Source organism: Marinobacterium lacunae (assembly GCF_000705555.1).
GTDB classification, from domain to species: domain Bacteria; phylum Pseudomonadota; class Gammaproteobacteria; order Pseudomonadales; family Balneatricaceae; genus Marinobacterium_D; species Marinobacterium_D lacunae.
This window is the reverse complement of sequence record NZ_JMQN01000050.1, coordinates 1-57,671: the sequence shown is the minus strand read 5'-3', so window position 1 is coordinate 57,671 and position 57,671 is coordinate 1. Positions and strand designations below refer to the sequence as shown.

Sequence of the window (57,671 nt, the reverse complement as noted above, 5' to 3'; positions counted from 1 at the left end):
AGGAGGGCGGTGATGAAGTGCTCAAGACTATCGCTGGACGGCTCGAAAATGCGCTTGATACTGGGGATACGGCCAGCAGGCCTGGAGGCGATGAGTTCAACCTGATCATCGGTAATGTCAGTGAAGATGGACTTCATGAGCAGATTGAGCATCTGTTCAGGGTTATCTCGACGCCTGTGCTGGTCAACGCAACTGAAGTCCGGATTACAGCGGGCATCGGTATTGCTCTCTTTCCGCTTGATGGCGACAATGGCGACGCCCTGTTGAGCTCCGCCGAAGCTGCGCTTCATCAGGCCAAGGAGCGTGGGCACAACGTCTGTAGCTACTTCTCGGAAGAGTTGCACCAGAAGCGTCGATCACGTTATTTGATTGCAGCGCAGCTGCATCATGCACTTGAGAGAAACGAGTTCTCGCTCGTGTATCAGCCGAAAATAAGCCTGACGACAGGAGAGGTGGTAGGGGCTGAAGCGCTGCTGCGTTGGCACAATGCCGAATTAGGTGCTGTGCCTGCCGACCTGTTTATCCCTTTGGCTGAAGATACAGGCCTGATCAACGAGATCGGGGACTGGGTGCTTGAGGAGGCGGTGGCGCAGGCGAAAACCTGGTGTGAGAGTGGGTGTGCTACTCCTATTGCGATTAACCTGTCTGCACGACAGTTTCAGGATGGTTCGATTTTACAGCGCATAGAGAATGCGTTGTCCGGACATGGTTTGGATAGCCGCTGGCTAAGTGTCGAGTTGACTGAAACCTGCTTTCTGGCCAATGCAGAACAAACGGCTGACACATTGCTTGCGTTGCGTGAGCGGGGCGTAGGTGTGTCGATTGACGACTTCGGGACAGGGTTTTCCAGCTTGAGTTACATTCGCACCATGTCGCTGGATCACCTCAAGATTGATAGAAGTTTTATCAGCAGCATCACCGGGTCAAACCGGGACCGGCAGTTGGTCAGCGCGATCATCGCCATGAGTCAGGCCTTGGGCTTGAGTGTTGTGGCTGAAGGTGTTGAAACGCACGAGCAGCTGGAAGTGCTGCGCGAGTTGGGGTGTGACCAGGTTCAGGGGTATCTGATATGCAGGCCACAGCGTGCGGACGATTTTGTCAGCTGGTATGAGCAATACTCAATCACGTCATTTTTAAACGGAGCAGGTGCATGAAGAGTTATCTCTTTACAACCGAAAATGGCCGTGGCGGTGTCATGTTGTGTGATATCGATACGCTGGAAGAGGCTGTGCCCTACCTGCGTAACCGTTTCGACAAAGTTGTGCGTGTTGAGCAGGGGCTTGAGCTGTGGACTATCGAAAACGGTTTTGGAGAGTTTCACCCCAGACCAGTCGAGCAGGCGCTTGCCGAGGAGGCGGAGAAAGGTGGTGGTTTCGGTTAAAAAGACGTGAAATGCGGTGACACTTTCATGTAAATGCTGGTAAACTACGGCCCCTTTTCACCACTGCCGGCGACAGGGATTGTGATCCGTGCAGAGAGACTTGGTTACTAGAAGTCTCGACTAGCAAGTGAATTCGTTAAGGCCGCGGGAGCGCATGTTCCCGCGGCTTTTTTTTGTCCACTTGAAATGTCGAGGTTAACGACGTGTGCGCGGCCGGGTGTCTTCGGTGCGAATGCGGATAGGTTGGAGGTTACGCTGCTCGCGAGTCAGTGCCTTGAGCTGAGTCCAGGCAAAAACCGCTACGGCGATCGTGGCCAGAATAACCAGTGTTGTCTGCATCGGATCGTCTCCTCTATGGACTGTGGCTGGCCTTTGGAACCTGTTGCGCCGAACCGGGCCTATGATCACTCGGTTTCGGTTTCAGCCAGTGCCTGCTCTACAAAGGCGGCAAATTCAGTATACCCGCCTATATGATCCTGGCCACAAAAAATTTGCGGCACGGTTTCGACCGGTTTTCCGACGGTCTTTTCAAGATCTGCCTTGGAGATCCCTTCCTGATGTATATCAATGTAGCGGAAATCTATGCCTCGGATCTCGCAGAGTTCTTTGGCACGTCGACAAAAACCACATCCTTCTTTACCGAAGATCGTTACACGTTTCATATGCGTCTCACCTTGAGGTCGATAAATTGATGGCTCTATTAAACGGGCAGCGACTTCGGATGAACAATGATTATGGTCTATGGATCTGATTGGTACAGTCTATTAGAACCAGTCGTTGCGCGGTTTACGCCGCTTCGGTAAGTAGGGCACCAATAATCCGAGCAGTACGCCGCCAAGTGCCACCAGGCCGCCGTGAGTCAGCCAGCGAATCAGGTTGGATTGGTCCATGTTGGCAATCTGGGATTTCAGTGACGATATCTCCTGCTCGAGCTCTACCACGCGAGCCTGGTTCTCTTCGCTCTCCTGTCGACGGTTTTGAGCGGAGCTTTTCAACACGTCGATCTCTTGTTTTTGAGCTTCAATCTGTTTTTTGGCATTGACCAGTTCGGTCTCAAGCTCCGGCATACGTACCAGGTCGCTCTGCCCGGGATCGACAAATGATTCGGGAACCCAGCCCACACGACCGCTTGCGGTTTTTACTTGGACATACTCATTCTTGCGGTCGAGAATAACCACTGATTCGCCACTGTTGACGCGCCCATTGATTCGGTACTGATTGCTGGGGCCGCTATTCATGAACACATAGGCGTCGTCTGCAATATGCGCGGGTTCGGCTTGGGCTGTGGCGGAAAGCGAGCCCATCAGGGCAAGAAGTAACACTTTTTTCATTGAGTTGTCCGAAGGTATTGCCTGAAGGTCTTGTATTGATGCTCCAATGCCGGTCACGACAGGATTACATCAGTGACTGTCTGTCTGCGGCTAAGTTCAAAGGAAAGAGGTATTGTTGAAGGCTTTTATCAATATCCCTTAATGGCGTCATGTTACCACGGTAGCTAAATGCATGAGAAAAAAGGGATTCACAAGGCGCGAACTGCCCTCGTTTCAATTGACTTTGCAGGGGCCTGAACCCATGCTTTGCCTGTTAAATACCGGCAGGCTGGTGCCTGTATAACCGTAAGTAAAACATGCCTTCAGGGGCGTGGACAAGGAATCGAGGACCTGTAAATGGAAAGCTTCTGGGATATCTACATTGTGCCTTGGGCTATCAATATAGCGTTGGCGTTGGCGATATTCTTCGTCGGACGCTGGCTGGCCAAGCATCTGGTGAATTTGATTGCACGGATGATGCGGCGCGCGAAGACCGATGAAATGCTGGTTAATTTCGTCTCGTCCATTGTGAATGTGCTGTTGTTGCTGTTTATCATTGTTGCGTCGCTTGGACAGCTCGGCATCGATACCACTTCGCTGATAGCGTTGGTCGGTGCTGCAGGCTTGGCGATTGGCCTGTCGTTGCAGGACTCACTTAAGAACTTCGCAGCTGGTGTGCTGCTGATAATCTTCCGTCCCTTTAAAGAGGGTGATTTTGTCGAGGTCGCGGGTGTGGCCGGGATTGTCGAGCACGTGGCTATTTTCAATACGGTCATGCGCACCGGTGATAACCGCGAGGTTATCGTGCCCAATGGCGGGATCTATGCCGGTGTCATTACCAACTATTCCAAGCGTGAAACCCGTCGTGTCGATATGGTGTTCGGCATCAGCTATGACGATGATCTGCGCAAAGCGAAGGATATTCTCAAGGGGATTCTTGATGAGGATGACCGTATCCTGAAGGATCCTGCGCCGGTGGTTGCAGTGGCAGCCTTGGCTGATAGCAGCGTTAACTTTAATGTTCGTCCCTGGGTCAAAACTGCAGATTATTGGGCGGTGTACTGGGATGTAACCGAGCAGGTCAAACTGCGCTTTGATGAAGCAGGCATTACTATTCCGTATCCTCAGTTGCAGGTGCATACAAACAGCGCCAGTAGCGAAGAGTGATCGAGTACCCCCTTTCTTGAAAGGGGGTATTTTTTGCCTGTATCTTCCTGTCAGCTTTTAACCGGGGCACCTGATCGACCGAACTCATCCGTACGTGTTCAGTGCTTGGGGGCTGATTGTGTTTGTCTGTGGACACTCAATGGCCGCAATTTTCGTGGCAGGAGGGTTTGTCGGCAGGTGGCACAGGGTCTATCCCACCCTCGCTAAAGGGGTGGCATCTGAGAATACGCTTAATGCCCAGCCAAAGCCCCCTGATCGGCCCATGAGTTTCGATCGCTTCCAGTGTGTAATGTGAGCAACTGGGGTAAAAGCGGCAGTTACTGCCAAGTACCGGGCTTATCAAGTACTGGTAGGCTTTAATGGGTAGTTTGAGTAGCTGAATGGCGAGGTTGCGAAGGCGTTTCATGGCGCTCATCTTTGTTGTGCTAAGAGGCAAGATAGCGCGATATGAACTCCGCAGCCACTAATGCGGCTGCGGGGATCGGACGATAGCCCAGCTATCAGGCTGACTGTGACTGAAGAGTTCGTGTTTGTTCGAGCAGTTCGAGGGTGCTCAGCGTGTAGGCGCGAATGCGCTTGAGCATCTCGGGGTTGTCATTGAGGGATTCGCCGTAAGAGGGAATCATCTCCTTGATGCGCTCTTTCCAGTCGGAGTTGCCGCGGTGTTTGATAAAGCATTCTTCGATGATGTTGATCATCGTGCCGACGGCAGTCGACGCGCCTGGCGATGCACCCAGCAAGGCGGCAATGGAGCCGTCTTCTGCAGTGATCACTTCGGTACCGAACTCAAGCTTGCCGCCCTTGTCTACATCCTTCTTGATAATCTGCACCCTTTGGCCTGCGTGAGACAGGGTCCAGTCCTCATCCTTGGCGTCCGGGAAGAATTTGCGCAGCGCGTCGACACGGGAGTGGTGAGATTGCATGACTTCGCTTATCAGATAGCGGGTCAGATCCATGTTGTGCACGGCGACGGAAAGCATCGGCTTGATGTTACCGGCTCGAATGCTCATCGGCAGGTCGAGGAAGGAGCCCTGCTTGAGAAACTTGGTTGTAAAGCCGGCAAACGGGCCAAACAGCAGGGCGCGCTGGCCATCGATAATACGCGTGTCCAAATGGGGGACAGACATTGGTGGCGCGCCGATTGGTGCTTTCCCATAAACCTTGGCCAGGTGTTTGTCGACGATTTCGGGTTTTTTGCAGACCAGCCATTGACCGCTTACCGGGAAGCCGCCGTAGCCTTCACCCTCTTTAATACCTGATTTCTGCAGTAGTGGCAGGGCTCCGCCACCGGCACCGAGGAAGACGAACTTGGTGTTGATCGTTTCGCTTACGCCCGTTTCGGTGTTCTTGAGCTCCACATTCCAGCTGCCGTCGCTCTGCTTATTCAAATCTTTGACGATTCGGCTTAGTAGTAGGTCAAAGCCGGGTTGTGTGCCAAGGTGCTTGGCCATTGCTCGGGCAAGCTCACCAAAGTTCACGTCAGCGCCATACTGTACACGTGTCGCCGCGACTTTTTCAGCCGGGTCACGATTCTGCATGATCAGCGGCATCCACTCGCGCAGTACCTCGGCATCCTCGCTGTACTCCATGTCGGCAAATGCCGGATGGGCAGAGAGTGTCTCATAACGCTTACGCAAAAATGCGACATTCTCTTCGCCCCAGACAAAGCTCATGTGCGGTGTCGGGTTGATGAATTGGCGAGGGGAGGGAAGTGCGTTTTTGGAAACGAGATACGACCAGAACTGGAGGCTAACTTCGAACGCGGCGTTAATATTGAACGCTTTGGTCGTGTCGATGCTGCCATCGGGTTTCTGGGGGGTGTAGTTCAATTCACAGTAGGCTGCATGCCCTGTGCCCGCGTTATTCCAGCCATCCGAACTTTCGTGGGCGACATAGTCCAGTCGTTCGACCATGCAGATCTGGATTGATGGATCGAGCTGCTTGAGCAGCATCCCGAGGGTCGTGCTCATTGCACCCGCACCGACAAGCAACACGTCGACAGATTTATTAGTCATATGAGTTCGCCAATTGATAATAAACAATGGGATTCAACACGACCCCTGACTGAGGCTTTTGGCCTCGTAAACGGGAGGGCTGGACGCCGTCAACCGTCGTTCAGGTATCGTCTTCCGAACTGAACGCCTGGGTTATACTGCCATCAGGCGCAGTCGGGGTGGATGCCAGAAACGCTGGCTCTCTAAAAGCAGTTTTCTCAGCATTCGTTGCGTTGAGTCATCAGAACGAGCGCTTTATCACGGTTTTCTTAATTATTTTGTCATTGCTTTGTTGTTGCGCAGCATTATAGGGATTCGGCGAAGGATTTAAACCTGCGAATGCAGGGTGAATGACAGGCGGCGCGGCTTCTGGTTGCTGTATGGCCGATGGAATGAGGGGTTGGCAGTGTTATACGACTTTCGTAGCCATGACCAAAGTCTGAAGGGGAGAGTGTCGCCGCTCGGTAGCCGACGACACGCCTTCTGGCTTAGAGTTGCTCTTCAGCGTACTCGGCCAGGCGAGAGCGGAAGATGCCTTCGAAGTGGATGCTGGCGGAACCCTCGAAGCCGCGGAATCGTTCCACTATATACGTCAGACCAGAAGTCAGGGCTGTCAGGTAGTTGGAGTCGATCTGTGCCAGGTTGCCAAGGCAAACCATCTTTGTGTTCTTGCCGCAGCGGGTCAATATCGTTTTGAGCTGTTGAGGCGTGAGGTTTTGCGACTCGTCGATCAGTACGATTGCATTCTGTATGCTGCGCCCGCGAATAAAGTTCAACGACTTGAACTGTATGTTGGCCTTCTCGATTGCATATTTGACACTGCTTTGTGGGCGTTCATCGTTTTCGTGCATCGCCTCCAGGTTGTCATTGATCGAGCTGAGCCAAGGGGTCATCTTCTCCTCTTCGGTACCGGGCAGAAAGCCGATGTCCTCGGCGACCGGCGGCGTCGAGCGTGTCACGATGATCTTGTTGTAGCGACGCTCCTCTATAACCATCTCCAATGCGCACGCCAGCGCGATCAGTGTTTTACCCGAGCCCGCAGCACCGAGCAGTATGCTGAGGTCGATGTCGGGGTCTAGCAGCGCCTGCATGGCAAACGCCTGTTGCAGGTTTATCGGCTGAATGCCCCAGCAGCTCTGCTGCATAAGGTGTTCATACCCGAGGTCAAGTAGGGTGACCTTATCTTCGCTGACGCTAACCGTACGCGCTGCAAAATCCTTGCTGTCGTCATAGATAAATTCATTTGGATAGGTGTCCGGCAGCAACGCGCGGTCTACGCGGTGATACGTTTTTCCGTCTTCCTGGAAGCTGTCGACCTGTTCAACCCCTTCCCAGAAAGGTTTTTCCATATGCTTGTGGCCGGCGGGCAACAGCTCGATATCTGAAACCAGCTGATCGGTACGGTAGTCCTCTACGCGCTGGAGTCCCGCGCCAAGCGCTTTCAGGCGCATGTTTATATCTTTGGTCACCAGAATAACCTGGCGATGAGGATAGGTCGCTTGAAGGTGCAAGGCGCAATTGATGATCTTGTTGTCTTTGTTGCGCTCGTCGGGAAGGAAGCCCTGTCGGCTAGTAAGCTCATGATCCGGGAAGATAGACAGGTGGCCGAGCTTAATGGGCCGGTCCTTGCCCTCTAGCTTGATCTGGACGCCTTTGGTTATTTGGCTGGCATCCCTCGCCGTGCTGATGATGTCGTCAATTGCGCGGATCGCTACGCGAGCTTCCGCGGCGACGTTTTTCTTTCTGTCCTTTATGTCGTCCAGTTCTTCGAGAACAGTCATCGGGATCGCGATATCCTGCTCCTTGAACTCGTACAGACACTTGGGGTCGTGAAGTAGAACGTTGGTATCGAGGATATACAGCTTGGACGCAGTCATCAGGTATGTTCCTTCTGCGGAGGGCTATGAAACCAAAACTAATTCAATGGCCTTCTCTTTACAATCGTTGCGGACAATTTGTCATTCTAAGTGACTGTTTTTCACGCAGTAGTAGCCAAATTCGTAATGACGGTTCATATTGGAGGGGCAGGTCCTTTCTCCGGAAAGGCGTTTTCCGGAGTTGCGGAGCTGTACGCATTAGCCTGCACAGGGAGGTCGTTATGATGACCGAAGCTTTTGTTAGTGCCAGTGTGAAGCCGCTGGATAGCCTCGATATGCTTTCTCCGCATGAAGTCGCCAAGCTTCAGGATAAAAGTCAGGGGGGGCTGTATCGGCTGTTGCGACAGTGTGCGCTGGCAGTTTTGAACTGCGGTAGCGAGTTGGACAGCACACGCACGGTGCTGGAGCGCTACCGTAACTTCGATATCCAGATCACCCAGAAGCACAGGGGGGTACAACTCAACCTGATCAATGCTCCCTCCAGTGCTTTTGTTGACGGCGAGTTGATACAGGGTATACGTGAGCACCTGTTTTCCGTCGTGCGTGATCTTTTGTATGTAGAGGACGAGTTCAGCGTTTGTTGCGATGATCTGGAGCCATCGGCGATGGCGACCAATATCGTATTTCATTTGCTCCGTCATGCCGATGCGTTGCATCCACACGTCAAACCTAATCTGATGGTCTGCTGGGGCGGTCACTCGATCAACCGGCATGAGTATGAGTACACCAAAAAAGTTGGCTATGAGCTGGGTCTGCGGGGCTTGAATATCTGTACCGGCTGCGGTCCCGGTGCGATGAAGGGGCCCATGAAGGGGGCTGCGATCGCGCATGCGAAACAGCGCATACCTGCCGCAAGATACGTGGGTATATCGGAGCCCGGTATTATTGCCGCCGAATCGCCCAACCCGATCGTGAATGAGTTGATCATCATGCCGGATATCGAGAAGCGACTGGAGGCCTTCGTACGTCTTGGCCATGGTATTGTGGTGTTCCCCGGTGGCGTCGGGACCGCCGAAGAGATTCTCTACATGCTCGGAATTCTGTTGCGTGAGGAGAATGGCAAGATTCCATTTCCGTTTATTTTTACCGGCCCAGAGGGCAGTGAAGAGTACTTCGAGACGGTTGATCGTTTTATCGCCGAAACACTGGGCGAGCGGGCGCGCAACATGTATGAGATCATCGTGGGTGATCCGCATGGAGTTGCGGTGCGCGCGAAAGAGGCGCTCAAGGACGTGACGGCTCACAGACGGGCCACGGGAGAGGCATTCCATTACAACTGGCAGTTGCATATCCCGCCGGCTTTACAGCAAACCTTCGAGCCGACACATGCCAATATGGCCGGGCTCAATCTGTCGCGTAATCAGCCTGACTATGAATTGGCAGCCCAGCTGCGTTGTGCCTTGTCTGGCATTGTGGCAGGTAACGTCAAGGAGCCGGGTATTCAGGCCATAGAACAGTTCGGCCCATTTGAGTTGCACGGTGAAGAGTCGGTCATGGAGTCTTTAGACCGGCTTCTGAGTTCGTTCGTGGATCAACGACGCATGAAAATCAACCACGAGGACTACAAGCCCTGCTTCAGGCTGGCGCGGCCGAAAGGCGAACAGACTGGTACGTGAAGAAGCATCATCCCGGCTGCTTCAGCGGCCGGGTGACGCGCTGGTGGCGTATCAGTGTTCTCATGTAATCCACAGTTCCTGGAAGAGGTGCAGTGCCCGAGAGGCCGAGGCCTGAAAGGTTTTGGGCAATATTTTCAGGAAACAAAAACTCCGGGGCGATGTTCAGTTCACTGATCTGGAGCTTTCTCTCTACGCTGTTGCAAAGGCGTGCGTCATTGGAAAACAGTGTGAAAGCCATAGCGAAACCGGACCGGTTAAGTTCGTCGATTGTGCGTTCCAGTTCATCCCGATTGAACTTTATCAGGTGCAAAATCGGCGCTTCCACCTGCTCCTGTAGTTCATCAATTGTGTAAAGTCGCAGTAACGTAGGGGGGATGAAGTAACCCTCTTCGAGTTCGCTTCTGAGCTCTGGTTGGGCGATCAGGCGGCCCTTGGCTCTGAAACGCTCGATATGGAGATAGGCTCTGTCCATCCGCTCTCGGGATAAGACCGGCCCTATGTCGGCGTCACGGGGTTCGGGCTTTCCAATTCTCAAAAATGTCAGTGCGTCGCTTAGCGACTGTTCGAGCTGTTCAGCAATGCCCTCTTCTATATACAGGATGCGAAGGGAGGCGGGGTGTTGTCCTGCAAAACAGAAAGCGGATTTTAGCAGGCGGGGCAACAGCTCCGAGATGTCCTGATCGACATCAATCATGGCCGCATGGAACCCGCCGGTATCGCTCATAAGTGGCAGCATCTGCGAACCAACCCTTTTGCTCAGCCGCCTATGAATGTCAATCGCATCCATGGGGCTGCCGCTAAACAAAACAGCTGCAAGGCGGTAGTCGTCAAGCAGGTATTTGCCGGTCGTTTCCATCGGGCCTGGCATGAGTGCTACGAGATCGGCAGGGAGTGCGGTCTGCAGCATGAGGCGAAACAGGGCCGAGCACACCAGTGAAGCTTGAGTGTCTGGTTTTAGTAGTATGGCGTTCCCAGTGAGTAGTGCGGCGCTGGTCTTGGAACAGAACTGAAGTATCGGTTGGTTCCAGGGTAGTAAGCCGAGCACTATGCCCAGAGGTAGGGGGAGCAGCTCGGAGTGAGCGCCCGTGCTGCTGCCGAGCGTTATGGGCGCCAGTGATTCTTCGATGTGAGTGAGATGTTGTCGGAGAATGCCGAGTGCTGCGCTTATTTCGAGTAGGGCGTCGTCTATTGTCTTACCGGTTTCGCAAGCACTCAGGGCCGCCAGCTCTATCCGGTGTTCAGATAGGAGTTGTGCAAAGGCTGAAAGGGGCTCGATACGCGCGCTCAAGGGGAGGCCGGCCCAGAGTCTCTGGGCTTCTTCGGCAACGGTGAAAGCGCTGCGTGCTTGTGCTTCAGTGGTGGCCGTCAGATCGCCAACGGTTGTGTCTATCGCCGCTGGGCAATACTTCTGTTCAGTCTCGTTTGTTGTGCTCTCCTGCCCGGATATGATCGGCGCTGCACGGTGTGGCGTTTCAGTGATGTTGTGTACGGCGTCGGAAAAACGGTTGTCGATGCTGTGGACGCCACGCAATGTACATGGATGTGACGAGAGGGCCTCAATTGCGTCGGAGGTGGGGCTGACGCTCGATACGAGTTCAACCCAGCCGGTCCAGTCATGGCTTCTGCACAGTGATGTGATTGCCGGTTGCAAGGTCGGGTCTGTGATAACCAGTTCTGGCACTAACCTGTCGCCGTATTCGCTCTCCAGAAACGCACAGGCTGCAGCAAAGTTCAGCTTGATTAATTCCTCTGAATCGATCAACGGGTCTGTCGATGAAGCGACATTCTTTGTCAGGCCTCTCTGGGAAATGCAAACCCTTAGCTTCTTGTTTTGCTCGCGTGCAAGTTTGGCAAGGTATCCCAGTATGGGCAGCAGTCGTTTCGATCCGGCGTTCAGGGCGATGGATAACCGACCCGAGGGCAGTTCCGGCATGAGGTGTGTTAGCAAGTCTAGCCAGAGTTCGAGCTCACCCTCTTCGGGTTCAGCAAGTTGTAATTGAACATGGTTGGTGACTGCCATCTGTGCCAGTGCAAACAGCTTGCGCAGGATGGACTCGAACGGTGCCTTAGAAGGTGTAACGGAGCAGTTGGGGTGGAGCTCCAGCGGAATGACGGGTATGCGGGTAAGCCCATGTTCCCGCGCTGCTTCAATGTCCTTTAGGTATACGTTGAACCGATGGTTGGCCTGAGCACTCGTCATGGGGATACAGGTAGGGCGGCGTCGATAAGCGTCGGGGAGTGTTTCCAGTGACTGTGTGTGGCTGCTCTGGGTGGCATAAAAGGTGAGGTTGAGGGCCGAGAGCTGCTCTCTGAGGTTCTCGCTATCACATAGGGCTGCTTGCTGAACGGCTTTTAATAGCTGCTGAGTCGTTAGCAGTCGGAACTCGTCCGAATAGTAGAGCGACAGCGGTAGCATAATGTCCCTTCCATGCCATGGAGTATGAAGCGTCAGTTTATCGGAATAGCCGTTAGAAGTGAGTTAGCATGTAAATGTAACCGCTGCCTTGAGATATGCCAGCATATGGCCAGGTTGATTTGACCTGTGTCGCTCTCAGGCAGTTGATGCAGCCCGAGAGATATAAATGGCTATGAGATACGGATTTAAGACGTTATATTAGCCCGATTTTCTGGCAAACGGCGGGTGGTTGGCTTTTGCGACGTAAGCTAGTAGTAACGTTGACGACCGTGCATGGCTCGCGGCAATACACATTAAATCAATTAGCGAAATATCTCGTGGCGGCCTTCCTGTTGATGGCGGGGCTGAGTTTTTTCGTCTCCAATCTGTTGCTGGTCAAGACAACTGACGAGCTTCTTGATCTTGAAGATTCTCATCAGCAACTGTCGGATCAGTACGAGCTGATTCTTGGTACGCAGCAGCTTTATAAAACAGAGCTCGATTCGCTCGGGGATGCGCTTTCCCAGTTGTCGGTTGAACGTGATCAGTTGGCTCAGCAGAATCATGTCATGGGAACCGAACTCGGTGATCTGGAGTCGATGTTAGGTGTGCTCGAAAACGATCCTGAGATGACGGCCCAAGAGCGGGCCGAGGTGGCCAAGGCGGCTGCACGTGAGCGACTGTTCATGCTGTACGGTATACCCAATGGTGTACCCATTCAGAGTGAGAGAATCTCTGATCGCTTCGGCATGCGCATGCATCCCATCCAGAAGAAAAGGGTCATGCACAGTGGTATCGACTTCAAGGCAGCGATCGGTACGCCTGTGTATGCCACAGCCGACGGTGTGGTCGAATTTGCAGGCTACAACAAGGGCAGCGGCTATGGGTATATGGTGCGCCTGGATCACAATCTGGGGTTTAGAACCGTATACGCGCATCTGCAGAAGGTGTTGGTCAAGCCCAGAGCTTTTGTGCACAAGGGACAGCAGATAGGCCTTAGCGGTAATAGCGGACGCTCGACCGGGCCCCATTTGCATTATGAAGTCCGACAGCTATATACCGCGCTCGACCCGGAGCCTTTCGTGAAATGGGGTCTGGATAATTTTGATTCAATTTTTACCGATGTCGAGGAGATCCCGTGGGAATCATTAAGCGCAATGTATCCGCTAAATCAAACCGCTCCTCAGTAACCATTATTGCTCAAGGCAACCGCTTTCACGGCGAGACCAGTATTTCTGGAAAGATGCATGTCGACGGGGAGTTCGAAGGCAGCATCGATTCCAGTGACGATATTTCGATTGGTAAGACTGGCCGAATTTGTGGTCGCATTCGTGCTCACGCGGTCAATGTCAGTGGTGAGCTTGAAGGCGAGCTGATCTGTGATTCTCTGCATATAGAACGCGGTGGCCGGGTCTGCGCCAACGTTTATTGCTCTACACTGTCGATAGATCCAGACGGCACATTCGTAGGGGAGCGTCATTTGCCGGGACAGCAGCACCGACTGACCTGGGATGTCGAAGCTCGGACCATGCCGGAGCCAGAGCCACTGTCTGACGCGCAGGATCTGGTGATTGATCTGGAAACCGGTTTGATCGACTCCTTGCCGGACCGAATCACATTGTCACGGAAATAGACGTTTCGGTGAGTTAAAGGGGAATAGCGCAATGTGTGAATTGCTCGGCATGAGCGCGAATGTGCCCACCGACATCTGCTTCAGTTTCGCAGGTCTTGTGCAGCGTGGTGGTGGCACTGGCCCTCATCGCGATGGCTGGGGCATCGCGTTTTACGAGGGCAGAGGCTTGCGCGCCTTTCATGATCCATTACCCAGTGCGGATTCGAGAATTGCCCAGCTGCTTGTCGCCTATCCAATCAAGAGCAAGGTTGTGATTAGTCATATCCGTCAGGCTAATGTGGGTGAGGTGAGCTTGGTCAACACCCATCCGTTCAGTCGTGAGCTCTGGGGGGTAATGTGGTGTTTTGCCCATAATGGCCAGTTGGACCGCCAATTGTTTGAGTGGCCATTGACCTACTACCGGCCTGCTGGCACGACCGATAGTGAATATGCGTTTTGCTGGTTGATGGATCAGATTCGCAGTCGCTTCCCCGGAGGCCCTCCTGAGGACGCCAATGTCCTTATCGACCTTGTTCATGAGTGTTGTGAAAAGTTAAGGGCGCTCGGCGTATTCAATATGCTGTTGAGTGACTCTGATCGCTTGTTCTCGTACTGTTCGACCAAGCTAAGCTGGATTACCAGACGGGCTCCGTTTGGCGAGGCGCATCTTTGCGATCGGGACATGTCGGTTGACTTCTATAAAGAGACGACGCCAAACGATGTTGTGACGGTCATTGCCACTGAGCCACTGACCGACAATGAAGAGTGGGCGCGATTAAGTGCCGGTGAAATGATTGTGTTTGCCGATGGTGAAGTGGCGCGTTTGGTCTCGACGTTGGGTGGGGCTAAGGATTGATTCGATTCGGTTTGGCTGAGCTGTTGAGTGATTTAAGCAGACGCTATGGCGATAAGTCTGCCGTTGGGCACTTGGGGCAAAGTATCAGCTTTACCGAACTTGATGTGCTTTCTCGACGCTTTGCTGCATGGCTTCAGCATCATACTGAGTTGGTGCCGGGCGATAGAATTGCAATACAGATGCCTAACTGCGCACAGTATCTGATCGTATTCTTCGGGGCTGTGCGTGCTGGGCTAGTAGTTGTAAACACCAATCCTCTTTTTACCCCCGAGGAGCTGGAGCAACAATTTAACGATGCCGATGTGTCCGCGTTAGTTGTTTACGAAGGCTTTGCCTGGCGTGCCGCACGCATTCTTCGGAGTACACGGATTGGTTGCGTCATCACGACCTCCATAGCCGACCTGCATCCTCGCTGGCGCCGCTGGGCCATCAATGCGCATGTGCGGATGCGGCGTGGAGCCAGTCCGCGCTATCGCTTGAAAGGTAGCGTGGCTTTGAGGCGTGTTTTAAGAGCAGAAAGCGGAAAACCCTGGACACAGCCAGAAGCGCAAGATCCGGCATTGGCAGTGCTGCAATATACCGGCGGTACCACGGGGCCCGCAAAAGGGGCGATGCTGACCCATGCCTCGCTTTTGGCCAATATCGACCAGATCCGGCAGCGACTGGAAGAGGCCGGCATCGAACGGCAACAGGTGGTTATGCAGCCTTTGCCGCTCTACCACATATATTCATTGACGCTGGTGCTCGCCATGCTGGCTTCAGGAAGCTATATCGAACTGATTCCAGACCCTCACGACCTGAAACAGCTATCAAGCGCGTTTGAGCGGGTAAGGCCGACCCTTTTTGCCGGTATTAACCCTCTATTTATAGCCCTGTGCCAGCACTCGGAATTTACCCAGCTTGACTTCAGCTCGTTGCGTTTGACCATTTCGGGGGGGATGGCGTTGACCGAGTCAGCAGCTCAACGCTGGCAAGATGTAACGGGATGTCAGGTGACCGAAGGCTATGGGCTGACGGAGTGTTCGCCTGTGGTCAGCGTCGCGACCCCCGGAAAAGGTGTTTTAGGTACTGTGGGGCGGCCATTACCGGGTACTGAAGTGCGGGTTGTTGGTGATGCCGGCGAGATTCTCCCAGTGGGGGAAAGCGGTGAAATACAGGTACGAGGCCCCCAAATGATGCTCGGCTACTGGAATCAGCCTGACGAGACGGCAAAGGTGTTGCGCGATGGCTGGCTGTCGACTGGCGATATCGGCCAAATTGATGATCAGGGGGCGATACGGATCATCGATCGTCGCAAGGAGATGATCAATGTGTCCGGCTTCAAGGTGTTCCCAAGTGAGTTGGAGAACATAATCAGTGCGCATCCCGATATTCTGGAGTGTGCCGTGATAGGGTTGCCGGACGAGGAGCGGGGAGAGGTCATAAAAGTGTACGTGGTTGCCAATAATCCGCGCCTGACGATGCGTGATGTCAGGGAGTATTGCCGGGAGCGCTTAACCTCGTACAAAGTACCGCGCAGTGTCGAGTTTTGCCGGACCTTGCCGAGAAACCCAATCGGGAAAATCCTCCGAAGAGAGCTGCGCGACAGAGCAATGCGCGAACAGCACTCCGTCTAGAAATGCCTTTGCTCTTAAATTTGCCCTGTCGCGTAGTGCACTGAGCTTGCGTTAAACTTCCGCCCCTTTACATGAATCCAAGGTCCATCTGGTTTGACTGCCTCGATTATGTCCGATTCTTTACTAGCACTCCGGTCCCGCCTTGATCAGTGCCGTCTCGCTGATCGCTTTCGTTTAAACCGACGGCTGGACAAGTTGCGGCATGAGCGTGCTGTAGCCAGTGATATAGCGGCTCTGGAAGCGGCTATCGATGCGTCGATTGAGGCCGTGGAACTGCGTAGGGCTTTACCGGTCGATATCGTCTATCCGGATCTGCCTGTCTCTGCTCGCAGAGACGAATTACTCGATACTATCCGCAACAATCAGGTTGTTGTTATTGCTGGTGAAACGGGGTCGGGCAAGACCACCCAGCTTCCGAAGCTCTGTCTGGAGCTGGGGTTTGGTTGTCGGGGCATGATCGGTCATACCCAGCCGCGGCGACTGGCAGCACGCAATGTGGCGGCACGCATCGCCGAGGAGCTAAATACTCCCTTGGGTGAGCGTGTCGGCTACCAGGTGCGTTTTCATGACCAGGTGTCCGAAACGACTCAGATCAAGTTGATGACCGACGGTATCCTGCTTGCGGAAACTCAGCATGACCGCTTTCTTGAGCAGTATGAGGTGCTGATTATAGATGAGGCTCATGAGCGTAGCCTCAATATCGACTTTCTACTGGGTTATATAAAGAGGATCCTGCCTAAGCGACCCGACCTCAAGTTGATCATTACGTCGGCCACAATCGATCTTGAGCGGTTCTCCGAGCACTTCGACAACGCGCCTGTTGTGGAAGTGTCCGGTCGAACCTATCCGGTTGATATTCTTTATCGGCCGTTGCATGAGATGGAAGCCGAAGATGAAAAAGCGCTGGATCTCCAGCAGGGGATTCTGGCGGCTATCGACGAACTCACCCAGATTGATCGCGAGAAACGAGGGGGCGGACCGGGCGATATTCTAGTGTTCCTGCCCGGCGAACGAGAGATTCGCGAGACTGCGGAGACGTTGCGCAAGGCTCAACTCCGAGATACGGAAGTAATTCCTCTGTATGCGCGTCTTTCTTTGAAAGAGCAGAATCGGGTGTTTCAGGGTGAGCGGGGTGCCGGGCGCCGGATTGTGTTGTCGACCAACGTGGCGGAAACGTCGCTCACGGTGCCTGGGATACGGTATGTGGTCGATCCCGGCGTGGCGCGAATATCCCGCTACAGCTATCGCTCGAAAGTCCAGCGTCTGCCTGTTGAGGCCATCTCCCAGGCCAGTGCCAATCAGAGGGCGGGGCGCTGTGGGCGTGTGGCGCCGGGTACGTGTATACGGCTCTACTCCGAGGAGGACTTCAATAATAGACCGGCTTTCACTGATGCAGAGATCCAGCGCACCAATCTCGCGGCCGTTATTTTGCAGATGTTGCAATTACGGCTTGGGGATATTGGTGACTTTCCGTTTGTCGATCCGCCTGACTCTCGTTTTATTACGGATGGTTTTAAGCTGCTTGAAGAGCTGGGAGCTGTCGATAGTCGCCGGCAGCTGACCGCCGTCGGGCGACAGCTCGCGCGCCTACCGGTGGACCCCAGAATTGCGCGCATGGTAATAGAGGCGGCTCAGTTCGATGCGCTTAAAGAGGTGCTGATCATCGCCAGCGCCTTGAGCGTGCAGGATCCCAGGGAACGCCCGCACGACAAGCGTCAGGCCGCGGACGAGAAACACAGGCTCTATGCCGATGAGTATTCGGATTTCATTACACTGCTGAATCTGTGGAATCTGTACGAAGAGCAGCGCGCCGAGTTAAGCCAGAATCAGTTGCGCAACTGGTGCCAGAAACACTTCATCTCGTTTATGAGAATGCGAGAGTGGCGAGATGTCCATCGGCAGCTTCATTTAAGCGTTAAAGAACTCAAACTGCATGAAAATGCAGAGCCTGCCGACTATGCGCCTGTCCATCGATCGCTGCTGGCAGGTCTGCTCAGTCATATCGGTAATCTAGTAGAGAAAGGAGAATATTTGGGGGCGCGAAACCGCCGTTTTCGAATATTCCCAGGATCCGGCTTGTTTAAAAAAAGCCCCAAATGGGTGATGGCTGCGGAGCTGATCGAAACGAGCAAGCTATATGCGCATCATGTTGCGAAAATAGAGCCTGAGTGGATAGAGGCGCCTGCAGCCCATCTCGTAAAACGAACCTGGTCGGAACCCCACTGGGAGAAGAAGCGTGCGCAAGTGGTGGCGACGGAGCAGGTGTCCCTTTACGGGCTCGTTATAGTACCCAAGCGCCGCGTGAATTACGGCCAAATTGACCCCAGGGTTTCCCACGAAATCTTTATACGCAGTGCGCTGGTAGAAGGGGCTTTTAGCACCCGTGCTCCGTTTTTCAATCGTAACCGGGCTTTGTTGGACGATGTCGAAACACTGGAGTCTAAAGCGCGTCGCAGGGATCTGCTTGTCGATGAAGAGGGGTTATATCAATTCTACGCCGAGCGTCTCGAACGGCTGGGTGGCGGACATATAGTCAACGGTGCCGGATTTGAGAAGTGGTATAAAAAGCAGCGTCAAATAGATGCCGACGTTCTCGTGATGACCGAGGCCGATATCTTGCAACGCTCATCCGATCATATCAGTCAGGCTCTCTACCCCGATGTTTTGAGGCTCGACGGGGTCGATTTAAAGCTGGAGTATGTATTTGACCCCGCCTCCGATAAAGACGGCGTTACGCTTCAATGCCCGTTGGCTTTATTGAAAGCGCTGCCACGCAAACGATTGGAGTGGTCGGTACCGGGTTTGCTTGAGGAAAAGGTCATCGCGATACTCAAAGGTCTACCCAAACAGCTACGTAAACATTTCGTTCCTGTTCCCGAGTATGCAAAAGCGTTTTGCGAGTCGGTCACATTTGCAGACGGCGATCTATATGAGGCATTAAGTTTTCAGTTATTGCGGATGACCGGGGTTAAGGTTGATCCTTCACAGCTTAAAGCGTCCGCTCTGGAGCCGCATCAACAACTCAATATTAGCTTGATAGACGCTCAGAACCGTGTAGTGGGAGAAGGGCGGGACTGGGAAGTTTTGAATCAGCGCTATTCATCGCAGGTAGAAGAGGCGATTCAAGCCGGAAGTGACGAAAGCTGGGGGCGCGATCACATCGTCCGCTGGGATTTTGGTGACATAGAAGAGAGTATTCATGTCAAACAGGCCGGAGGTATCGAGGTTGAGGCATGGCCTGGCCTTGAGGATCAGGGTGATCATGTTGAGCTGAAACTCTTCACTAGCGCGGACGAATCCAGAGTGGTGAGCAAGCGTGCCGTGGCTCGTTTACTGCTTTTGGCCATTCCGGAAGTAGTTAAATATGTGCGTCGGCAATTACCGGCGTTAGATAAAATATTGCTGCTAAGCGGGAAGCGATTTGATCGCAAGCGTTTGGAAGAGGAGATATTGATTAAATCGGTTAGCCGAGCAGCACGCATCGCGGACAATGATACTATACGCACTAAGGCGGCATTTGATGCAGCGCTGGAACATGCTCGGGCTAACCTGGCCGAAACCGCGAATGACCTATGTGGGTTCGTGCTGAGTTGTCACCAGCGCCTTCATGCAATCGAGAAGCGGTTGGGTGGTCGCATAGACCTCAGTGCCGTAACGGTTTTGAATGACATCAAGCAGCAGCTTGCCGGATTGATGCATCCCAGGTACTTGTCCGATACGCCCGATGTCTGGCTGGAGCAGTATCCACGCTATTTGCAGGCAATAGAGATCCGGCTTAATCGCTTTCAGCGGGAGCTGCGTCAACAGATTGTGCTATCGGAGCAGTTGGCATCGCTCAAGCAGCAATACGAGAAACGGTGCGACGAGGCGCGTGCTCAGGATGCCTTGACCGACGATTTGAGAGAGTTCCGCTGGTGGCTGGAGGAGTATCGGGTATCGCTCTTCGCACAGCAGTTGGGTACACGCTTCACCGTCTCTGAAAAGCGACTCAGAAAACGGCTTTCAGAACTGATGTGAAAACTGAGCTGAATCAAGGCTTAAACCTTTGAGGAAAAAGGTTGGGGCTCAGGCATTACAAAGGGTTGCAAGGGGGGAGGCCCTATGTTGTAATGCGCACAATTTAGGTGTGCGGGCAGCAGTAAGGCTGCCGGTGGCTCCTGAGGATGGGCGGATAAAAAAGAAGTGCAAGGCATATATTGTCTAAGCTCTCAAATCCGACTCAGAAAAATGTTTTAAAAACCGGTGCTTGGCTTAAATCAAAAAAGTTCATTCACCGGTTTGAAATATTTAAGAATTATAGTATTTTCGTAGGTAGCACTCCGGTGTGCTGAGAAAAACTAGAATTCACTACTAGTAAGTTGAATGTTGAAGGGGAAATTTGATGAAAAAGTCACTGATCGCTCTGGCTGTTGCTGGCGCCATGGCTGCTCCGATGGTAGCTCAGGCTGACGCTACTCTGTACGGCAAGTTCGAAATGCGCGTTAAGTCTGTATCCGACGCAGACCTGGAAGTTGAATCTGACGACTTCCGTGTTGGTGTTAAAGGCGACGTCGATCTGGGCCTGGGCGACACCAAGGGTCTGTTCCGTTACGAAACTGAAATCAACCCGGAAGATTCTTCTGCAGAGAGCGCATTCAGCGACAACGCTGGTGAAACCGGCATTGCTCAGCGTCTGGCTTACGTAGGTGCTACCGGTTCTTGGGGTACTGCCCTGATCGGTCGTATCAACAACCCGGCTGAAGCCGTTGTCGGCTACACTGGTAACCTGTCAGAAGATACTTACTCTGACCTGAACCCGGACCGTCTGGGTTCTGCTATCGCCTACGTTTCTCCGTCTTTCTCTGGCCTGAGCGCTTATGCTGCGATGGTTGCTGAAGGTCAGAACGACGACAGCGAAGAAGATATGGACGGCTATGTACTGGGTGCTGACTACGCTGCTGGCGGTCTGAACCTGTCTGTTGCTTACTGGGAAGTTGCTGAAGAGTACCTGAACTCAACTGACGACCTGTCTTACACTGCCGTTGGTGGTTCTTACACTCTGGGCAACCTCTACTTCGGTCTTGGCTGGCAGCAGCTGGACGCAGGTTCCGACGATGCTGACCTTTGGGGTGCGAAAGTTGCGTACACCATGGACGCTCTGACTGTAGCTGCTAACTACCACGATGCTGACGACGAGCTGGGCTTTGATGATCAGTACAGCCTGAACGCTGTTTACTCTCTGGGCAAGAGCGCGTCTCTGGATGCTGAGTGGGTAAGCACCGACATCGACGGCGCTGACGACCGTGATACCTTCTCTGTAGGTTACACTATCAAGTTCTAAGATCTCTTAGATACTTGTTATGCAGAAAAAGGCTCCTTCGGGAGCCTTTTTTGTTTCTGGTAAATAAACCCTTAATTAACTTTATGTCTCAAGATGTAGCTGGCGCTTGTGCATTAGCGCCACAGTAATGATGCTGCTTAATAAAATAGTCAGCTAAAACCCCGCCTCTTACTCCTCTAATATTTGCGTTCAATCTTATTAGGTATGATCCCATAAGTTCAGTGATTGTATTTATCCTGAGCGTATGAATTGGCTGAACATACTCTCTCCAAGTGTGCTAGCTCACACTGCCCGCGAATGTTTCACCAGTATCGATTATTGATCGAAAAGGACGATTCGCTGTCAGATAGATAGTTGTTGAGTGAAATGGTAGGGTATCGATATCGATGTATCTGCGGGAGGCGCAACAGATGAGCAGTGGGTATGCAATGGGAAAACTCAATTTTGACAACAGTTACGCCCGTTTACCTGAAAGCTGGTATCAGCGCACAGAGCCAAAGCCGTTAAAGGGAGCGCATCTGGCGAGCTTTAACCCCAGTGTTGCCCGTTGGCTGGATATCGATCCGTGTACGGCTGTGCCGGAAGAGGTGGTGAGGTTCTTCAATGGCGAGGCGAGTCTGCCCGGTGCCGAACCCTTGGCGATGAAATACACGGGGCATCAGTTTGGCTTTTATAATCCGGACTTGGGGGATGGCAGGGGGCTGCTGCTTGGTGAGGTGGTTAACAGCAGCGGGGCGCGGTTTGATCTGCATGTGAAGGGCGCGGGGCGCACTGCCTTTTCGCGTTTTGGCGATGGCAGGGCCGTGTTGCGCTCGTCGGTCAGGGAATATCTGGCCGGTGAAGCTATGGCGGGGTTGGGGATTCCGACAACGCGTGCGCTATGTCTGATCGCCAGTGAACAATTTACTCAGCGCAACGGTATGGAGCCCTGTGCTTTGCTCGTGCGTGTTACACCCTGCCATATCCGCTTTGGGCACTTTGAGTATTTCTATTACACGCGACAGCATGATGAGCTTAAGCGGTTGGCTGATTATTGTATCAAGCGCTACTACCCCGAGTGTCTGGAAGAAGAGAACCCCTATTATTCGTTCTACCTGAAAGTACAGGAGCGCACGGCCAGACTTGTGGCACTCTGGCAGAGTTATGGGTTTGTCCATGGAGTACTCAATACCGACAACATGTCCATCTTAGGGGAGACCTTCGACTATGGGCCCTTCACCTTCATGGATAGATACGAGCCGGATCATGTAGCTAACAAGAATGATGATCAGGGGCGTTATGCGTTTAAGCGGCAGCCTGAAATTGTCCTGTGGAATATGAGCGCGTTGGCTCAATCACTCGTTCCATTAGTGCCTCAGGATAAGCTGGAGCACGCATTAACTCAGTTCATGGGGACATTCCGCCGATATGATCTGGAACGAATGCGATCTCGGCTGGGCTTGCTGCGTGAGGAAAGCGGTGATGCGGCTTTGGTTGAAAGCCTCAGGAGCATTGCGGCTGATCACCGGCTTGATCTGAACCGCTTTTTGTACGTTCTGGCGGACCTGCCATCGGATGTAGAGATTGCTGCTACGATTGGAACCTGTGCGCTACCGGAGGCGCTCGAGGGTTGGATGGGGGAGTATCGCCTAAGATTGGCGCGGGAGGCTGCGAGTGCTCCGATCAGAGCAGCCCAAATGAGATCGGTAAACCCGCGCTATATTTTGCGCAACTATATGGCAGAAGAGGCGATCAGAGAGGCGCATGCCGGTAACTATGATCTGTTAAACAGTCTATTACCCTTGTTGAGAAACCCGTCATCTCTCAATGAGTCCCTTGATCGTTACGCGGGTGCTCCCCCTGATTGGGCTGAGGCTATCTGCCTGACCTGTTCATCTTGATGGGAAAAGTGCAGCAAAAGTGACGACCTCTGCCTCAAAGGTGCACAAAAGAGTTGCACTTGACCAGTTGCCCGCGGGATGTAAGTCTTCTAACTATAAGGCTGTCTCTTTATGGCAGCGTGGAGGCTTTGATTGGATATTAATCAGGAAGTTGAAAGGCTCAAGCAGATACCGATGTTTTCCAAGGTGGAAACGTCCAAGCTTAAGCTGCTGGCTTTTACCAGTCAGCTGCTGAATTGCCGAAAAGATGAAATACTGATCAAGGCGAATGATCCGTCTGACTGCGTCTATCTGATCATGGACGGAGAACTTGAGATTCTATCCAGGACAGACTGTGGTCGAGAATCATCAATCATCCGAAAGCGGGGCGATCTCATCGGTGAGATCGCGGTACTCTCCAAGACACGAAGGACCGCCTCGGTCAGAGCCGTCTGTGACACGACGGTCATGAAAATAGACGATGGGGCTTTTTTGGATTTAGTTACCTCAAACCCCACCGTCGCACTGGATGTTATGCGCCAACTCAGCGACAAGCTGGCTGAGGCGGTTAATAGTAACGAGAGCCTGAGAGCCCGTCTTCATGCTCTGGAAGAGTGTGGCGAGGGTAGTGAGTAATGAACGCTGAACGATTCCAGCGCCTCTGGGGCCGCAATGTGCGTCCTGAGAGCAGTGCCTGGAGTGCTGAGGATGTCTACGCATATCTCGATAAACAGTATCGGCATCCTTGTCGAAGCTATCATGACTCAGGGCATGTCGATCAGTGCCTGGGGTGGTTCGACCGCTACTCCGATACCGTAGATGACGCCGACGCGGTGGAGCTTGCTATCTGGTTTCACGATGCGTGCTATTCGCCCAATCCGCAGGGGCATGAGGAGCGCAGTGCCAAGCTGTTTAGTGTGATGGCGGCTGATGGTATGGATAGCGAACGCAAGCAACGTATCATCGATATGATCGGCTATACCACGCATACGCGAGAGCCCGGATCGGCAGAAGAGGCGCTGCTGGTGGATATCGATTTGGCGAGTTTTTGTCGGCCGTGGCATCAATATCTGATTGATACCGCCAAGTGTAAAGCCGAAAAAGAGCAGGTTCCGGACCTGGATTTTTACCAAGGCCAGATCCGCTTTCTCGAGGGGCTTCTCAAGCGCAACAGCTTCTATTTCAGCCCTCCCTTCAGGGAGCATCACGAGCAGGATGCCCGGGCCAACATTACTCGGATACTGGCATTGCTCGAGTCGCGTCTAAAAAAGTCCTCAACTAGCTCGGCAGAGGCTCCACTGCGTAGACCTGAACGGCATGGCTCCGGCCTCTAAGGGCGATGGTTCCCTTTAGATCGAAGCTTGCAAGCTGATGCCTGCACTCCTTTTTCGTCGCTTCCGAAATCAGGATGGATGTGCCAAAGACTTTATTCTGTTGTTCCAGTCTGGCGGCGATATTCACCGCGTCGCTATGCACGGTGTAGATCAGTCTTGAACTTGAGCCGATAAAGCCATTGATAACCGGACCGGTATTGATGCCGATTCGGCACTTGAGCTGAACACCGTCGATAGCGTTATCGTTTTTGAGTGCGTTCTGGATGTTTAACGCCGACAGTAAAGCCCCCTCCGCCGGTGTGTAGTCATCGGGCGCTGTTTCGAAACTGACTAATACGGCGTCGCCTTGAAACTGGTTGATGATGCCGGCATATCGCTCGACCTCTCGTTCCACGATACTGAAGAAGCGATTGAGTGTCGCAATTACCTCATCGGGTTTGAGGCGCTCGCTCAGGGTTGTGAATCCTTCTATATCGATGAACATGATCGTGGCAGTGGTCAGCTTCGCATGACCGGATTGTGGTTCTTCCGATGAGTTGGCAAGGCTGTCTGCCACTTGCTGGGGGACGAAATGCGACAGGTCTCCTGCGATAGTGGTTTCGATGATCGACTCGACCATTAGTCTATTTGCGCGATGAATGGCCATGGCTAAGACCAGCGTTACGACAATAATTGTCATGATCTTGTCGAACTCCGCGCCGAATAGCATGCTGTTTGAGGTCATGTATTCAACATAATCGCGTGTCACCATATCGCCGGGACCTGAGGCCTGATAAACGTAGTAGATCATGACGAGCCAGCCTAGCGATGCACATGCACCGGCGAAGAGGACAAAGCGTACCTCAAACCTCAGTGCCCTGAGCGCTATAAATATGAAGACATACAGCAGAGTCGGCGCTTTCAGGTAGAAGCTCGGAGGCTGCATGTACTGGAGATGAAAGCTCCAGATCAGCAGATAGAGCAAGACAATATTGCCGATGATCGAGAGGTACGTAGCCCAGGCAGGTGGCAGACAAACGCGGCTTATGTAGAGTTGCATTGCCGTAAACAGAAAGTAAAACAGCAATACCCAGGGCACAGGCGCAAAAGTCGCTTCCTCCGGGTAGGTTTTCGGCGCTACCAGATAAAGCAGTCCGAAGATCGACACGACCAAGAGCTGTATCAGTGCGATCAGTCGTTCGCTGCCTGCCTGTTGCAACTCTATTTCGAGGCGAATGCGGGATGGAAGGCTGGCCAGCATACGGCCTTTGCGCGTTCCGTAGAGCGTCATGAGGCCGGTATTGATTTGCTCAAAAAGCTTGGCAAGCTTCATGATAAGGTATCGCCAGTTAATGGGTGTTCCATCACAGCCCGTGCTTAAAGGATGATTTCGACATATCTGAATTCATCGATGTAGACTTTGAGAACGAGGCGCCGCTATTGAATCATAGCTCAGACGTCAATTTCGGCTGTAAATGAGACGTATAATGGCTTGGGTGTGTTAAGAAATTCTTTGAAATCGACAGTCTCTATGAGACATTTCCACGCTGATAGTAAATACCGAATACCGGAGATTCATGGCTGCATCCGATAAACTTATGCCGCGCCGTATTTTGATGTATAGCCACGACACTTTCGGTTTGGGGCATTTGCGGCGGTGTCGGGCGATAGCGCACGCCATCGTAGATCGATACAAATCGGTCACAGTTCTTATTTTGACCGGCTCTCCCATTATCGGGAGCTTCAGTTTCAAAGCACGCGTGGATTTCGTGCGCATTCCCGGCGTAATTAAGCTTCATAATGGTCAGTACACATCTTTGAGTCTGCTTCAGGATCTTGGCCAGACGCTAGCGTTGCGTGAATCGATCATCCGCCATACGGCGGAGATTTTCGACCCTGACCTGTTCATCGTCGACAAGGAGCCGTTGGGCCTTAAAGGGGAGATCGAGCCGACGCTCAGCATGCTGAAACAAAAAGGTGTGCCGATTGTGCTTGGGCTTCGGGAGGTATTGGATGCGCCTCATCTACTTCGCATGGAGTGGGAAGAAAAGCGTGCGATCGAGGCGATTGAATCGTATTACCGGAGCGTGTGGGTCTATGGCGATCCCAGCATGGGCGATCCGCTAGAGGGCGTACCGGCAAGCGAGTCGGTGCGTTCCAAAATGGTCTATACAGGTTACCTCAAGCGCAATCTTCCGGAGACCTATAGCTCACAGAACCTCAGTCACGTGAAGGAGCCCTTCCTGCTGGTAACCCCGGGGGGAGGGGGCGATGGCATTGCAATGGTCGATGCAGTCCTGCGTGTCTATGAGGAGGTGCCTGATCTTCCATTGAACCTCCTGGTCGTGCTGGGGCCCTTTATGCCGAACGAGGTTAGGGACGCATATCAGAAGCGTTCTGAGGTGCTAAGCCGGGTCGAAATGATCATGTTCGACAACTGTATGGAAGCACTGATGCAGAGGGCTGAGGCGGTGGTCGCCATGGCCGGGTATAACACATTCTGCGAGATTCTATCGTTCGATAAGCCAGCGTTGCTGTTGCCGCGCAAAGAGCCACGGCAGGAGCAGTGGTTGCGTGCGGTCAAGGCGCAGGCCCTTGGGTTGGCCACCTGCATTGATCTTTCAGAGGACAATCTGGATAGCTACTTGAGGCAGGTGCTACCGGTGCTTCACACCAAACCCGCGCCTTCGACCAATATGGCTCCAGGTTTTCTCGGAGGATTGGATGTCGTGTGCGATAGCGTGGCCGAATTGATAGGGCTATCCGAAGAGGACAATTAACGTTGACCATGCCCCGTCTAAGGGTCTTTTTTTATGTGCAGCATCTTCTCGGTATCGGCCATATCAAGCGTGCCGCCCTGCTGGTGGAGGGCTGGGTAAAGGCCGGTCTCGAAGTGACTGTGGTATTGGGAGGAGAACCCGTACCTCAGTTTGATTTTCAGGGTGCGAGAGTCATCCAGCTGCCGCCGCTTAAATCACGCGATGCGGATTTTAGCGGTCTTGTCGATGTTCAGGGCCGTGAACCTGACGAAGCGTTTAGGCAGCGCCGCTGCGCCATGCTGATATCGGCATTTGAAAATGAGAAGCCGGATATTCTGGCTATCGAGAGTTATCCTTTCGGCCGCCGTCAGTTGCGCTGGGAGTTGTTGCCATTATTGGAGCGCGCCTCAAGCCGCTCGATTCGGCCCATGATTGTAAGCTCCGTGCGGGATATAGTGCAGGGACGTCGGCCTGAGCGTGTGCGCGAAACCCTGGGTCTTATCGACCAGTATTTTGATGCTGTCCTGGTGCACGGCGACCGTCGCTTTTTACCGTTCAGTGCCAGTTTTCCAGAGGCGCATTTAATAGAGCGCAAGCTTGTGTATACGGGCTATGTTACCGGGTCTCAGACATCGACTGGCACCACTGACCTGGGCAGGGGAGAGGTGATCGTTTCTGCAGGCGGGGGCGCTGTTGGGTTCCGGCTTATGGATGCGGCCCTGCGCGCGAGAGCCAAGACAACATTGTCCGACGTGACATGGCGATGCTTGGTTGGACCTAATCTACCGCGTGAACATCTGGAGCAGCTTGAGTCTTTGCGCGCTCCCAACGTCATTATCGAGCCTGTAAGGCGTGATTTTCCTGAATTATTGACCAACTGTCAGGTGTCTATCTCACAGGGCGGCTATAACACCATGATGGATTTGCTGGGGGTACATACACCGGCGGTCGTTGTGCCGTTCGAGGGCGAGGGCGAAACCGAGCAACTCGAACGCAGCCGTCGTCTGGCGGCACTAAACCGTTGTGTGGTGGTGCGTGAGCAGGTTCTCGATCCGGATGCGCTGGCGGCGGCTGTGGACCAGTCATTAGGGTTGAAACCCGATGAAGTGCAGATAGATCTAGACGGTGCAGAAAAGAGTGCCGGGCTTTTGGTCGAGCGCTGGGAGGCACTGCGTGGTTAACTGGTCCGATTTGGACGCTGAAATTCAGCTATGGCGGGATGAAGGTCGCATACCAACGTTGTGGTGGCGTGACGATGATGCTCAGAAAGACTCGGCGGCTCTTAGGCGTCTTTCCGCGCTGAGTGCGAAGTATGCCGTGCCGCTCGCGCTTGCGGCTATTCCTAAGGGGTGCGAGCAAAGTTTGGTGGATGTTGTCGAAGACAACCCCGGTCTTTCGATTTTGCAGCATGGATATTCCCATCTCAGTTATGCGCCGGTGACTGAACGCAAGTGTGAACTGGGTTCCCATCGTCCTATCGTAACGATAACGGACGAGTTAACGCGTGGCTTGCAGCAGCTTAGAGAGATGTTCGGCTCTCGTTTTCATGCCGTGCTTGTGCCGCCCTGGAACCGGTTGAGTCTTGATGTGGTGGATAGCTTGCCTGCGTCAGGCTTCGTTGGACTGTCGACGCTGGGACCGCGCTCAAGCGGTTCTGTTGAGTTGGTTCAGGTCAATGTTCATGTCGACCTGATTGACTGGAAGGGCGGACGGAAATTTGCAGGGGAGGAGCGGGCACTTGGTCAGCTTATTGATCATCTGCGCTTGCGGCGCCTTGAGAAGGTCGACCCTCTTGAGGCAACAGGTGTGATGACGCATCACCTTGTGCATGATGAGCCACTTTGGGTATTCTTGGAACGCCTGTTGTCATTCACCCATGAGGCGGGCGTGCGCTGGTGCTCAACGGACGAACTTTTCCGTTAAGGGGAGTGCTAGGTGGCGTCAAGGGGAATGTTGTAGTCCTCAAGCGTTAGCACACCGCAGTTCCAACGGAAGAGGAGTGCCTGTTTCCAGTTGACCCGCACAGGGCAATCGTCGCGCATATCCCAGTCAAGCGCGGCGCTAAGCATGGCCCTGATAACCCCCTTATGAGCGACGATGCCATAGTGTCTGGCGACGAACGCTTGACTGCCCAACCACTGGATAACCCGCTCACGCACCTGCCGAGGTGACTCTCCGTTAGGTGGTAAAAGGTCCAATCCTCGACTTTCCATTTCGCGCATCGAATCGCCCAGCCGTTTGCGAAGCACTGCAAGTTGTTCCCCCTCCCATTCACCCCAATCCATTTCGATGAGTGCAGGTTCAGTCGAGTATTCATGAATACCCAGCAAACGTGCGGTTTCCTGAGCCCTTTTTAGCGGGCTGACAAACCAGGGCGAAGGGGCAAAGTCGGGGGGGATGGAAATGTTCACAAGACTCCCTCGACCCGCTTCGCTTAACGGAATGTCCCGACGTCCCTGAAAACGCTTCTGAGCATTCCACTCGGTGGCGGCGTGTCTGATTACGAGAAAGTCTATGCCGACACTGTACTGGTCTGATTCGGGCGTCATACGGTCCTCCCGGTTGCAAGGGGCATCAGTAGCGTACGCAGACGAGTCACAGCGATGGTTTCATCGTGTCTTTTAATACAGGTTGTTCGGGCCGCCTCTCCAAGCGCTGAAAGACGCTCAGGAGAGGTCGCGAATGCGCTGATCGTCTTGGCCATCAGCTGAGTATTTCTGGCCGGTATAAGCGTTCCACTCTCACCATCATGCACCACACTGGCAACACCACCCTCACCGCCGGCAATTACCCAGGTTGAACAGGCCTGGGCTTCGAGCAGTGACATGCCAAACGCTTCATTTACGGCAGGCCATACCATAAGATCGGCGGCCTGAAGCAAGGGGATCAGCTCTTTCTGCGTCAGCAGTCCGGTAAAACTCACATGTGAAAGGCCTGAAAAGTATTGGTGTATCACCTTTTCAGACTTACCGCCTCCAACCAGGATTAGCTGCACATTGCTGGCCTCACAGAGGCGAATACTCTCGGCAAGCAGCCGGTAGGATTCGCTCTTGTCGCCCGGTCTCATCATCGCCACGCTGATTAACCAGACCCGGTTGTTATCGAGGTTATAGCGTGCCGCCAGGACTTCGCGAGTTGTTTTGGAGGGCGAGATGTAAGGGGTGAGGTCGAGGTAGGGGGCCAGGTAGTGCATCCGCGCGGACGGAACCAGCTGACCGACCCCCTCCTGATCGGTCGGATTCAGGCTAATGACAAGCGCGGCTTGCTGTAGTGCTGTCTCTGTTGCCTTGAGCGAAAGGGCCCAGGGGCCTCGTTGCTGCTTGCCTGCGTAGGACGCCTCGGCAACTACGTAGGGAATTGACAGCGCCTTGCATACCTTCGGGCCAATCCAGTCGGGTGCCTTATGATACAGGTGATAGGTGAACCATATACGCGGGCGTTGGGCGCTTGGCAGTGCCCGATAGCGGCGTATCAAACGTTCAGCCAACCGGTTGCCTATCTCGCTCAAACGCCTTTGCCGGTTGATATCACCCTTACCGTCGTACGAACGAAAGGTAGACGCAAGTTCGACGTTGAAGCCCGCCAGTCCTAACGTATGTATAAGGCGTGTGGCGATCAAACGGTCGCCCGAAGGGTTCGGGTGTGTAGGCGGCTTCAGGGGCGCATAAAACGCAAGGGGCGGATGGACGCTCATGGTGGTCACTTCAGGCTGTTGATGCCTCTTGCTCCGGCAGCAGGTTTTGCTCGTTAAACTTATCCATCAAGCGATCAATACCGTGCTCAAACGAGAACTGGCTGCGTACGTGCTCATATCCGGCTTCAGCCAGGGATTGGCGCACCTTAGGTGAGCGTATCAAGCGCTCCAGCTCCCGGGCCAATGCCGCTGAGTCATTTTGCTCAACCAGTACACCTGTCTCACCGTCGATAATCAGTTCGGGAATACCGGATACGGAGGTGGCAAGGCAGCAGAGTCCCTGACTCTGGGCCTCCATCAATACGTTGGGGAGGCCATCTCGATCGCCATCGTCCGTGATGCGCGAGGGTAGCACGAACAGATCGCTTTCCCGATAGTGTTTCAGAACCTCTGACTGAGCCATTGCGCCCATCCAGGTGATGCGGTTATCGAGGCCAAGTTTCTCAGCCTGCGCTTTCAGCTCACCAAGCAGGGGGCCGCCTCCTATATGCGTCAGGGACCAGTCGAGTTCTTTTGGCATCATCGCAAGCGCATCTATTAGCAGGTTATAACCTTTTTTCTCCACCGCGCGGCCTACGGATATCAGTTTCACCGGTTGATTGATGCCATCGTTTAGAGAGCGATCTCTCACCTCAGGGGTAGAGAAGCGTGAGAAGTCCAGACCGTGATAGACCAGATCAACCCGTCCGTCGTCGGGCGCAAGCGACGCCAGGTAATCGCGGTTGGCGCGCGTGCAGGTTACAAGCCAGGATATATCAGCGAGCTTGTCGCGCAGTTCCCACTCCGATTGGGTCCAGATATCCTTGGCATGTGCCGAGCCGACCCAAGGTAGCCCGTTAAGTAGACTGCAGTATCGACCGACCGATCCCGGCGTGTGAATGAAGTGAGTATAGAGCGCGGTAGTCTCAGCCGGCAGCTCGCGGGCCAGCACCAACGCCTGACCGAAGCGTCTTGCACGGTTGGAACTGAAATCCCGTTTCAGGTCGCGCAACCAGCTTTTTAATGCCTGCCAAAATCCGCGACGCCCGATTGCGGCGAAAACGCCTTTCATGACTCGTAAGGGCTCGTCACGCAGATATTCCGGCAGGTATAGCACCGGTGAGCGGATCTCTTCATGGATGGGGTGGCGTTTCACATCAGTCGGATGCCTCAGCGATACGATCAGGATTTTGACCCCTCGGCGTTCCAGAGCAAGAATCTCTTGGGCGATGAATGTTTCCGAGAGACGGGGGTATCCTTTCAGGATCAAGGCGATCATGGTGTACTTCCTGGGTGCTTGGCCGACGCTAATTGCCGCAAAAATTCTCAACCCGACCTTAGGTAGACTAGTGAACGGCGGTGCAGATGATATAGTGATACTGTAATAGAGGGAAAGAAAGCCGCTTGGGCCGGACAGCATATCGGGAATGCAGGATGGATTCGTCAATATTCAAGTTTATTCTGCGCTACACGCTTAAGGACCAGGTCCTTATACTGCTGCTTACGCTGATCTCTTTCCCCTTTGTCTACGCGACCCTCGAAGTTCCCAAACGTATCGTCAACGACGCTATCGGGGGCGCCAATCCGCCTCAGGCCATTATGGGGGTTGAGCTTGATCAGCTCGATTACCTGATACTGCTCTGCTTCGTTTTCCTGGGATTGGTGCTGCTCAACGGTGCTATCAAGTACGTATTAAATGTCTACCGTGGTGTTGTTGGTGAGCGTACGCTCAGGCGTTTGCGCTATCAGCTTTTCGAACGGCTTCTGCGCTTCCCATCCCGGCGTTTCGAAAACGTCTCTCAGGGTGAGCTGATTCCGATCATCATTGCCGAAACGGAGCCGCTAGGTGGCTTTGTAGGCGAGGCCTACGCGTTACCGGCCTTTCAAGGCGGCTTGCTGCTGACCTATCTGTTTTTCATCTTTAATCAGGATCTGATGTTGGGTGCGGCGGCCGTCGCGCTTTATCCCTTTCAGCTCTATCTGATCCCAAAGTTGCAACGCAGTGTGAACTTGCTGGGCAAGGAGCGTGTTTTTGCTGCGCGAAAGTTAGGTGAGCGCATTGGCGATACGATTTCGGGCATGAACGAGGTGCATGTCAACGATACATCCCATTACGAAAAGGCCGAAATCAGCAAGCGTTTAGGTCTTATCTTCGGTATCCGACTGCAGATCTATAAAAAGAAGTTTTTCATCAAATTTCTGAACAACTTTCTGGCTCAGGTTACGCCATTTTTCTTCTACCTTATCGGCGGCTTTTTCGTATTGAAAGGTGACCTTTCTCTGGGGGCGCTGGTGGCGGTGCTGGCCGCATACAAGGATCTGGACGCACCATGGAAGGAGCTGTTGCGTTACTACCAGAGCAAGGAAGATGCCCGCATTAAATACGAGCAGATTGTCGAGCAGTTCGACCTGCCGGAGATGCTGGCCCCGGAACTACAGGAAGGCCCCGTGCTTACACTTGAGCTGGAGCAGGGCTGTTGGGAGGCTCGGCGCCTGAGCTATGAGGTCGGATTGGGGCAGCGCAAACTCGAACAGCTCAATTTCACTATCAGTTTGCAGGCCCATACGGCCATCGTCGGTCGGGGAAGCAGCGGTATACATGAAACAGGGCTGTTGCTGGCGCGTCTTGAGCTGCCAACGGCGGGGAATCTGTTTTTTGCCGGCGCGGATATGCGCACGTTGCCGGAGTCAGCCATCGGTGAGCACATAGGGTATGTCGGTCCCGACGTTCATCTCTTTGCCGGCACTATTCGGGACAACCTCACCTATCCTCTGCGCAGGCGTTACGTACCACAAGGGGACGACGCTCACCGTGAGCGATTTATCCGTATGGCCAAGGAGGCCGGAAACAGTTGCGATGATCCTGATGGCAGCTGGGTGGATCTGGGGCGCCTTGGCATGCAGGAGGAGCACGAATTGTCGGACCATCTCCACTCTGTCATCGAGCAGATGGATATGTTCGAAGAGCTGTTCCAGCTGGGGCTGAACATGAGACTCAGCAGTCCGGAGCCGGAGCTCGAACAACGCATTCTCGCGATACGAGAGTCTGTGCGTCTGCGCCTTCAGGAGGAGGATTACAGCGGATTGGTCGAGCCGTTCGACTGGGACAAATACAACGATAACCTCACCGTCCATGAGAACATGCTCTTTGGATCGAAAGCGGATGATCTGACGATTGATGAGGCGTCGCGAAATCCGGTTGCGCTCGAGTTTTTGCGTGAGCAGGGGTTGCTCAAGGACTTTCTGCTGATAGGTCGGCGTCTTGCCGAGATAATGGTCGAGTTGTTTTCCGATGTGGATGAGCAGAGCGATCTGTTCGAGCGCTTCAGTTTCATACGCTCGGAGGACTTGCCGGAGTACCGGGAGCTGCTCAAGGACACCAGTTCGGAAGAGATCAATGCTGACGATGCGGAGCTTTGCCGTAAACTACTCTCTCTGACTTACCAGCTGTGCCCTGCACGCCACCGTCTGGGGCTGATCGATACAGGTCTTAAACAGCGTATATTGCAGGCTCGCAAGGTGTTCTCGCAACGGTATGGCAAAGAGGAGGGGCAGCGTCCGCTCGATATTGAATACTTCAACAATGCCGCCTACAACTCGGGGCTGACACTGCTTGAAAATATGCTGTTCGGGCGTGTTGTCTACGGTGTTGTACGTGGTCAGGAAAAGATCGCAGCATTGGTGCACGAAGAGTTGGGCCGTATGGGACTGGAACGCGCCATTCGCGAGACAGGCCTTGAGTACAATGTCGGAACCGGTGGCCGTCGTCTATCGCTGGCCATGCGCCAGAAACTGGCGTTTGCCCGCATGCTGGTTAGAAAGCCGGATGTGGTGATTGTGAATGACGCTACGTCGAACTTCGACCCCTCAACGGAGTTCAGGATCATGACTAACCTTAAACAGGTGCTCTCTGACCGTGGCTTGGTATTGATCAGTAGCCGCCCACGCTTGGCTCAGTTCTGTGAGCAGGTAATCCTGCTTGAGCATGGCCACCTTGTCGATCAGGGCAGCTTTGCCGATCTGGAAGCAAACAGCGAGCCGTTCCAGCAGTTGTTGAGCGAATAGCGCTGTAGTGGCTCAGTGCTTATAAGGATCGGCCGCGTCCCTGAGGCCGTCGCCGAAAAAGTTGAACGCCAGAATCACGATGATCACCGGAACGACCGGCAACATTAGCCAAGGGTAGATGGCGACGACATTGATGTTCTGAGCCTCATTCAGTAAAACCCCCCAGCTGGTGATCGGTGGTCTAAGCCCCAATCCAAGAAAGCTCAACGCCGTTTCACCCAGTATCATTGCCGGAATCGACAGTGTTGCCGATGCGATCAGATGGCTGAGTATGCCCGGCAGCAGGTGGCGTCTGATGACGCGCACAGGGCGCGCGCCCATCAGCTCGGCCGCCATGCAGTAGTCCTCTTCGCGAAGGGCCAGCAGTTTGGAGCGCACGGCCCTTGCCAAGCCGGTCCAGTCCAGCAGTGCGAGTATGATGGTGATCCCGAAGAACACCCAAATCGGGCTCCAGGTAACCGGCAGAACGGCCGATAGCGCCATCCATAGCGGCAGTTCCGGAAAGGAGCGAATCACTTCCGTGATGCGCTGAACCGATGAGTCGACCCAGCCTCCGTAGTATCCAGCGAAGCCACCGAGCGTTACACCCAGCACGAAACTGACCATGATGCCGATCAGGCCAATGGTCAGCGATATCCTCGCGCCATAGATGATACGGGACAACATATCCCGACCGAGCCTATCAGTACCCAGCATGAAAAGGGCTGCGTCGTCGGGCGCGCACACCAGATGACGGTCCGATTTCCAGATGCCCCAGAACTCATAAGGATCGCCTTGGCAGAAAAATGAAAGCGGATAGACACGACTGGTGTCCTCGGAATAGACACGCAGCAGCCTGTCCATATCCAGTTCGTACTCCCAGCCGTAGACGAAGGGGCCTACAAATTCTCCTTCATGAAACAGGTGGATTGGCTGCGGAGGTGAATAGATATAATCCGTGTGGCGTGTTTTCAGGGCATAGGGGGCCAGAAACTCCGCGACCAGAATGGACAGATACATCACGATCAGCAAAACGCCGCAGAACAGTGCCAGCCGGTGGCGTTTGAATACCCACCACATCAGACGCCACTGAGAGGCGAAGTACAGCCGCTCCTGTTCTGGCGTAATCTTCTCGACACTGTAAGGATCGAAAGGCTTGTCGGACACGAAGTGCCCAGTATCTGGCATGGTTTTCATTACATGCGCCCTCCTTCCAACCGTATCCGAGGATCAAGCAGCGCCAGCGCGATGTCGGAGACGAGTACCCCGATCACGGTCAAAAGTGCCAAAAACATCAGGAATGACCCCGCCAGATACATATCCTGGCTCTGAAGCGCGGAGATCAGAATAGGGCCGGTCGTCGGCAGGGAGAGCACGACGGCAACGATTTCAGCGCCGGATATGATGCTTGGCAACATGCTGCCCACGTCGGCGACGAAGAAGTTCAATGAGACCCTCAGGGGGTATTTCACCAACAGCCGGAACGGCGGTACACCCTTGGCACGTGCAGTCACTACATAAGGTTTATGCAGCTCATCAAGGAGGTTAGCGCGCAGGCGCCGTATCATGGCGGCAGTGCCGGATGTGCCGATAACGATAACCGGAATCCAGAGGTGCTGGAGGATGGACATCAGCTTGTCCCAACTCCATTGCGCGTCGAGATACTCTGGATCCATGAGCCCGCCTATCGAGATACCGAATGTCACATTGGCGAAGTAGAGCATCACAAGCGCAAGCAGGAAGTTGGGCGTTGCAAGCCCGAGAAAACCGAGCAGCGTGAGACCGTAGTCCCCCCAGCTGTATTGGTGGGTCGCGGTGTACATGCCGATGGGAAAAGCGATAAGCCAGGTAAACACGATCGTGAACAGCGATACGATCACGGTTAGAAAGAGTCTGTCGCCTACCACGTCGGTCACCGGCAGTCCGTACTCGAACGAGTAGCCGAAGTCCCCATGCAACATGCCTGTGGCCCAGGTCGTATATTGGATGAGGAACGGCTCATCTAGCCCATACTGGTGCCGCAGTGCGGCTATCTGAGCCGGGTCAACCGACTCGCCCTGACTTTCCAGTTCGGCGACATAGCTCTCGAGATAGTCACCGGGTGGAAGCTGAATAATCACGAAAATGATGAAACTGATGACAATCAGCGTGGGAATCATCAGTAACAAGCGACGCCCGATATAATACGCCATTATTTCTCTCCCACTGACGAGCGTGTAGCGTCCGGCTCAAGCCAGAACCGGTCAGGGCGGAAACGGCCGAAGAAGGCGTTGGGCTCCCAGTTCCACAAGGCTTTTTCGGGCACGTTGCGTAATCGTTTGTTGACGACAATCGGTTGCTTTACCTCGGTAACAGTACCGATGCTAAACACCTGGTCAGCGTTGATGCGCAGCATGTCGTCCCATATCGCCTGCTTTTCCTGCGTGTCGTTGGCGTGCCGCCACTGGTCGTAAAGATCAAGCAGCTGCTGGGCCTCAGGAAGCTCCGGTGGTGTCTCCTGTCCTGTTTCGTAGTGCTTGCCCCACTTGGGCCATTGCAGCTGCTGTTGCGAGGTCGGTGCCAGTTCTGCGGGGGTCATATTCGCTGTGGCAAGGCCATTCTCCAGTCCATACCATACCGACATCAGTGCATCCCCGGCGAAGATACGGTTACGGAAAATCTCGCGCTCGGTCGGTTTGACATGAAGCTTGATACCGGCGTCCATCCAACTGTCGCGGATAAGTTCCAGCACATCGGTTTCCTCGGTGCTTTCACCTGCACTCTGAATGATGATCTCAGCCGGGCGACCGTCACGCAGCAAGCGCACCCCTCGGGCGTCACGTTCGGTGAGGCCAAGCTCATCGAGCAGCCGATTGGCTTCATCAAGATTGAAGTGAGACCAAGCGCTGCGGTATTCAGGCTTATACAAGGGGGAGTCGGGAATCAGGGTATTGGCACCTTCAAGCGCAAGACCGAAGTAAATGACCTGATTGATTTCGTGTCGGTTTATGGCAAGGGACAGAGCACGGCGAAAACGCACATCCCGCAGCAGCGGGCGCCAGGTGTCATCATTGGCGTTGAGGTTTGGGTAGATGGCGACTCTGGATCCTCGTGAGCTGCTCCATAGCCTGACGTCGAAACTGCCCCGTTTAGCGGCTTCGCGCAGAAAGGTGTAGTTGCTCATCTCCAGATAACGGCCTTGCAGGTCGCTCTCTCCTGCGCCTGTTTTCGCCGGTATCAGTTTGCTGCTGGCAATATCGATATCCACTTCGTCCAGATAGGGCAGCTGCCGGCCTTGGCTGTCGATCCTGTGGTAATAGGGGTTGCGCTGAAATACAAAGTGCTCGGACGGTAGGGGGGTTGCAGGTATCCAAGGTTGCAGGGTCGGCAACTCAGGGTTATCGAACTTGTACTGATGGTCCTGACGTTGATGAAGCCCTGTCCACTCCTTTTTCTTGATCTTGGCTTCAATCACGCGTTGCGCGAGCAATTCGGGATCGGCGTATTTGGCATGAAACTGCTTTAAATAGTGTGCTGGCCTGTAGATATAGAGCGGGCTGGGGCCTGCCAGCGCAAGTAGAAATTCAGGATTGGGCGTAGGCCAGGTGTAGCGAACGGTGTATCGATCGAGCACCTCGAAAACAGGCGGATGGCCGTCGACAATCATGGCCGCGGGTGGTCCGAAGGGCGAGAGCTCCGGGTTCATCGCAATGTCGTCCCAGAAATAGCGAAAATCCTCGCTGGTAAACGGTGTGCCATCCGACCATCGGTGCCCCGGGCGCAGGTGGAAGGTAAAGCGCCTATTCTCGAATACGTCAAAGGAGTCGAGTATATCCGGCACAAGCTCCATGCGGTTGTTGAAGCCGATCAGTCGGGCATAGCCATATACAACAAGCTGTCGCACGTCTTTCCCGCTGCCCATGAGAAGCCGTATGCGCCCACCATACTCACCGGGAGACAGGTCGGGCTGGTTATCCAGAAGCGTGTCGACATAAGGCGTATCCGGTAGCCGTTGGTCGATCGGTGGTAATTCGCCGGATTCGACACTCGGGCGCAGCAGAGGCGGCTCGAGCAGGGGGCCAATTGCCGCCCGACTGGTTGAGGCACACAGTAGAATTGCAAGTAGCATTAAGCGGATGATCATCATGCTCCCATCTCCGCTTCAGCAACTCGCACCAAGTGAGCGTCGGCTATCTGCTTCCATTGCGTGTGTTGATCCAGTGCATGACCGAAAGGCGCTGGCCAGCAGGCCGGGTCGCTGTAATTGCTCTCGGTAATGAGCTTGAAGTCGAGCGTGCGGTCAAGGTCCGGATAGGGGATCGCGGCCATCAGCGCTTGGGTGTAGGGGTGGGCAGGCTGCCGCAAAATCTGCTCTCGATGCCCGACTTCAACCAGGCGGCCTCTGCACATCACACCAATGCGGTCGGCGATGTAGTCGACCACAGCAATATTGTGAGAGATAAAAATATAGGTTATCCCCAGCTCCTGTTGCAGGTCCTTCAACAGGTTGAGCACCTGAGCCTGTACCGAAACATCCAGTGCGGAGACGGGTTCATCCAGTATCAGAAGCTCAGGTTCGAGCGCCAAGGCTCTGGCTATGCTGACACGCTGGCGCTGTCCTCCCGATAGGCTGTGGGGGTACCGGTTGAGAAACCGTGAACTCAGGCCCACCAGTGCCAGCAGATCTTCCGCACGTTTGCGCTGTGTGGCCTCGTTGCCGAGGTTATGGATGATCATCGGTTCCCGCAAAATGTTCAAAATGGTCATGCGGGGGTTCAGGGCTCCATGAGGGTCCTGAAACACCATGCCGATATGTCGCCTGAAGGCGCGCAACGCCTCACCCTGCAGCGTGGACATGTCGAATTGGCTACCGCGGGCATTGTATGTAATCGACCCGGAATCGGGTTTGATCGCTCCCATCAGCAGCTTGCTGAGCGTAGTCTTGCCACACCCGCTCTCGCCGACGAGCCCAAAAGACTCGCCGACCGCGATATCGAGACTCAGATCCTGAACGGCCTTGGTTGTCTGTTTGGGTTCTCGGTTAAACCAGCTTTGCTTGCGGGCGGTGTAGCCTTTGCAAAGATTACGGATGCTCAGATGTGGCTCCGCTGATACCGCAGCTTTTTCGCGAGCGGGGGCGTCATGCCTGAACGGTTTGGACTCATGCTTAATCTCCCTAAGAGGCTTCAGACGCTCGCCCGGTTTCATATCGAAGTGAGGGACGGCGCTGAAAAGCCCCTTGAGATAGGGGTGCTGCGGTGTGCGGAAAAGCGCCTGGCTTGAACCGCTTTCCATCACTTCGCCGTGATACATCACGACCATCTCGTCTGCCATATTGGCAACAACGCCAAGATCGTGCGTAATCAACAGCACGGCCATCTCGAGCTTCGATTGCAGCGACTTGATCAGGTGAAGGATTTGAGCCTGGACCGTTACGTCAAGGGCGGTAGTCGGCTCATCGGCAATCAACAGCGATGGGTGGCAGATCAGTGCCATCGCAATCATGGCTCTTTGCCGTAATCCACCGGAGAGTTCGAACGGGTAGGCATTAAATGCCTGCTCGGGATGGGCGAATCCGGCCAGTTCGAGCATTTCGATGGTCAGTTTTTTCTCTTCCGACTTCGGTATGTCCCTGTGCAGGCGAATCGCCTCGGATATCTGGTTGCCAATGGAGTGCATCGGTGAAAGCGACACCATAGGCTCCTGAAAAATGATCGAGATCTGGTTGCCCCGGATATCGTGCATGTCGCGGCTTTTAGGCGAGAGCTGAGCGATGTCGACCGTCTGGCGGTTGGGGGGGGTAAAGAGTATCTGACCACCGGTGATACGGGCGTTTGTCGGCAGGATGCCGAGGATCGCCTGGGCCGTGACGGTTTTGCCGGAGCCGGACTCTCCGACCAGTGCCAAAGTCTGGCCAGGCCACAGGGTGAACGACACTCCTTTGACCGCAGGAATAGATGTACCGTGAAGGCTGAACTCGACCGCCAGGTCCTTTATATCCAGTAGAGGTTTAATAGCCTGCGCTCCCTTACCTGAAATGTATGCTGGTCAGTCGGTGTATGCAGCAGAACGGATCGGTGAGATCACTCCTTTAAGGAGCATCATAGAAGATCTGTCTCGTTTTCGCATCGCTCTGATGCGCACTTATTTTAGTGAGATCATGGTGCCGGCCAGCTATTATGGACAGTAGTACTCCCCATTTTTGAAGGAATAATCATGCGGGCATTTAGGCTATCGCTAATGTCAGGGATTTTGTACCTGATTGCATCCGGTATTGTGTTTGCTGACGACCGTAAAATCGAAGAGTTTTTTGGCAGCTACATCGGCCATGCGGAATCCTCTGAAGAGTTGGGGAGGGATATGAGCGTGACCATAGGTGGAATAGACGACAGCACCGATTATTTCGTCAAGTGGTCCACGGTCATACATAAATCTCACGATCGAACCAAGCGTGTGACCTACAACATCCGTTTTACCCAATCGAAACGCAAGTCCCTGCAGGTATCGGCCATGGCAAGGGATGTATTCGGCAAGCCGATTCCGCTCGATCCCCTGAAGGGAGACCCGCTTTTTTGGGCACGTATAAAAGGCGATACCCATACGGTCTACGCGATGATCATCACCGATGATGGCGGTTTTGACCTGCAAGTCTATAACCGTACGCTCACGGAAGATGGGTTATCGCTCGAGTTTATTCGACAGAATGACGACCAGTCGGTCAGGAAGATTCACGCCAATCTTATTCGCGTTTCGAACTAGGTAGTTGGCGGTGAAAAACATACGTGTCTCGGTGGCCCATCTGCTGGTCGCTCTTTTCGGGCTTTTGATTATCGTCGGCTTCAGTTCGCTCGGTTATGTCGCGGTCAGGGAGTCGCGGGCCAGTTTGATCGAGCAGCTAACACAGTTTGCCGACAGCTCGATGAACAACATAAACGGCAAGCTGGTCGATCGGCTGAGCCCTGTCGAGTACCAGCTGCGCTATCTGGCGCAAAAGGATGTGACGGAGGTTGTCGACTCCCGCGACTATCGCCGCCTGGGCCGGATGCTGAACAGCGCGCTGGCGGCAACGCCTCAGGTACTGGGGTTGGGTTTTATGGGGGCAGAGGGCGTTCTGACCTACTCCAACCGTGACAGCCGACAGGTCATGATCGGTGAGTGGCGCCAGCGCAGCATGAGCCAAATCCGGTACTACCTGCGTAATCCGCCGGAGGATCTCGTTTGGATGGAGCCTCAATGGAGCAGTTCGTTGGGGCGCAGCATCATACCGGCACTGATGCCGGTTTCATACGAGGGCAAGTTTCTAGGGCTGTTCATTGCCGTTATCGCCATTGATGACCTGTCGCAGTTTCTGGCCGACTTGCAGATGGAGTTTGACGGCGTGCCATTCGTGTTGCAGGACTACTCCTACAGAGTGATCGCCTATCCCGGAATGCTCGATCAAATGGAGGTCAAACTCAAACCCGGCCTTTATTTGCCGCAGATGGATGAGCTCAATGACCCGGTATTATCGGCACTGGCTAATGGGAAGGACGAGATATTCCATTTGATCAAATCGTCGGGGCTGGCCAGCCGGCAGGTGAGCGTTGATGGCGTGCAATATGTGGTGCTCTACCGAACGCTTTCCGGGGGGAGTCTGCCGGCATGGACCGTCGGAACCTATTTCAGCTGGGATGTGGTTTCCGACAGTATTCAAAGAGTCTATATGCTGTTGGCCGCCGCACTTGCGCTTCTCGTGACAATGTTGATTGGCGCTATCCTGCTGAGTCGGCGAGTGAGTCGCGCCGTTAACCGCATTGTGCTTGCCTTTGATCGCGTTGCACACGATGACGTATACCAAGTCCCTTTGCTGGCCGGCAGTCATATTACCGAGCTCGATAGAATCGCCTCGGCTTTCAATCTGATGATCAACTCACTGCGCGATTATCAAAGCGTGAAGAGTCAGTTTGTCCGATATGTTCCGGATCCCGTTGTGGAAAGCCTGCGCAAGAGTCGGGGGGTATTGGAGCCTCAGGAGGTCGAGGCTACGATCCTGTTTTGTGATCTGCAGGATTTCACGGCGTTGTCACAGCAGGTGGCACCCTCGGATATTGTGAAAATTCTTAACAGTTATTTCACGGTGGTTGCCGAATTACTTGAAGAGGCGGGAGGCGTGATTACTCAATTTCAGGGCGATGCGGTACTGGCCAGCTTCAATGTGCCTATCAGCCTGGAAAATCATGCCGAGCGCGCCGTCGAAGCGGCAAAGGCGATTATCGAGAGTGTCGATCGACAGACATTCAACGGACATTCATTGAACTGCCGGATCGGTATCTGTACCGGGCCTGTGATCGCCGGAGTGGTGGGCGCCAAAGCACGTGTCAACTACACGGTACACGGTGATACGGTAAATATGTCGGCCCGTCTGGAGCAGATGAACAAGGAGTATGGCACGCGAATACTGGTCGCGGAGTCTACGGCCTCTAGGGTGAGTTCGGTCGCAATGGAGTTTGTGGCCGAGTCTCAGATAAGGGGACGGGAAGGTGGCATCAAGCTGTACACCCTCAATAACTCTGCGTCTATTCCTAAGGCAAGTGCCGTGATTCAGGGCGCCGGCAATTCGGCGCCCTGAGTGACTGGCTTTTACTTGAAGTACTCAAGGGCAAGTTCGTAGCCTAACGTACCGAAACCTGCCATCACCGCTTCTGCTCTGGCGGACACAAACGAGTGATGACGGAACGCTTCACGCTTGTGCACGTTTGAAATATGCAACTCGACCACTGGGTTGTCGAACGCATTCAGCGCGTCAAGAATGGCCACGGATGTGTGCGTGTAGGCCGCCGGATTGATGATGATCCCATCCGCTTTTTCGCGCGCCTCGTGAATCTTTTCGACGATGGCACCTTCGTAGTTGCTTTGGAAAAATTCGATCGTCAAGTCGAGAGTGGCTGCCTTCTTGCGCATCCGCTCTTCCACGTCGGCAAGCGTTTCGTGGCCGTAAATTTCAGGCTGGCGCTTACCCAGTAGATTCAGGTTAGGGCCGTTCAAAACGTAGATCAGCTTGCTCAAGGCGCGTGCTCCTTATGGTCAAAACCCGAACAGACGTGGCAGGAATGTCACGGTTTGCGGGATAAACGTTATGATCGCCAATACTACCAGTTCTACTAGGAATAACGGGAGAATTCGGCGGGATATGGCCCCGATTCCGACATTGGCGATGGAGTTGGAGACAAACAGGCAGATGCCCATGGGCGGGGTGATCAGGCCGATCATCAGGTTGAAAATGACCACGATGCCGAAATGCACCGGATCGATACCCAGACTCATTGCGATGGGGTGCAGGATCGGCAGCAGGATCAACATGGCCGCAATCCCTTCCAGAAACAACCCGACAACAAGCAGGATGGCGTTGACCATCAGCAGGAACATCCAGGGGCTGGTGATCTGATCCAGAACCAGGGCGCTAACCTTCTGCGGTACCTGTGAGAAGGTCAACATCCAGTTGGCCAGTGATACCACCGCGATAATGATCAGTATCACCGACGAGTCGCGCATGGCGGTCACAAATATGCGTGGCAGTTGGCGAAGGTGCAGACTCTTGAGGACAAACATGCCCGCCAGTAATGCGTAACCGCCAGCGAGAGCCGCGGCCTCTGTGGGCGTGACGATACCGGTCAGAATAGAGCCGACGATGAATATCGGCATGAACAATGGCACCCAGGCGTCGGCCAGGGCCTTGAAACGCGCCTTCCAGGGCAGCGGCTCGTGCTGGGGCTCGAAGTGGGCGGCGAAGGTGCGTACGTATACCGAAAGGCCGATGGCGAGCAGAATGCCAGGCGCGACGCCGGCGAGGAATAATGCAGGAACCGAGACGCCGGAGGTGATCAGGGCATAGATGATGACCGGTATGCTCGGGGGAATCATCGGGCCGATGACCGACGAGGCCGCGGTGAGTGCCGCGGCAAAATCCCGTGGGTAGCCGCGTTTCTCCATCTCGGGAATGAAAATGCGGCCCAAAGCCGAGGTGTCGGCAACAGCCGATCCTGAAAGTCCCGCAAATATGACCGACGCCCAGATATTAACCTGCGCAAGTCCCGCGCGCATATGGCCCACACAGGCATTGGCGAAGGTAATGATGCGGCTGGTAATGCCGCTTTCGTTCATCAACTCGCCTGCCAGCACAAATAGCGGGATCGCCAGTATGGCGAATGAATCGAGACCGGCGAAGATGCGTTGGCTGATCAAACTGATGGGGAATGGGGTTTCAGTCAGGTGAGCCAGTACCGCCAGCAGAATGGCAAAGGCGATAGGACTGCCAATAACCAGCAGAATAAGAAGGATGATAAAACCTGTCATGCTTATACCTCTTCTTTACTCTGTTGGCGGCTGAAGTGGGACTGCAGTTGGAATAACGCGGCTATAAAAAGGCAGATGCCGCCGACTACCATGGCGGATTGGAACACGCTCATGGGCAGACCGGTTCCGGGAGCATCGATACCACCTCTTTTCAAAACAAACTGGTAGCCCGACCAAGCCAGCACGGCACCCGTGCCGAGTGCGATGACATCCAGTAGCAGGTTGAGCAGTCGCTTGACCGGGGCCGGTATCCCGTTCTCAAGAAGACCGAATTTGATATGGATATCGTCCAGGTAGCAGAGAACGGTTCCGAACATGGTGCCGTAGATCATTCCGTACTTGGCGACCTCTTCGCTCCATTGCAGAGGGGCATTAAATAGGTAGCGCATGAGGCTGCTGGTCAATACAACCGCAAAGACGACGAATAGAGAACTGCCCGTCGCGAGCGCAAGGAAGTTTTTATACAGAGGTTTCATTGGTCCACCCGGAAAGGACTTGACGAAAAATGCGCCGGGGGAGGACCGGCGCAGGGTGTATGACTGAGTATCAGTGGCTTGATGCGTCTTTTACCGCAGTAAGGGCCTTGTCGATCCAGTTCGGATCGATCTGGGTTTTGAGCCACTCGATAACGGCAGGCTGGGCGGCGGCCTGGAACTGGGCCTGCTGCTCGGAGGTCAGTGCGGTGATCTCCATGCCATTTTTGGCCAGTTCTCCCAGACCCTGAGCTGAATTCAGCTGCTGAATAGCGCGGCCGACTGTTCCGGCGACCTTGGCTGCACGCGACACAATTTCACGGTCCGTTTTGGACAAGCCCTGGTAGAAGTCGTCATTGATAACGAAGAAGTCTGTGCCATATACATGGCCATCAAGGGTGATGTACTTCTGGATTTCGTAGAATTTGTTGCTTGCAATAACGCTTACTGGGTTTTCCTGTCCATCGACTACGCCTGTGGAGAGCGCTGATGGTACTTCAGGCCAGGCGATCGGTGTCGGCTGACCACCCATTGCTTTCACCATTTCAACGAATAGCGGCACGGTCATCACGCGAATTTTCAGGCCATCCAGATCCTTGGGTTCTTGAATTGGATGCTTGGAGTTAGTGAAGTTGCGAAATCCTGTTTCACCGTACGCCAGCGTACGCAGTCCGGTCTTGTCCAGACAGTAATCGCTCAGCTCCTGTCCAAACTTACCGTCAAGCACCTCCCACGCAACTGGAGCGGAAGGGAACAGATAAGGGGTGTCGAGTACTGACGCTTCAGGGCACACCTTGCCGAACGCTCCGGAGACGAAAGCCATGGATAGGGTGCCGTCCTGTGCCGACTGCACAAGATCGGTTTCGCCGCCGAGCTGGCCGTTGGGGTAAACATTGACCTCTATTCGCCCGCCGGACTCGGCTTCGACCAGCTCCTTGAATACCTTCGCGGCGGCACCTTTTTTCGAGGTCTGCCACTCGGCGGGGTCTACATGACCCAGCGTGATCGTCAGATCAGCCGCCAGAGCCTGGGTTGTCATCAGACCGGCGGTAGCTGCGGTGGTAAGGGCTGCACACATTTTTTTTGTCGAGAGTTTCATGCTGTTTTCCTGATTTGCGGGCATGCGTCCGAAGAGGGGATCAGTACGTTTTTCCGCTTGTTATTGTCGTGGGACTCCTGAGCAACATCGCGCAATCAGCGCCATTCACATATTAGGAGGCGGATTTGCGAATTGTTGGAGGCTAACAGTAACATTGATCATGGTCAATAATAGAGGTGCAAATTAAAAATCTCCTATACTTTTTGATTTGGCATATAATGCACAGCATAAAGAGCCAGCGCCAGCTGTCTCGTTTGCACGTCGCACTCTAAGGCCGATTCTTTATTCATCGGCATATAGGGTCTATTAAGAGAGAAACGCCATATTGCTGGCATCTGGTCCAGATGTGGGCATCTCGGGAGAATATAAAATGATAAAACTTGGCCTGATCGGTTTGTCGATCGCACAATCTCGAGCCCCTTCGCTGCATATCATGCTGGGGGAGTTATACGGTCGACAGCTGAGTTACGAACTGCATGAGCCTCGGGATGCAAGCCCTGAAGCGTTCAGAGAGACACTTGATACCCTGCGGTCGCAAGGGTATAGCGGGTGCAACGTGACCTTTCCGTACAAGCAGATAGCGGTGAAGGAAGCGAACCACATTAATGAAGCCGTGCGTCTGGTCGGCTCAACCAATACCTTATCGCTCGGTGATGCTGTGGACGCTGCGAATACCGACTACACCGGTTTCATCAGGGGGTATCGTGGACGTCTGGGAGACATGCCAGCGGGTCGAGTGTTACTGATTGGGGCTGGTGGAGTCGGGCGTGCGGTTGCGTTCGGAGTATTCGAACTCGGTGCGACCGAAGTGCTCGTCTACGACCTGAATGAAGACGGTGCCAGAGCGCTTGCTGATGCGCTAAATGCATCAGGGTTTAAGGCGTCAATTGTGACGGCCGATGAGCTTGATGCGGCGGCCCGCTCCGCAGATGGGCTGGTGAACTGTACGCCAGTGGGGCATTACAAAACGCCGGGTAATCCGCTATCGCCAGCGCTATTTGGCGGTCAGAAGTGGGCCTTTGATGCGGTCTATACGCCGCTGGATACCGAGTTTCTGATAGAGGCGGATCGTGGTGGTTTGAAAGTTGTATCGGGTTTCGACCTTTTCATCTATCAGGGCATCGACGCTTTTGAAATATTCACTGGCATTGAGGTTGATGCCGGCAAGGCACTTGAGATGTTCAAACAAAAGTTTGAAATCAGCAGCAATCTGATCTGATGTGTCGCTAGTCTCCACCGAGCAGATTCCGATCTCGGGATATCTGTCAGCATTCCGGCTGTCGGTCTCTAGGTCGGTGGTGATATTTCTAGGGGGCGCAGCCCCCTTTTTTTGTTGTAGACGTGAAGTGTCCGGTTAAGGCGCTTTAGTAGGGTGATTAATGTAAAATCAGCCTATAAAAACAACGGTGTCGGTACTCGGTATGAATGATAATGTGGATCGAAAACTTGTTGGGCAGTCGTCCTATGAGCGGCTACGCAACGACATCATGCAGGGAAAGCTGATACCCGGACAGAAGCTCAAGTTAAACCTGTTGCGAGCCGATTACGGCGTCAGCGTCAATACATTGCGTGAGACACTGATGAGGCTTGTCTCTGATGGCTTTGTCGAGGTTGAGGGGCAAAAGGGCTTTCGGGTAAAACCGGTATCCATTGCCGATCTTGAGGAGCTGGTGGAGCTTCGAAAAACGCTTGAGGCGTTGGGCTTGCGAAAGTCATTCGCTAACCTAGGCGATAATATCGACTGGAAAGCGAAGTTGATCAGTGCCCATTACCGCCTCAGCTGCATGGAAAAGCTGATGATGGAAGATGAGGCTGCTCACGTACAGGAGTGGGAGAGGGCCGATCGTGACTTTCACATGGCGATCGTTTCGAACTGCGGATCCAAGCAGCTCATGCGTTACCACGCTTCAATACTGGAGCTTTCCATGCGTTATCAGTTACTGGCGTTGAGTAAGCGCCCCTTTCGTGGGGAAGCGGCAGCCGGTGAGCATCGAAAACTGCTTGATGCGTTGCTTACTGATGACGTGGAAGGTGCCGTCGCCATACTGACGGATCACATCGACAAGGGTACGCAAATACCCACCTTCTGACGACGCCGAGGGCGATGGAGGAGCGTAAGGCCGGGCACCTGTGTACCCGGCTTTTTTAATGGGCGTGAGCGGCTATCAGAGTACAACACCGAGCAGTAATGTCAGCGTCACGAATGACAGTGCTGTTGTCACCAGCAGAATGCTGGCACAGATGTTACGCATCCCGTAATTGCTTCCAATAATCGGGAATACACCCATCATCGGCATTGCTGAGAGAATCAGCACCGCGATCTCAAGCCGGTTATCGAAGTCTGGCCAGAACCATAGCAACAGCGCGATCAGAAGTGGGTGTACCAGCAGCTTGCCTGTTACCACCGAACCGATGGCTACTACATTCCCGCGTAATTGATTGCCTACAAGTGATGCGCCAATAACGAACAGAGCGGTGGCCGCTGATGCTCTTGAGAGCATGTCGAGACTTTGGACCAGTACGTCTGGAATTGGCAGCGCAAGAGCCGAAGCCAGCAAACCGGCGAATATGGACAGGATGATCGGGTTTCGGAACACGCGGGTAAATACTGATCGCCATACACCTATCAGACTATCATCCTGCTTGCGTGCGCCGTACTCGGTAATGAACAGGGCCAGCGGTAGGATCAGGATATTTTCCACCATCAACGCCATTGCGAACGCTTGGGTCAGAGGCGGATCAAAGACCTGTAGCAGAACGGGAAAGCCTATAAAGGCACTGTTTGGAATCGACATGCCGATCCCTTTCACACCGCTCTCAACCAGCGAATTTTTCAGCACCCAGCGCTGAAATGCGATGCCTCCTAGCAGGGCGGCCAAAGAACCAATACCGTATACCGCCAGAAAGTTAGGTTCGATAACGGCGCTGAACTCCATCCGTGACAGCGTACTGAACAGGAGCGCCGGAAGCGTGAAGTACAGTACGAAACGTCCCAGGCCGGGTATCACTTCCTGAGCCATTAGGCCGCTCTTGACCGCAGCGTATCCGATCGCGATCAGAATGAAGATCGGGGCGGTTATAGATAAAACGGCAAGCATCTACTCTCTCCATGGATGGCCGGCGCTTATGAAATCGTCGGGGCCTCACTATGCCATATCGTTCGAGCGCCGGCTCGGGGCAGTGTAAGGGGGGCCTATTCTTCCCTGTAAAAGAGGTACTGTGAAATAAGCTTTCCGCTTATCGTTATTCATAATCCGATTGTTCTAGAGCTATTAGTAATGCAATTAGATAATATCTATCAATTAACACACTAGAAAATTAAAAATATAGGGTATTTTGAACGTTGACCTTGGGTCTAGCACTTTGGTCAGCGCATATGTCCCTGCACTGCATATACTGAGAACAGCCATCGGGGCTGGATAGTGGGAGATAAGAATGAAGACAGCGATCGCTACCGTTACTCTTTCAGGGTCGTTGCCGGCGAAGCTTGAAGCCGCCGCTGCTGCGGGCTTTCAGGGAATAGAGATTTTTGAGAACGATCTCATTCAATATGACGGTTCGCCAGCCGATGTGCGCCGTCTGGCCGAAAGTCTGGGGCTTGAGATTATAGCGCTGCAGCCTTTCCGGGACATGGAGGGTATGCCAGAGCCTTACCGTAGTCAGAAGCTACGCTACATTCAACGCAAGTTCGAGCTGATGCATGCGCTGGGTACCAACCGTTTTCTGATGTGCAGTAACGTATCGCCTCATGCTAGCAGCGACCGCAACCAATGCGCGGCGGACCTGCATGAGATCGCTGAGATGGCGGCGAAAGAGGGGCTGCACGTCGGTTATGAAGCGCTGGCCTGGGGGCGTTACATCGCCGACTACGAAGATGCCTGGGACCTGATCAAGCGGGCCGACCATCCCAATCTGGGTATCAACCTGGATACCTTTCATATGTTCGCGCGCGGCAATACGCTGGATTGTCTGCGTGACGAGATAACGCTTGATAAGATCGCGCTGGTGCAGGTTGCCGATGCACCGATTATGCAGATGGATGTGTTGCAGTACAGCCGTCATTTTCGCTGTTTCCCCGGTCAGGGTGACCTGCCGGTGGTGGAGTTCGTGCAGTGTCTGAAGGATAAGGGGTTCGATGACTATCTGTCGCACGAGATCTTCAATGACGAGTTCCGCTCCTCTTCGCCCAAAGAGAAAGCGGTCGATGGCATGCGCTCATTGATCTGGCTTGACGAGCAGACCAGCAAACAGCCGAGTCTACCGGCTCCTGAGATTATGGATGTCGAGTTCGTGGAGTTTGCGATTGAAGGTGATAGCGGTGAAGAGTTGATGGGGATGCTCAAAGGGCTCGGCTTCCGGGAAACCCACCGTCACCGCTCCAAGGATGTCAGCCTCATGCGACAGGGCGACATCAATTTGATTCTCAATAAAGAGCCGGAAAGTCTGGCGCATGAGCACTACCAACTACACGGTGTTTCGGTGTGCGCACTGGCGCTTGCGACCAACGATCTCAAGTCAATGCTTGAGCGTGCCGAGCGCTATCATCTTCCACGTTTTGCCAATCAGGCGGGGCCTGGTGAGCTCAATATTCCCGCCGTCCGGGGGATCGGCGATAGCTTGGTGTATTTCGTGGAGAGAAGCGGCAAGTTCCGATTCTTTGACATCGATTTTGTGCCGGTAGAGGGCGAAAACGGAGGCTTGGGGCTTTCACGGATTGATCATGTCGGTCAGTCCGTATCCAATACCGATTTTCTATCCGCCTCGTTTTTTTACAAATCGCTGTTCGACTTTACTATTGAGCCTAGCCAGGACTTGCCCGATATCTACGGGCTGGTCGTTAGTCGCACCGCGGAGAGCCGTAACGGTCGGGTCAGAATTCCGATTAATATGAGTGAGGCGCGTCAGGCCTCGCCACAACGATTCATACAGCGTTCACGGGGTTCCGGCTTCCAACAGATCGCGTTCGAGTGTGAAGATATTTTTGCGGCAGCTGCCGGTATCGGTATGGGGCATATTTTGCCGATTCCCGAGAATTACTACAGCGACATCGGGGCGAAATTTTCTTTGCCTCAAGAGCAGCTTGAGCGGTTGCGTTCGTACAACATTCTATTTGATAGAAACGAAGAGGGCGGTGAGTTCTTCCATTTCTATACGGTGGAGACTCATGGAGTGTTCTTCGAGGTGGTCCAGCGCTCAGGTGGCTATAGCCGTTACGGTGAGGCAAACGCCCATATCCGATTTGCGGCACAAGCGCGGCAGAATGCATTGAAAGATGATGTCGACGAATTAAACTAAGCACACAATCAGGGGCCCGCTTCGGGCCCCTGGCTCTTCATCCCTGAAACACCTCTTTCAGATCGACCACGGAAATTCTGTCACTCAGTGCGCGCAACGCCACTTTATGTATGATCTCATCGACGCTGGTGCAGCAGTCCCCCACAACCGAAACGTGATAATGCCCGGCTAACGGCGAGAGGGCGGTATGAGTGATGCAGTTCTGAGTCATCATGCCGCAAATCAAAAGCTCGTTTATTCCACGCTCTGATAACTGTTGTTGCAAGTCAGTGTCGATAAAGCTGTCGGCATGAGATTTGGTGATGATAGTCGCATTCGGCACCTGCTTTAGAACTGTCGGATGAATCTGCACACCAGAAGTGCCTGGGTTAAAGAGCGGTGAAGGCCCTTTTGCGACGTGCTGAACCAATATCACGGTATCCCCAACCGCTTGTGCGTTGCGAATTGCATAGGTCACGTGGTCGAGAGTGGTTTCGCTGTTCCACAGCGGGTAATGTCCGTCGTGAAAATAGTCGTTTTGCAGATCGATTACGATGAGTGCGCGTCTGGATGTTGTGTTGGATGAAGGTGTCATAAGCCTGTCTCTTTGTTAGGGGGGAGTCATTATCCAGCCTACCAGTGTGTTGGAGCAGTGGCCCAAATGACATTAAACGAATATATTGGGCCATTTTGGGGTCGGTTCTTGAGATGTCAGATACCGTTCGGGTGGTCGTGGTCGCATTCAATCGCATCAGTGCATTCCATCTTTCAGTGCCGGGAGTGGTATTTGGTGAAATCCGTTCGGAGCCGACATGCTTCGAGCTTTGCGTCTGCTCGCCAGAGGGTCGGAGGCTTGATACGAATGCGGGATATGCGATTGTCGTCGACCATGGCCTTGAGGCGGTCGAGTCTGCTGACATCGTGATTGTGCCCAGTTGGCGGGATCCGGCCGAGTGTGCACCTCAGGAATTGTTGGATGCTCTAAACGCTGCCCACAAAAGAGGGGGTACGGTAGTCGGATTGTGCCTGGGCGCTTATGTGCTGGCTCAGGCGGGGTTGCTCGATGGCCGGCAAGCCACGACGCACTGGGCCTATTGTGAGGATTTCTCAAGGCAATATCCCGATGTCCAGCTAAATCCGGATGTGCTGTATATTGATGATGATCGTGTCGTTACATCGGCAGGTACGGCGGCCGGGATCGATTGCTGCCTGAATATGCTACGAGAACGCCAGGGTGCGGAGGTCGCAAACCAAGTCGCTCGCCGTCTGGTGGTTCCCCCTCATCGTCAAGGCGGTCAGGCTCAGTTTATAGAGCAGCCAGTGGCCGTGAAATCACACCGCTCGGGATTATCCGATCTGCTTGATTGGGTGCGCGCCAACCTGCATCAAAAACACACGCTGGATAGTTTGGCCCAAAGGGTTCATATGAGCCGGCGAACCTTTACGCGTGTATTCCAAAAGACGACGGGCAGCAGCGTTGGGCAATGGTTGTTGGCGGAGCGCCTGCAGCATTCGCAGCGCCTGCTTGAAAGCAGCGATCTGCCTGTTGAGCAGGTGGCGGAGCGGGTGGGCTTTGGGTCGGCTGTTGTGATGCGTCAGCACTTCAAAAAGGCGCTAGGCGTTGCACCCAATCAGTGGCGCCGGGCATTCAAGGGTGAGACCTGACGATCAGAGTGCCGTCGTCTATCTTCAGGCCTCGATAAGTCAGGGCTTGGATTACCTCATGCTGAGCGACTTACTCGCAGTTACCTCAGGGGGGCTTAGCGCTGTAGTCTGTTTAATATCCACTCGCGGGCGGTTACTGCATGCTGTATTGACTCAGATGGCGGCAGCGATAGGTATTTGTCGTTGTAGACATCGAAGACGAAGTCGCCGGTGTAGCCCTTGTCGGTACAGTATTGGACCAGATCGCAGATACTGCTGCCGTGGCTGCCCTCGCCGGGGTATAAACGATGGTGTCGTGCGATGTCGATCTGATCTTCAACCAGTGGCACGGATGTCATGGCAAAGTCGGAAAGCTGGACGAGGCTGATGGCTGAGGCCGGGATATGATCGAGCTTCTCCGGTCGATGTGTCTGTGCCAGAAGCTGATAGCTGTCGATTACCAGACCGAGGTTGGATGTATCTGCACGTTGCACCAAATCCCATGCAGCCGCATACGTATTGACACTGGGGGACCAGGATAAGGGCTTGAACCCTATTCTTACCCCTTTGGGCGTTGCGAGCGTGGCAAGCGCACGTAGGTCGGAGGCGATTTTGTCGATATCGTGCTTAACGTGCACCGAAGTGGCTGGCGTCACAATCAGCAGCTTGCTGCCCAGCTTATGCATTAGCTGAATGTAGGACTTTGCCAGCTCCATCTTGTAGGCCAGTATCCGGCCGGAATGACCACCGAAGTCTTTAATCTCTTGCAGTGCGCTGATCTGGATGCCGCTGTCTTTAAGCCTGGTGACGGATCCCGATACGCCTCCCTCGGAACCGGACAGGTCAAGAGCGCCAAGCTCAACTGAGCGGAAACCGGCTGTTTTGATTGCATTGAGTTTCTCTTCCAGCGTTCCGGTCAGGCTCAAAGTGCTGATGGCAAAATTGAGGGTTGTCATAGGTATATCTCCTGACGGGCTTTAGCGTGCAATGAAAATGCGAATGAACTGGTCTGAGAGTGGCAGGACCACCTCATATTTGCCGCTTTGGTCATCGACTTCTCTCAAGCTGACGCTTTGCTCTTCGAGATGACGTTTAAGAGCCGACAGATCGTTAGCTACAAAGGTTATGGAGTCGATGCGCTCATCTGCTGAGCCTGGACGGTCGGCGGTTTCAAGAAGCAGGTTCGTGCGGCCATCAATCTGTATGAGGTTGTCGCGCGTCACTTTGAAGCCGAACAGGTTACGGAAGAAATCGCGCCATGGGGCTTCGCGCTCTAGCTCCACAGTCAGAGAAAGGGCCCCGACGTGACTCAACAGGGTGGTTTCGTCCTGCTGATCGGACAGCGTCTTGAAATCGATGTCATAGATGCTGATGTCACCTGCATAACGGTCTATCAGGTATATCTGGGTGCCGCCAATTGACTCGATGGCGGGAATATTCAGCTCCATCGCCCCGGCTGATGTGGCAGCTTCCCAGGCGCCGCGACCGATCAGGTTCTGATAAGCCGTTGTTGCGTTAGGGGTGCGTAATCCCAGTGCGCAGATAGAGGTGCCATGGGCTGTGGTGTATTCGGCAGCAAAGCTGTCGGGGGTGGAGTTGATGATCAGGTTTATGTCGCCTTGCTGGTACAAGGTAACCGACTTGCTTCTATGCCGGGCCGTAGCCTGGAACCCCATAGAACACAGCAGGCGGTCGAGTTCTTGTGGAGAAGCGGTCGCTATCTCGACAAACTCCAGCCCTTCGAATACTGGCGCTTTTGCACTGTTGAAGCGTTCGAAATTGTGTTCTGGCATGGCGCCTCTCCATCTGAGTCGTTGTTGCAGGTCGCTCTCAGTATAGGTGAGAGTTTAAGTCGAAATACTCACAAATATGTCTTACATTGTAAATTACGTACTATCTAATTGGATAGATATTATTTAGTGATGGTAAGGGGCAAGAGTGGGTCTATGGTATGATTTCGCCTGTTACGGGATGAGAGTTTTCTTCCCACGTCAGTGCAGGCCAGGCAACGAGATAGCACAGAATGACAACCCCGGATGACAACAGCACATATCAGCAACTGCGTAATGACATCCTTGACGGTTCGATAGAACCGGCGAGCAAACTGTCCATTGCGCATCTTAGCAGTCGTTACAATTCGAGCGCTGCCCCAGTGCGGGAGGCGCTTTCGCGTTTGGCCGCCGAGGGGCTCGTGACTCGAAAGGGACAGCGCGGCTACTGGGCTGCCCCTGTCTCAGTCGATGAGTTTGTCGATGTGGCGCGTTTACGCGAGATGCTTGAGGTTGATGCCTTCCGTCAGTCTATCCAGCATGGCGATCTTGATTGGGAAGCCAATATCGCCGGTGCCCGACATCGTGAGCTTGCAGTCAGGAAACAGGCGGAAGGGCACTACAGTGAGTACGCCGGTGAACTGATAAGAGAGAACCGACGTTTCCATATGGCTTTGATATCCGGATGCCCGTCTATTTGGCAGTTGCGCTTTATCTCAACCCTCTACGATCAGTCTGAGCGTTTCCGCCGTCTATCGCTGATCAGCCTGGCCGATACGCGTCCCGCCTCTGGTGATGAACATGGCGCGATTATGGAGGCAGCCTTTCGAAGAGATGAAAAGGAAGCCTGTGCACTGTTGAAAACGCATATCGAGCACTCGAACCAGCGTGTGATCGATACGCTATTCCCTCAGCAGCGTTGAGGCTCAATCTCCTGAGGGTGACGCGTTCAGGTGTGTCGTTTGTGTGCCAGGGGCTCAAGATAGTCGGTAAGGCCGGGCAAGGCCGAGAGTTTATCGGCGCATGACAGCAGTAAGGGAAGGTATTGCGTCATCTTCTCTTCGGTCAGTCGCGCGCTAGGGCCTCCAATGCTAAGTATGGCAACGGCCGTGCCGTCCATTGGTGTGCGTACAACGGCGGTGATGGCTGACATGCCCGGTGACGACATGTTTATCGCTTTGCCGTAACCGCGCTTGCGGGTCAGCTTTATCTGTTCCAGCACTTCGCTGAAGTTGCGTGGGCAGTCAGGACCGTGCAACTCCGGTTCCATAGGCCCCTGTGCTGCTATCAGGCGTATCGCTTCGTCATCATCGAATTGTGCCAGCCACGCAAACCCTGTCGCTGTGCAGTACAGAGGGGCTTCGTCACCGGACTCCGGGTCGTAGCGCAGCGCACCCGTCGCTCCCTGAGCTTTGAGCATGAAGACAGGCCGACCATTATCGATCACGGCCAGCCTTACCAACTCCTGACAGGATTTCGCCAGTCGGTCGAGCAGAGGTTGGGGGGCTTCGACAAGTCCGCAGTTAGCCAGCAGTTGTATACCGATATCGGCCAGACGGTAGGTTAGGCGATATTGTCCGTTATCAGCTCCCTGCTCGACGTAGCCGAGCTCGATCATCTCGCCGAGCATTCTGTGGGCTCCGCTCTTGGGCATGTTGGCGCTGTCCGCAAGTGCTTGCAGGCCAAGACCTCTGGGTGTTTCGGCCAGAAGCTCGATGATATGGAGCGCGCGAGGCAGCAGGCTGGAAGCCATGATGATCTCTGTCGTATGAAATTTCAGATTGGAACGAAGTTCATATTGGAACTTCTTTTGGGAGAACTCGCAAGCCGCGAAATCGCAGCTTGCGAGGATCGTAAAGCGCAGGCCGAGCGTAGTGCTCGGTCGGCCTGCATCGATCAGCCACCGGTTTTCTTGCGTTTGAATATCTTCATCAACGGCGTCTGGCTGACAAACACCAGGGTGATGATCGAGAACAGCACGATCGACAGCGGGCTGGAGAACAGCTGGCCGAAGAACTCGCCCAGATCCCCGCGCTCGGAGATGATCGCCCGACGCCAGTTCTCATCCACCAGTCGGCTCAGGATCACGCCGAGGATCACAGGCCCCACCTGGTAGCCGTACAGCTTCATGAAGTAGCCCAGCACACCGAAGCCCAGCATCCACCAGATATCCGCCACCGAGTTGTTGATCGCGTAGGCACCGACGATCGACAGCAGGAAGATCAGCGGGATCAGGATCCCTTTCGGGCACTCGACGATGCGGGCGAACAGCTTGATACCGGTGAGGCCGAAGATCAGCACGAAGATAT

49 protein-coding genes (1 of these 49 running past the window's edge) are annotated in these 57,671 nt (G+C 53.9%); 24 read left to right on the top strand and 25 right to left on the bottom strand.

The features are described 5' to 3' along the window. Both ADIMK_RS17545 and ADIMK_RS17540 read left to right on the top strand, forming a co-directional pair. On the top strand, nt 1–1,154 hold the 3' end of the coding sequence (locus ADIMK_RS17545) for an EAL domain-containing protein (RefSeq protein ID WP_036190908.1). The gene continues 1,384 nt to the left of window position 1, outside the view; only the last 1,154 of its 2,538 coding nucleotides appear in the window; its start codon lies beyond the left edge, outside the window; its stop codon occupies nt 1,152–1,154. Continuing rightward, a complete protein-coding gene (locus tag ADIMK_RS17540; protein WP_036190907.1) occupies nt 1,151–1,381 on the top strand; it encodes a hypothetical protein in 231 nt (76 codons plus the stop codon). The genes ADIMK_RS17545 and ADIMK_RS17540 overlap by 4 nt, the downstream gene beginning before the upstream one ends. A gap of 195 nt (nt 1,382–1,576) precedes the next feature. Here the strand turns inward: ADIMK_RS17540 and ADIMK_RS22005 are convergent, their stop codons facing one another. From ADIMK_RS22005 to ADIMK_RS17530, 3 genes are all read right to left on the bottom strand, one after another. Further along, on the bottom strand, nt 1,577–1,720 hold the full coding sequence (locus ADIMK_RS22005) for a hypothetical protein (RefSeq protein ID WP_156042983.1): 144 nt from the start codon (nt 1,718–1,720) through the stop codon (nt 1,577–1,579). Between the two features lie 65 nt (nt 1,721–1,785). Next, nucleotides 1,786–2,043 (bottom strand): GrxA family glutaredoxin, encoded by a 258-nt coding sequence (locus ADIMK_RS17535; protein WP_036190906.1) that lies wholly within the window; start codon nt 2,041–2,043, stop codon nt 1,786–1,788. 102 nt (nt 2,044–2,145) lie between these two features. Beyond that, entirely contained in the window at nt 2,146–2,712 is a 567-nt protein-coding gene (locus ADIMK_RS17530) for a TIGR04211 family SH3 domain-containing protein (RefSeq protein WP_036190905.1), read from the bottom strand. A 336-nt stretch (nt 2,713–3,048) separates the two neighbouring features. Between ADIMK_RS17530 and ADIMK_RS17525 the strand changes: the two genes are divergently transcribed. After that, nucleotides 3,049–3,858 carry a mechanosensitive ion channel family protein gene (locus tag ADIMK_RS17525; RefSeq protein ID WP_036190904.1) on the top strand — a complete coding sequence of 270 codons (810 nt, stop codon included), beginning with the start codon at nt 3,049–3,051 and terminating at the stop codon, nt 3,856–3,858. Between the two features lie 136 nt (nt 3,859–3,994). Here the strand turns inward: ADIMK_RS17525 and yidD are convergent, their stop codons facing one another. The 3 genes from yidD to ADIMK_RS17515 form a co-directional block, all read right to left on the bottom strand. Next, the gene (gene yidD, locus ADIMK_RS21790; protein ID WP_081849845.1) at nt 3,995–4,264 is read right to left on the bottom strand and encodes a membrane protein insertion efficiency factor YidD; all 270 of its coding nucleotides are present in this window, start codon (nt 4,262–4,264) and stop codon (nt 3,995–3,997) included. A 94-nt stretch (nt 4,265–4,358) separates the two neighbouring features. After that, a complete protein-coding gene (gene mqo / locus ADIMK_RS17520; protein ID WP_036190903.1) occupies nt 4,359–5,873 on the bottom strand; it encodes a malate dehydrogenase (quinone) in 1,515 nt (504 codons plus the stop codon). Between the two features lie 467 nt (nt 5,874–6,340). Continuing rightward, the gene (locus ADIMK_RS17515; RefSeq protein ID WP_036190902.1) at nt 6,341–7,729 is read right to left on the bottom strand and encodes a PhoH family protein; all 1,389 of its coding nucleotides are present in this window, start codon (nt 7,727–7,729) and stop codon (nt 6,341–6,343) included. Nucleotides 7,730–7,950: 221 nt separating this feature from the next. On the opposite strand from ADIMK_RS17515, the gene ppnN reads away from it, so the two are divergent. Next, nucleotides 7,951–9,345 carry a nucleotide 5'-monophosphate nucleosidase PpnN gene (gene ppnN / locus ADIMK_RS17510; RefSeq protein WP_036190901.1) on the top strand — a complete coding sequence of 465 codons (1,395 nt, stop codon included), beginning with the start codon at nt 7,951–7,953 and terminating at the stop codon, nt 9,343–9,345. Nucleotides 9,346–9,352: 7 nt separating this feature from the next. Here the strand turns inward: ppnN and ADIMK_RS17505 are convergent, their stop codons facing one another. Then, complete coding sequence (locus ADIMK_RS17505) at nt 9,353–11,761, bottom strand: aldehyde dehydrogenase family protein (RefSeq protein ID WP_036190900.1); 2,409 nt, start codon at nt 11,759–11,761, stop codon at nt 9,353–9,355. A 317-nt stretch (nt 11,762–12,078) separates the two neighbouring features. Here ADIMK_RS17505 and ADIMK_RS17500 point away from each other — a divergent pair, with 317 nt between their 5' ends. From ADIMK_RS17500 to ADIMK_RS21485, 9 genes are all read left to right on the top strand, one after another. Further along, on the top strand, nt 12,079–12,930 hold the full coding sequence (locus ADIMK_RS17500; protein ID WP_231517078.1) for a M23 family metallopeptidase: 852 nt from the start codon (nt 12,079–12,081) through the stop codon (nt 12,928–12,930). Beyond that, nucleotides 12,879–13,373: a bactofilin family protein gene (locus tag ADIMK_RS17495; protein ID WP_036190898.1), complete on the top strand. Its 495-nt coding sequence runs from the start codon at nt 12,879–12,881 to the stop codon at nt 13,371–13,373. Before ADIMK_RS17500 ends, ADIMK_RS17495 begins: the two co-directional genes overlap by 52 nt. 31 nt (nt 13,374–13,404) lie before the next feature. After that, entirely contained in the window at nt 13,405–14,208 is an 804-nt protein-coding gene (locus ADIMK_RS17490) for a class II glutamine amidotransferase (RefSeq protein WP_036190897.1), read from the top strand. A 23-nt stretch (nt 14,209–14,231) separates the two neighbouring features. After that, nucleotides 14,232–15,824: an AMP-binding protein gene (locus ADIMK_RS17485; RefSeq protein ID WP_197027573.1), complete on the top strand. Its 1,593-nt coding sequence runs from the start codon at nt 14,232–14,234 to the stop codon at nt 15,822–15,824. 108 nt (nt 15,825–15,932) lie between these two features. Further along, the gene (gene hrpA / locus ADIMK_RS17480; protein WP_036190896.1) at nt 15,933–19,841 is read left to right on the top strand and encodes an ATP-dependent RNA helicase HrpA; all 3,909 of its coding nucleotides are present in this window, start codon (nt 15,933–15,935) and stop codon (nt 19,839–19,841) included. Between the two features lie 364 nt (nt 19,842–20,205). Next, nucleotides 20,206–21,144: a porin gene (locus tag ADIMK_RS21490; protein ID WP_051693079.1), complete on the top strand. Its 939-nt coding sequence runs from the start codon at nt 20,206–20,208 to the stop codon at nt 21,142–21,144. Nucleotides 21,145–21,554: 410 nt separating this feature from the next. After that, the gene (locus tag ADIMK_RS17470; protein ID WP_036190953.1) at nt 21,555–23,024 is read left to right on the top strand and encodes a protein adenylyltransferase SelO; all 1,470 of its coding nucleotides are present in this window, start codon (nt 21,555–21,557) and stop codon (nt 23,022–23,024) included. Between the two features lie 132 nt (nt 23,025–23,156). After that, nucleotides 23,157–23,639: a cyclic nucleotide-binding domain-containing protein gene (locus ADIMK_RS17465; protein ID WP_051693078.1), complete on the top strand. Its 483-nt coding sequence runs from the start codon at nt 23,157–23,159 to the stop codon at nt 23,637–23,639. Further along, nucleotides 23,639–24,337: an HD domain-containing protein gene (locus tag ADIMK_RS21485; protein ID WP_051693077.1), complete on the top strand. Its 699-nt coding sequence runs from the start codon at nt 23,639–23,641 to the stop codon at nt 24,335–24,337. The genes ADIMK_RS17465 and ADIMK_RS21485 overlap by 1 nt, the downstream gene beginning before the upstream one ends. On the opposite strand, the gene ADIMK_RS17455 is transcribed toward ADIMK_RS21485, so the two are convergent. After that, nucleotides 24,282–25,649, bottom strand: coding sequence for an adenylate/guanylate cyclase domain-containing protein (locus ADIMK_RS17455; protein WP_051693076.1), 1,368 nt, complete (start codon nt 25,647–25,649; stop codon nt 24,282–24,284). The genes ADIMK_RS21485 and ADIMK_RS17455 overlap by 56 nt on opposite strands. Nucleotides 25,650–25,893: 244 nt before the next feature. On the opposite strand from ADIMK_RS17455, the gene ADIMK_RS17450 reads away from it, so the two are divergent. The 3 genes from ADIMK_RS17450 to ADIMK_RS17440 are packed head-to-tail and all read left to right on the top strand — an operon-like array spanning nt 25,894 to nt 28,998. Then, a complete protein-coding gene (locus ADIMK_RS17450; RefSeq protein WP_051693075.1) occupies nt 25,894–27,096 on the top strand; it encodes a glycosyltransferase family protein in 1,203 nt (400 codons plus the stop codon). Nucleotides 27,097–27,131: 35 nt separating this feature from the next. After that, entirely contained in the window at nt 27,132–28,256 is a 1,125-nt protein-coding gene (locus ADIMK_RS17445) for a glycosyltransferase family protein (protein ID WP_051693074.1), read from the top strand. Beyond that, on the top strand, nt 28,249–28,998 hold the full coding sequence (locus ADIMK_RS17440; protein WP_036190895.1) for a polysaccharide deacetylase family protein: 750 nt from the start codon (nt 28,249–28,251) through the stop codon (nt 28,996–28,998). The genes ADIMK_RS17445 and ADIMK_RS17440 overlap by 8 nt, the downstream gene beginning before the upstream one ends. 8 nt (nt 28,999–29,006) lie before the next feature. Here the strand turns inward: ADIMK_RS17440 and ADIMK_RS17435 are convergent, their stop codons facing one another. The 3 genes from ADIMK_RS17435 to ADIMK_RS17425 are packed head-to-tail and all read right to left on the bottom strand — an operon-like array spanning nt 29,007 to nt 32,027. After that, nucleotides 29,007–29,624, bottom strand: a complete 618-nt coding sequence (locus ADIMK_RS17435) for a histidine phosphatase family protein (protein WP_051693073.1) — start codon at nt 29,622–29,624, stop codon at nt 29,007–29,009. Further along, nucleotides 29,621–30,769: a glycosyltransferase family 4 protein gene (locus ADIMK_RS17430; protein WP_051693072.1), complete on the bottom strand. Its 1,149-nt coding sequence runs from the start codon at nt 30,767–30,769 to the stop codon at nt 29,621–29,623. Before ADIMK_RS17430 ends, ADIMK_RS17435 begins: the two co-directional genes overlap by 4 nt. 10 nt (nt 30,770–30,779) lie before the next feature. After that, nucleotides 30,780–32,027 (bottom strand): glycosyltransferase family 4 protein, encoded by a 1,248-nt coding sequence (locus tag ADIMK_RS17425; protein ID WP_036190894.1) that lies wholly within the window; start codon nt 32,025–32,027, stop codon nt 30,780–30,782. Nucleotides 32,028–32,182: 155 nt separating this feature from the next. Between ADIMK_RS17425 and ADIMK_RS17420 the strand changes: the two genes are divergently transcribed. Then, entirely contained in the window at nt 32,183–34,813 is a 2,631-nt protein-coding gene (locus tag ADIMK_RS17420; protein WP_051693071.1) for an ABC transporter ATP-binding protein, read from the top strand. Nucleotides 34,814–34,825: 12 nt separating this feature from the next. Here ADIMK_RS17420 and ADIMK_RS17415 read toward each other — a convergent pair whose 3' ends face one another. The 4 genes from ADIMK_RS17415 to ADIMK_RS17400 are packed head-to-tail and all read right to left on the bottom strand — an operon-like array spanning nt 34,826 to nt 40,759. Next, nucleotides 34,826–35,989, bottom strand: coding sequence for an ABC transporter permease (locus ADIMK_RS17415; RefSeq protein ID WP_036190891.1), 1,164 nt, complete (start codon nt 35,987–35,989; stop codon nt 34,826–34,828). Then, nucleotides 35,989–36,984: an ABC transporter permease gene (locus tag ADIMK_RS17410; protein ID WP_036190890.1), complete on the bottom strand. Its 996-nt coding sequence runs from the start codon at nt 36,982–36,984 to the stop codon at nt 35,989–35,991. The genes ADIMK_RS17415 and ADIMK_RS17410 overlap by 1 nt, the downstream gene beginning before the upstream one ends. Next, nucleotides 36,984–38,918 (bottom strand): ABC transporter substrate-binding protein, encoded by a 1,935-nt coding sequence (locus ADIMK_RS17405; protein ID WP_051693070.1) that lies wholly within the window; start codon nt 38,916–38,918, stop codon nt 36,984–36,986. Before ADIMK_RS17405 ends, ADIMK_RS17410 begins: the two co-directional genes overlap by 1 nt. Further along, nucleotides 38,915–40,759, bottom strand: coding sequence for a dipeptide ABC transporter ATP-binding protein (locus ADIMK_RS17400; RefSeq protein WP_255344308.1), 1,845 nt, complete (start codon nt 40,757–40,759; stop codon nt 38,915–38,917). Before ADIMK_RS17400 ends, ADIMK_RS17405 begins: the two co-directional genes overlap by 4 nt. Nucleotides 40,760–41,011: 252 nt before the next feature. On the opposite strand from ADIMK_RS17400, the gene ADIMK_RS17395 reads away from it, so the two are divergent. Beyond that, entirely contained in the window at nt 41,012–41,530 is a 519-nt protein-coding gene (locus ADIMK_RS17395; RefSeq protein ID WP_051693069.1) for a hypothetical protein, read from the top strand. Between the two features lie 10 nt (nt 41,531–41,540). Beyond that, complete coding sequence (locus ADIMK_RS17390) at nt 41,541–43,379, top strand: adenylate/guanylate cyclase domain-containing protein (protein ID WP_036190886.1); 1,839 nt, start codon at nt 41,541–41,543, stop codon at nt 43,377–43,379. A gap of 11 nt (nt 43,380–43,390) precedes the next feature. Here ADIMK_RS17390 and aroQ read toward each other — a convergent pair whose 3' ends face one another. The 4 genes from aroQ to ADIMK_RS17370 form a co-directional block, all read right to left on the bottom strand. Then, complete coding sequence (gene aroQ, locus ADIMK_RS17385) at nt 43,391–43,816, bottom strand: type II 3-dehydroquinate dehydratase (protein WP_036190884.1); 426 nt, start codon at nt 43,814–43,816, stop codon at nt 43,391–43,393. Nucleotides 43,817–43,834: 18 nt separating this feature from the next. Next, complete coding sequence (locus ADIMK_RS17380) at nt 43,835–45,103, bottom strand: TRAP transporter large permease (RefSeq protein WP_036190883.1); 1,269 nt, start codon at nt 45,101–45,103, stop codon at nt 43,835–43,837. Between the two features lie 2 nt (nt 45,104–45,105). After that, a complete protein-coding gene (locus ADIMK_RS17375) occupies nt 45,106–45,579 on the bottom strand; it encodes a TRAP transporter small permease (protein WP_036190882.1) in 474 nt (157 codons plus the stop codon). A gap of 70 nt (nt 45,580–45,649) precedes the next feature. Next, nucleotides 45,650–46,675 carry a DctP family TRAP transporter solute-binding subunit gene (locus tag ADIMK_RS17370; RefSeq protein ID WP_036190881.1) on the bottom strand — a complete coding sequence of 342 codons (1,026 nt, stop codon included), beginning with the start codon at nt 46,673–46,675 and terminating at the stop codon, nt 45,650–45,652. A gap of 370 nt (nt 46,676–47,045) precedes the next feature. On the opposite strand from ADIMK_RS17370, the gene ADIMK_RS17365 reads away from it, so the two are divergent. Both ADIMK_RS17365 and ADIMK_RS17360 read left to right on the top strand, forming a co-directional pair. Further along, nucleotides 47,046–47,894 (top strand): shikimate dehydrogenase family protein, encoded by an 849-nt coding sequence (locus ADIMK_RS17365; protein ID WP_036190879.1) that lies wholly within the window; start codon nt 47,046–47,048, stop codon nt 47,892–47,894. 202 nt (nt 47,895–48,096) lie between these two features. Continuing rightward, nucleotides 48,097–48,765 (top strand): GntR family transcriptional regulator, encoded by a 669-nt coding sequence (locus tag ADIMK_RS17360; RefSeq protein ID WP_036190878.1) that lies wholly within the window; start codon nt 48,097–48,099, stop codon nt 48,763–48,765. 75 nt (nt 48,766–48,840) lie between these two features. On the opposite strand, the gene ADIMK_RS17355 is transcribed toward ADIMK_RS17360, so the two are convergent. After that, complete coding sequence (locus ADIMK_RS17355; RefSeq protein ID WP_036190876.1) at nt 48,841–49,773, bottom strand: AEC family transporter; 933 nt, start codon at nt 49,771–49,773, stop codon at nt 48,841–48,843. 337 nt (nt 49,774–50,110) lie between these two features. Here ADIMK_RS17355 and ADIMK_RS17350 point away from each other — a divergent pair, with 337 nt between their 5' ends. Further along, on the top strand, nt 50,111–51,970 hold the full coding sequence (locus ADIMK_RS17350) for a bifunctional sugar phosphate isomerase/epimerase/4-hydroxyphenylpyruvate dioxygenase family protein (protein ID WP_036190875.1): 1,860 nt from the start codon (nt 50,111–50,113) through the stop codon (nt 51,968–51,970). A 37-nt stretch (nt 51,971–52,007) separates the two neighbouring features. On the opposite strand, the gene ADIMK_RS17345 is transcribed toward ADIMK_RS17350, so the two are convergent. Then, complete coding sequence (locus tag ADIMK_RS17345) at nt 52,008–52,544, bottom strand: cysteine hydrolase family protein (protein ID WP_036190874.1); 537 nt, start codon at nt 52,542–52,544, stop codon at nt 52,008–52,010. A 113-nt stretch (nt 52,545–52,657) separates the two neighbouring features. Here ADIMK_RS17345 and ADIMK_RS17340 point away from each other — a divergent pair, with 113 nt between their 5' ends. After that, nucleotides 52,658–53,614, top strand: a complete 957-nt coding sequence (locus ADIMK_RS17340; protein WP_036190873.1) for a GlxA family transcriptional regulator — start codon at nt 52,658–52,660, stop codon at nt 53,612–53,614. A gap of 95 nt (nt 53,615–53,709) precedes the next feature. Here the strand turns inward: ADIMK_RS17340 and ADIMK_RS17335 are convergent, their stop codons facing one another. Further along, nucleotides 53,710–54,549, bottom strand: coding sequence for a sugar phosphate isomerase/epimerase family protein (locus ADIMK_RS17335; RefSeq protein ID WP_036190871.1), 840 nt, complete (start codon nt 54,547–54,549; stop codon nt 53,710–53,712). Nucleotides 54,550–54,570: 21 nt separating this feature from the next. Then, complete coding sequence (locus tag ADIMK_RS21480; protein WP_051693068.1) at nt 54,571–55,386, bottom strand: VOC family protein; 816 nt, start codon at nt 55,384–55,386, stop codon at nt 54,571–54,573. Between the two features lie 230 nt (nt 55,387–55,616). Here ADIMK_RS21480 and ADIMK_RS17325 point away from each other — a divergent pair, with 230 nt between their 5' ends. Next, nucleotides 55,617–56,285 carry a GntR family transcriptional regulator gene (locus tag ADIMK_RS17325; protein WP_051693067.1) on the top strand — a complete coding sequence of 223 codons (669 nt, stop codon included), beginning with the start codon at nt 55,617–55,619 and terminating at the stop codon, nt 56,283–56,285. A 26-nt stretch (nt 56,286–56,311) separates the two neighbouring features. Here ADIMK_RS17325 and ADIMK_RS17320 read toward each other — a convergent pair whose 3' ends face one another. Together ADIMK_RS17320 and ADIMK_RS17315 are read right to left on the bottom strand one after the other, a co-directional pair. Then, a complete protein-coding gene (locus tag ADIMK_RS17320; protein WP_036190869.1) occupies nt 56,312–57,115 on the bottom strand; it encodes an IclR family transcriptional regulator in 804 nt (267 codons plus the stop codon). A gap of 143 nt (nt 57,116–57,258) precedes the next feature. Beyond that, nucleotides 57,259–57,671, bottom strand: a 413-nt coding sequence (locus ADIMK_RS17315) for a tripartite tricarboxylate transporter permease (protein WP_036190867.1), incomplete at its 5' end; no start/stop codon positions are given.

Bases quoted from the DNA above. Each gene is read 5' to 3' on its own strand.
- ADIMK_RS17540 (WP_036190907.1), top strand. From the start codon at position 1,151: ATGAAGAGTTATCTCTTTACAACCGAAAATGGCCGTGGCGGTGTCATG.
- ADIMK_RS22005 (WP_156042983.1), bottom strand. From the start codon at position 1,720: ATGCAGACAACACTGGTTATTCTGGCCACGATCGCCGTAGCGGTTTTT.
- ADIMK_RS17535 (WP_036190906.1), bottom strand. From the start codon at position 2,043: ATGAAACGTGTAACGATCTTCGGTAAAGAAGGATGTGGTTTTTGTCGA.
- ADIMK_RS17530 (WP_036190905.1), bottom strand. From the start codon at position 2,712: ATGAAAAAAGTGTTACTTCTTGCCCTGATGGGCTCGCTTTCCGCCACA.
- ADIMK_RS17525 (WP_036190904.1), top strand. From the start codon at position 3,049: ATGGAAAGCTTCTGGGATATCTACATTGTGCCTTGGGCTATCAATATA.
- yidD (WP_081849845.1), bottom strand. From the start codon at position 4,264: ATGAAACGCCTTCGCAACCTCGCCATTCAGCTACTCAAACTACCCATT.
- mqo (WP_036190903.1), bottom strand. From the start codon at position 5,873: ATGACTAATAAATCTGTCGACGTGTTGCTTGTCGGTGCGGGTGCAATG.
- ADIMK_RS17515 (WP_036190902.1), bottom strand. From the start codon at position 7,729: ATGACTGCGTCCAAGCTGTATATCCTCGATACCAACGTTCTACTTCAC.
- ppnN (WP_036190901.1), top strand. From the start codon at position 7,951: ATGATGACCGAAGCTTTTGTTAGTGCCAGTGTGAAGCCGCTGGATAGC.
- ADIMK_RS17505 (WP_036190900.1), bottom strand. From the start codon at position 11,761: ATGCTACCGCTGTCGCTCTACTATTCGGACGAGTTCCGACTGCTAACG.
- ADIMK_RS17490 (WP_036190897.1), top strand. From the start codon at position 13,405: ATGTGTGAATTGCTCGGCATGAGCGCGAATGTGCCCACCGACATCTGC.
- hrpA (WP_036190896.1), top strand. From the start codon at position 15,933: ATGTCCGATTCTTTACTAGCACTCCGGTCCCGCCTTGATCAGTGCCGT.
- ADIMK_RS21490 (WP_051693079.1), top strand. From the start codon at position 20,206: ATGAAAAAGTCACTGATCGCTCTGGCTGTTGCTGGCGCCATGGCTGCT.
- ADIMK_RS17470 (WP_036190953.1), top strand. From the start codon at position 21,555: ATGAGCAGTGGGTATGCAATGGGAAAACTCAATTTTGACAACAGTTAC.
- ADIMK_RS21485 (WP_051693077.1), top strand. From the start codon at position 23,639: ATGAACGCTGAACGATTCCAGCGCCTCTGGGGCCGCAATGTGCGTCCT.
- ADIMK_RS17455 (WP_051693076.1), bottom strand. From the start codon at position 25,649: ATGAAGCTTGCCAAGCTTTTTGAGCAAATCAATACCGGCCTCATGACG.
- ADIMK_RS17450 (WP_051693075.1), top strand. From the start codon at position 25,894: ATGGCTGCATCCGATAAACTTATGCCGCGCCGTATTTTGATGTATAGC.
- ADIMK_RS17435 (WP_051693073.1), bottom strand. From the start codon at position 29,624: ATGACGCCCGAATCAGACCAGTACAGTGTCGGCATAGACTTTCTCGTA.
- ADIMK_RS17430 (WP_051693072.1), bottom strand. From the start codon at position 30,769: ATGAGCGTCCATCCGCCCCTTGCGTTTTATGCGCCCCTGAAGCCGCCT.
- ADIMK_RS17425 (WP_036190894.1), bottom strand. From the start codon at position 32,027: ATGATCGCCTTGATCCTGAAAGGATACCCCCGTCTCTCGGAAACATTC.
- ADIMK_RS17420 (WP_051693071.1), top strand. From the start codon at position 32,183: ATGGATTCGTCAATATTCAAGTTTATTCTGCGCTACACGCTTAAGGAC.
- ADIMK_RS17415 (WP_036190891.1), bottom strand. From the start codon at position 35,989: ATGAAAACCATGCCAGATACTGGGCACTTCGTGTCCGACAAGCCTTTC.
- ADIMK_RS17410 (WP_036190890.1), bottom strand. From the start codon at position 36,984: ATGGCGTATTATATCGGGCGTCGCTTGTTACTGATGATTCCCACGCTG.
- ADIMK_RS17405 (WP_051693070.1), bottom strand. From the start codon at position 38,918: ATGATGATCATCCGCTTAATGCTACTTGCAATTCTACTGTGTGCCTCA.
- ADIMK_RS17395 (WP_051693069.1), top strand. From the start codon at position 41,012: ATGTCAGGGATTTTGTACCTGATTGCATCCGGTATTGTGTTTGCTGAC.
- ADIMK_RS17380 (WP_036190883.1), bottom strand. From the start codon at position 45,103: ATGACAGGTTTTATCATCCTTCTTATTCTGCTGGTTATTGGCAGTCCT.
- ADIMK_RS17375 (WP_036190882.1), bottom strand. From the start codon at position 45,579: ATGAAACCTCTGTATAAAAACTTCCTTGCGCTCGCGACGGGCAGTTCT.
- ADIMK_RS17370 (WP_036190881.1), bottom strand. From the start codon at position 46,675: ATGAAACTCTCGACAAAAAAAATGTGTGCAGCCCTTACCACCGCAGCT.
- ADIMK_RS17365 (WP_036190879.1), top strand. From the start codon at position 47,046: ATGATAAAACTTGGCCTGATCGGTTTGTCGATCGCACAATCTCGAGCC.
- ADIMK_RS17360 (WP_036190878.1), top strand. From the start codon at position 48,097: ATGAATGATAATGTGGATCGAAAACTTGTTGGGCAGTCGTCCTATGAG.
- ADIMK_RS17355 (WP_036190876.1), bottom strand. From the start codon at position 49,773: ATGCTTGCCGTTTTATCTATAACCGCCCCGATCTTCATTCTGATCGCG.
- ADIMK_RS17350 (WP_036190875.1), top strand. From the start codon at position 50,111: ATGAAGACAGCGATCGCTACCGTTACTCTTTCAGGGTCGTTGCCGGCG.
- ADIMK_RS17345 (WP_036190874.1), bottom strand. From the start codon at position 52,544: ATGACACCTTCATCCAACACAACATCCAGACGCGCACTCATCGTAATC.
- ADIMK_RS17340 (WP_036190873.1), top strand. From the start codon at position 52,658: ATGTCAGATACCGTTCGGGTGGTCGTGGTCGCATTCAATCGCATCAGT.
- ADIMK_RS17335 (WP_036190871.1), bottom strand. From the start codon at position 54,549: ATGACAACCCTCAATTTTGCCATCAGCACTTTGAGCCTGACCGGAACG.
- ADIMK_RS21480 (WP_051693068.1), bottom strand. From the start codon at position 55,386: ATGCCAGAACACAATTTCGAACGCTTCAACAGTGCAAAAGCGCCAGTA.
- ADIMK_RS17325 (WP_051693067.1), top strand. From the start codon at position 55,617: ATGACAACCCCGGATGACAACAGCACATATCAGCAACTGCGTAATGAC.
- ADIMK_RS17320 (WP_036190869.1), bottom strand. From the start codon at position 57,115: ATGGCTTCCAGCCTGCTGCCTCGCGCGCTCCATATCATCGAGCTTCTG.